Source organism: Myroides pelagicus (genome assembly GCF_009711055.1).
In the GTDB taxonomy this organism is placed as follows: domain Bacteria; phylum Bacteroidota; class Bacteroidia; order Flavobacteriales; family Flavobacteriaceae; genus Flavobacterium; species Flavobacterium pelagicum.
Map to the genome: position 1 here is coordinate 115,344 of NZ_WMJY01000001.1, position 57,671 is coordinate 173,014.

Annotated in this window: 65 protein-coding genes (1 of these 65 only partly in view); 11 read left to right on the forward strand and 54 right to left on the reverse strand. The window is 35.2% G+C overall.

Features of this window, described 5'->3' with window-relative positions:
• From GJV77_RS00465 to GJV77_RS00540, 16 genes are all read right to left on the reverse strand, one after another.
• Positions 1-1,393: the 5' portion of a hypothetical protein gene (locus tag GJV77_RS00465; RefSeq protein ID WP_155034389.1), read on the reverse strand. 605 nt of this gene lie to the left of the window's left edge; only the first 1,393 of its 1,998 coding nucleotides appear in the window; it begins with the start codon at positions 1,391-1,393; its stop codon lies off the left edge, out of view.
• On the reverse strand, positions 1,393-4,350 hold the full coding sequence (locus tag GJV77_RS00470; protein WP_155034390.1) for a phage tail tape measure protein: 2,958 nt from the start codon (positions 4,348-4,350) through the stop codon (positions 1,393-1,395). Before GJV77_RS00470 ends, GJV77_RS00465 begins: the two co-directional genes overlap by 1 nt.
• 20 nt (positions 4,351-4,370) lie before the next feature.
• Positions 4,371-4,748, reverse strand: a complete 378-nt coding sequence (locus tag GJV77_RS00475) for a hypothetical protein (protein ID WP_155034391.1) — start codon at positions 4,746-4,748, stop codon at positions 4,371-4,373.
• The gene (locus tag GJV77_RS00480) at positions 4,717-5,058 is read right to left on the reverse strand and encodes a hypothetical protein (protein ID WP_155034392.1); all 342 of its coding nucleotides are present in this window, start codon (positions 5,056-5,058) and stop codon (positions 4,717-4,719) included. Before GJV77_RS00480 ends, GJV77_RS00475 begins: the two co-directional genes overlap by 32 nt.
• Before the next feature lie 2 nt (positions 5,059-5,060).
• Positions 5,061-5,483, reverse strand: a complete 423-nt coding sequence (locus tag GJV77_RS00485) for a phage tail tube protein (RefSeq protein WP_155034393.1) — start codon at positions 5,481-5,483, stop codon at positions 5,061-5,063.
• 2 nt (positions 5,484-5,485) lie between these two features.
• Positions 5,486-5,839, reverse strand: coding sequence for a hypothetical protein (locus GJV77_RS00490; RefSeq protein WP_155034394.1), 354 nt, complete (start codon positions 5,837-5,839; stop codon positions 5,486-5,488).
• Positions 5,839-6,441, reverse strand: coding sequence for an HK97-gp10 family putative phage morphogenesis protein (locus GJV77_RS00495; RefSeq protein WP_155034395.1), 603 nt, complete (start codon positions 6,439-6,441; stop codon positions 5,839-5,841). Before GJV77_RS00495 ends, GJV77_RS00490 begins: the two co-directional genes overlap by 1 nt.
• Positions 6,431-6,766: a phage head completion protein gene (locus GJV77_RS00500; RefSeq protein WP_155034396.1), complete on the reverse strand. Its 336-nt coding sequence runs from the start codon at positions 6,764-6,766 to the stop codon at positions 6,431-6,433. The genes GJV77_RS00495 and GJV77_RS00500 overlap by 11 nt, the downstream gene beginning before the upstream one ends.
• A complete protein-coding gene (locus GJV77_RS00505; protein ID WP_162521545.1) occupies positions 6,757-7,299 on the reverse strand; it encodes a head-tail connector protein in 543 nt (180 codons plus the stop codon). The genes GJV77_RS00500 and GJV77_RS00505 overlap by 10 nt, the downstream gene beginning before the upstream one ends.
• Positions 7,300-7,331: 32 nt before the next feature.
• Complete coding sequence (locus GJV77_RS00510; RefSeq protein WP_155034398.1) at positions 7,332-7,763, reverse strand: hypothetical protein; 432 nt, start codon at positions 7,761-7,763, stop codon at positions 7,332-7,334.
• 3 nt (positions 7,764-7,766) lie between these two features.
• Complete coding sequence (locus tag GJV77_RS00515; RefSeq protein ID WP_155034399.1) at positions 7,767-9,047, reverse strand: phage major capsid protein; 1,281 nt, start codon at positions 9,045-9,047, stop codon at positions 7,767-7,769.
• A 1-nt stretch (position 9,048) separates the two neighbouring features.
• Positions 9,049-9,666: an HK97 family phage prohead protease gene (locus GJV77_RS00520; RefSeq protein ID WP_155034400.1), complete on the reverse strand. Its 618-nt coding sequence runs from the start codon at positions 9,664-9,666 to the stop codon at positions 9,049-9,051.
• Positions 9,659-10,861 carry a phage portal protein gene (locus GJV77_RS00525; protein WP_155034401.1) on the reverse strand — a complete coding sequence of 401 codons (1,203 nt, stop codon included), beginning with the start codon at positions 10,859-10,861 and terminating at the stop codon, positions 9,659-9,661. The genes GJV77_RS00520 and GJV77_RS00525 overlap by 8 nt, the downstream gene beginning before the upstream one ends.
• A gap of 651 nt (positions 10,862-11,512) precedes the next feature.
• The gene (locus tag GJV77_RS00530) at positions 11,513-11,767 is read right to left on the reverse strand and encodes a hypothetical protein (protein ID WP_155034402.1); all 255 of its coding nucleotides are present in this window, start codon (positions 11,765-11,767) and stop codon (positions 11,513-11,515) included.
• Between the two features lie 10 nt (positions 11,768-11,777).
• Positions 11,778-11,957: a hypothetical protein gene (locus GJV77_RS00535; protein WP_155034403.1), complete on the reverse strand. Its 180-nt coding sequence runs from the start codon at positions 11,955-11,957 to the stop codon at positions 11,778-11,780.
• A 1-nt stretch (position 11,958) separates the two neighbouring features.
• Positions 11,959-13,671, reverse strand: coding sequence for a terminase large subunit (locus GJV77_RS00540; RefSeq protein WP_155034404.1), 1,713 nt, complete (start codon positions 13,669-13,671; stop codon positions 11,959-11,961).
• 38 nt (positions 13,672-13,709) lie between these two features.
• On the opposite strand from GJV77_RS00540, the gene GJV77_RS00545 reads away from it, so the two are divergent.
• Positions 13,710-14,048 (forward strand): hypothetical protein, encoded by a 339-nt coding sequence (locus GJV77_RS00545; protein WP_155034405.1) that lies wholly within the window; start codon positions 13,710-13,712, stop codon positions 14,046-14,048.
• Here the strand turns inward: GJV77_RS00545 and GJV77_RS00550 are convergent.
• The 11 genes from GJV77_RS00550 to GJV77_RS00600 all read right to left on the reverse strand — a co-directional run bounded on the left by GJV77_RS00550 (position 14,045) and on the right by GJV77_RS00600 (position 19,988).
• Positions 14,045-14,545 carry a P27 family phage terminase small subunit gene (locus tag GJV77_RS00550; protein WP_155034406.1) on the reverse strand — a complete coding sequence of 167 codons (501 nt, stop codon included), beginning with the start codon at positions 14,543-14,545 and terminating at the stop codon, positions 14,045-14,047. The genes GJV77_RS00545 and GJV77_RS00550 overlap by 4 nt on opposite strands.
• A 146-nt stretch (positions 14,546-14,691) precedes the next feature.
• On the reverse strand, positions 14,692-14,988 hold the full coding sequence (locus GJV77_RS00555; RefSeq protein ID WP_155034407.1) for an HNH endonuclease: 297 nt from the start codon (positions 14,986-14,988) through the stop codon (positions 14,692-14,694).
• Positions 14,973-15,221, reverse strand: coding sequence for a hypothetical protein (locus GJV77_RS00560; RefSeq protein ID WP_155034408.1), 249 nt, complete (start codon positions 15,219-15,221; stop codon positions 14,973-14,975). The genes GJV77_RS00555 and GJV77_RS00560 overlap by 16 nt, the downstream gene beginning before the upstream one ends.
• A gap of 119 nt (positions 15,222-15,340) precedes the next feature.
• Positions 15,341-16,813: a replicative DNA helicase gene (locus tag GJV77_RS00565; RefSeq protein ID WP_155034409.1), complete on the reverse strand. Its 1,473-nt coding sequence runs from the start codon at positions 16,811-16,813 to the stop codon at positions 15,341-15,343.
• A 2-nt stretch (positions 16,814-16,815) separates the two neighbouring features.
• On the reverse strand, positions 16,816-17,472 hold the full coding sequence (locus GJV77_RS00570; protein WP_155034410.1) for a helix-turn-helix domain-containing protein: 657 nt from the start codon (positions 17,470-17,472) through the stop codon (positions 16,816-16,818).
• A 164-nt stretch (positions 17,473-17,636) separates the two neighbouring features.
• Entirely contained in the window at positions 17,637-18,344 is a 708-nt protein-coding gene (locus GJV77_RS00575) for a hypothetical protein (protein WP_155034411.1), read from the reverse strand.
• On the reverse strand, positions 18,341-18,580 hold the full coding sequence (locus tag GJV77_RS00580; protein ID WP_155034412.1) for a hypothetical protein: 240 nt from the start codon (positions 18,578-18,580) through the stop codon (positions 18,341-18,343). The genes GJV77_RS00575 and GJV77_RS00580 overlap by 4 nt, the downstream gene beginning before the upstream one ends.
• A 2-nt stretch (positions 18,581-18,582) precedes the next feature.
• Positions 18,583-19,005, reverse strand: coding sequence for a hypothetical protein (locus GJV77_RS00585; RefSeq protein WP_155034413.1), 423 nt, complete (start codon positions 19,003-19,005; stop codon positions 18,583-18,585).
• 228 nt (positions 19,006-19,233) lie between these two features.
• Positions 19,234-19,413, reverse strand: a complete 180-nt coding sequence (locus tag GJV77_RS00590; RefSeq protein ID WP_155034414.1) for a hypothetical protein — start codon at positions 19,411-19,413, stop codon at positions 19,234-19,236.
• Between the two features lie 57 nt (positions 19,414-19,470).
• Positions 19,471-19,734: a helix-turn-helix domain-containing protein gene (locus GJV77_RS00595; RefSeq protein ID WP_155034415.1), complete on the reverse strand. Its 264-nt coding sequence runs from the start codon at positions 19,732-19,734 to the stop codon at positions 19,471-19,473.
• A gap of 2 nt (positions 19,735-19,736) precedes the next feature.
• Entirely contained in the window at positions 19,737-19,988 is a 252-nt protein-coding gene (locus GJV77_RS00600) for a hypothetical protein (protein ID WP_155034416.1), read from the reverse strand.
• 159 nt (positions 19,989-20,147) lie between these two features.
• Here GJV77_RS00600 and GJV77_RS00605 point away from each other — a divergent pair, with 159 nt between their 5' ends.
• The 7 genes from GJV77_RS00605 (at position 20,148) to GJV77_RS00635 (ending at position 23,535) form a co-directional block, all read left to right on the forward strand.
• Positions 20,148-20,846 carry a S24 family peptidase gene (locus GJV77_RS00605; protein ID WP_155034417.1) on the forward strand — a complete coding sequence of 233 codons (699 nt, stop codon included), beginning with the start codon at positions 20,148-20,150 and terminating at the stop codon, positions 20,844-20,846.
• A gap of 6 nt (positions 20,847-20,852) precedes the next feature.
• Positions 20,853-21,500: a hypothetical protein gene (locus GJV77_RS00610; RefSeq protein WP_155034418.1), complete on the forward strand. Its 648-nt coding sequence runs from the start codon at positions 20,853-20,855 to the stop codon at positions 21,498-21,500.
• A 142-nt stretch (positions 21,501-21,642) separates the two neighbouring features.
• Positions 21,643-22,233 (forward strand): hypothetical protein, encoded by a 591-nt coding sequence (locus GJV77_RS00615; protein ID WP_155034419.1) that lies wholly within the window; start codon positions 21,643-21,645, stop codon positions 22,231-22,233.
• 41 nt (positions 22,234-22,274) lie between these two features.
• Positions 22,275-22,628 carry a hypothetical protein gene (locus GJV77_RS00620; protein ID WP_155034420.1) on the forward strand — a complete coding sequence of 118 codons (354 nt, stop codon included), beginning with the start codon at positions 22,275-22,277 and terminating at the stop codon, positions 22,626-22,628.
• A 115-nt stretch (positions 22,629-22,743) separates the two neighbouring features.
• The gene (locus GJV77_RS00625; RefSeq protein WP_155034421.1) at positions 22,744-23,019 is read left to right on the forward strand and encodes a hypothetical protein; all 276 of its coding nucleotides are present in this window, start codon (positions 22,744-22,746) and stop codon (positions 23,017-23,019) included.
• A gap of 11 nt (positions 23,020-23,030) precedes the next feature.
• Positions 23,031-23,360: a hypothetical protein gene (locus GJV77_RS00630; protein WP_155034422.1), complete on the forward strand. Its 330-nt coding sequence runs from the start codon at positions 23,031-23,033 to the stop codon at positions 23,358-23,360.
• A complete protein-coding gene (locus GJV77_RS00635; RefSeq protein ID WP_155034423.1) occupies positions 23,350-23,535 on the forward strand; it encodes a hypothetical protein in 186 nt (61 codons plus the stop codon). Before GJV77_RS00630 ends, GJV77_RS00635 begins: the two co-directional genes overlap by 11 nt.
• 25 nt (positions 23,536-23,560) lie before the next feature.
• On the opposite strand, the gene GJV77_RS00640 is transcribed toward GJV77_RS00635, so the two are convergent.
• From GJV77_RS00640 to GJV77_RS00705, 14 genes are all read right to left on the reverse strand, one after another.
• Positions 23,561-24,844, reverse strand: coding sequence for a site-specific integrase (locus GJV77_RS00640; RefSeq protein WP_155034424.1), 1,284 nt, complete (start codon positions 24,842-24,844; stop codon positions 23,561-23,563).
• A gap of 526 nt (positions 24,845-25,370) precedes the next feature.
• A complete protein-coding gene (locus GJV77_RS00645) occupies positions 25,371-27,044 on the reverse strand; it encodes a tetratricopeptide repeat protein (RefSeq protein WP_155034425.1) in 1,674 nt (557 codons plus the stop codon).
• 873 nt (positions 27,045-27,917) lie between these two features.
• Positions 27,918-29,366 (reverse strand): TSUP family transporter, encoded by a 1,449-nt coding sequence (locus GJV77_RS00650; protein WP_155034426.1) that lies wholly within the window; start codon positions 29,364-29,366, stop codon positions 27,918-27,920.
• A gap of 245 nt (positions 29,367-29,611) precedes the next feature.
• Positions 29,612-31,255, reverse strand: a complete 1,644-nt coding sequence (locus GJV77_RS00655; protein WP_155034427.1) for an NADPH-dependent assimilatory sulfite reductase hemoprotein subunit — start codon at positions 31,253-31,255, stop codon at positions 29,612-29,614.
• A 14-nt stretch (positions 31,256-31,269) separates the two neighbouring features.
• The gene (locus tag GJV77_RS00660) at positions 31,270-32,961 is read right to left on the reverse strand and encodes a diflavin oxidoreductase (protein ID WP_155034428.1); all 1,692 of its coding nucleotides are present in this window, start codon (positions 32,959-32,961) and stop codon (positions 31,270-31,272) included.
• Positions 32,951-33,763, reverse strand: a complete 813-nt coding sequence (gene cobA / locus GJV77_RS00665) for a uroporphyrinogen-III C-methyltransferase (RefSeq protein ID WP_155034429.1) — start codon at positions 33,761-33,763, stop codon at positions 32,951-32,953. The genes GJV77_RS00660 and cobA overlap by 11 nt, the downstream gene beginning before the upstream one ends.
• 123 nt (positions 33,764-33,886) lie before the next feature.
• Positions 33,887-34,666: a serine O-acetyltransferase gene (locus GJV77_RS00670; RefSeq protein WP_155034430.1), complete on the reverse strand. Its 780-nt coding sequence runs from the start codon at positions 34,664-34,666 to the stop codon at positions 33,887-33,889.
• 10 nt (positions 34,667-34,676) lie between these two features.
• Positions 34,677-35,912 carry a sulfate adenylyltransferase subunit 1 gene (locus GJV77_RS00675; RefSeq protein ID WP_155034431.1) on the reverse strand — a complete coding sequence of 412 codons (1,236 nt, stop codon included), beginning with the start codon at positions 35,910-35,912 and terminating at the stop codon, positions 34,677-34,679.
• Between the two features lie 16 nt (positions 35,913-35,928).
• Positions 35,929-36,831, reverse strand: coding sequence for a sulfate adenylyltransferase subunit CysD (cysD, locus tag GJV77_RS00680; protein WP_155034432.1), 903 nt, complete (start codon positions 36,829-36,831; stop codon positions 35,929-35,931).
• A 16-nt stretch (positions 36,832-36,847) separates the two neighbouring features.
• Complete coding sequence (locus tag GJV77_RS00685) at positions 36,848-37,555, reverse strand: phosphoadenylyl-sulfate reductase (RefSeq protein WP_155034433.1); 708 nt, start codon at positions 37,553-37,555, stop codon at positions 36,848-36,850.
• Positions 37,556-37,620: 65 nt separating this feature from the next.
• Positions 37,621-38,037, reverse strand: coding sequence for an RrF2 family transcriptional regulator (locus tag GJV77_RS00690; RefSeq protein WP_155034434.1), 417 nt, complete (start codon positions 38,035-38,037; stop codon positions 37,621-37,623).
• Between the two features lie 504 nt (positions 38,038-38,541).
• On the reverse strand, positions 38,542-38,907 hold the full coding sequence (locus GJV77_RS00695; protein ID WP_155034435.1) for a hypothetical protein: 366 nt from the start codon (positions 38,905-38,907) through the stop codon (positions 38,542-38,544).
• 65 nt (positions 38,908-38,972) lie between these two features.
• Positions 38,973-39,821: an SDR family oxidoreductase gene (locus GJV77_RS00700; RefSeq protein ID WP_155034436.1), complete on the reverse strand. Its 849-nt coding sequence runs from the start codon at positions 39,819-39,821 to the stop codon at positions 38,973-38,975.
• A 70-nt stretch (positions 39,822-39,891) separates the two neighbouring features.
• Positions 39,892-40,467, reverse strand: a complete 576-nt coding sequence (locus tag GJV77_RS00705; protein WP_155034437.1) for a Crp/Fnr family transcriptional regulator — start codon at positions 40,465-40,467, stop codon at positions 39,892-39,894.
• Positions 40,468-40,621: 154 nt separating this feature from the next.
• On the opposite strand from GJV77_RS00705, the gene GJV77_RS00710 reads away from it, so the two are divergent.
• The 3 genes from GJV77_RS00710 to GJV77_RS00720 all read left to right on the forward strand — a co-directional run bounded on the left by GJV77_RS00710 (position 40,622) and on the right by GJV77_RS00720 (position 41,689).
• A complete protein-coding gene (locus GJV77_RS00710) occupies positions 40,622-40,978 on the forward strand; it encodes a saccharopine dehydrogenase NADP-binding domain-containing protein (protein WP_155034438.1) in 357 nt (118 codons plus the stop codon).
• Positions 40,979-41,086: 108 nt separating this feature from the next.
• The gene (locus GJV77_RS00715) at positions 41,087-41,398 is read left to right on the forward strand and encodes a hypothetical protein (RefSeq protein ID WP_155034439.1); all 312 of its coding nucleotides are present in this window, start codon (positions 41,087-41,089) and stop codon (positions 41,396-41,398) included.
• Positions 41,399-41,425: 27 nt separating this feature from the next.
• Positions 41,426-41,689: a hypothetical protein gene (locus GJV77_RS00720; protein ID WP_155034440.1), complete on the forward strand. Its 264-nt coding sequence runs from the start codon at positions 41,426-41,428 to the stop codon at positions 41,687-41,689.
• Positions 41,690-41,937: 248 nt separating this feature from the next.
• Here the strand turns inward: GJV77_RS00720 and GJV77_RS00725 are convergent, their stop codons facing one another.
• From GJV77_RS00725 to rfbB, 13 genes are all read right to left on the reverse strand, one after another.
• Entirely contained in the window at positions 41,938-43,005 is a 1,068-nt protein-coding gene (locus tag GJV77_RS00725; protein WP_155034441.1) for a phytase, read from the reverse strand.
• Positions 43,006-43,010: 5 nt separating this feature from the next.
• Positions 43,011-44,003: a metallophosphoesterase gene (locus GJV77_RS00730; protein ID WP_155034442.1), complete on the reverse strand. Its 993-nt coding sequence runs from the start codon at positions 44,001-44,003 to the stop codon at positions 43,011-43,013.
• Positions 44,004-44,073: 70 nt separating this feature from the next.
• Positions 44,074-46,911, reverse strand: coding sequence for a TonB-dependent receptor (locus GJV77_RS00735; protein ID WP_155034443.1), 2,838 nt, complete (start codon positions 46,909-46,911; stop codon positions 44,074-44,076).
• A gap of 579 nt (positions 46,912-47,490) precedes the next feature.
• A complete protein-coding gene (locus GJV77_RS00740; RefSeq protein ID WP_155034444.1) occupies positions 47,491-48,114 on the reverse strand; it encodes a carbonic anhydrase in 624 nt (207 codons plus the stop codon).
• Between the two features lie 2 nt (positions 48,115-48,116).
• Positions 48,117-49,658 carry a SulP family inorganic anion transporter gene (locus GJV77_RS00745; RefSeq protein ID WP_155034445.1) on the reverse strand — a complete coding sequence of 514 codons (1,542 nt, stop codon included), beginning with the start codon at positions 49,656-49,658 and terminating at the stop codon, positions 48,117-48,119.
• Between the two features lie 526 nt (positions 49,659-50,184).
• Positions 50,185-50,487, reverse strand: a complete 303-nt coding sequence (locus tag GJV77_RS00750) for a hypothetical protein (protein ID WP_155034446.1) — start codon at positions 50,485-50,487, stop codon at positions 50,185-50,187.
• Positions 50,488-50,624: 137 nt separating this feature from the next.
• Positions 50,625-51,230, reverse strand: coding sequence for a rhomboid family intramembrane serine protease (locus tag GJV77_RS00755; protein ID WP_155034447.1), 606 nt, complete (start codon positions 51,228-51,230; stop codon positions 50,625-50,627).
• Positions 51,231-51,327: 97 nt separating this feature from the next.
• Positions 51,328-52,287 (reverse strand): glycosyltransferase, encoded by a 960-nt coding sequence (locus GJV77_RS00760; RefSeq protein ID WP_155034448.1) that lies wholly within the window; start codon positions 52,285-52,287, stop codon positions 51,328-51,330.
• Positions 52,280-52,813, reverse strand: a complete 534-nt coding sequence (locus GJV77_RS00765; RefSeq protein ID WP_155034449.1) for a GNAT family N-acetyltransferase — start codon at positions 52,811-52,813, stop codon at positions 52,280-52,282. The genes GJV77_RS00760 and GJV77_RS00765 overlap by 8 nt, the downstream gene beginning before the upstream one ends.
• Entirely contained in the window at positions 52,806-54,002 is a 1,197-nt protein-coding gene (locus GJV77_RS00770; protein WP_155034450.1) for an ATP-grasp domain-containing protein, read from the reverse strand. The genes GJV77_RS00765 and GJV77_RS00770 overlap by 8 nt, the downstream gene beginning before the upstream one ends.
• A 1-nt stretch (position 54,003) precedes the next feature.
• Positions 54,004-55,080, reverse strand: a complete 1,077-nt coding sequence (locus GJV77_RS00775; RefSeq protein ID WP_155034451.1) for a DegT/DnrJ/EryC1/StrS family aminotransferase — start codon at positions 55,078-55,080, stop codon at positions 54,004-54,006.
• Positions 55,080-55,949, reverse strand: a complete 870-nt coding sequence (gene rfbA / locus GJV77_RS00780; protein ID WP_155034452.1) for a glucose-1-phosphate thymidylyltransferase RfbA — start codon at positions 55,947-55,949, stop codon at positions 55,080-55,082. The genes GJV77_RS00775 and rfbA overlap by 1 nt, the downstream gene beginning before the upstream one ends.
• Before the next feature lie 82 nt (positions 55,950-56,031).
• A complete protein-coding gene (gene rfbB / locus GJV77_RS00785; RefSeq protein WP_155034453.1) occupies positions 56,032-57,084 on the reverse strand; it encodes a dTDP-glucose 4,6-dehydratase in 1,053 nt (350 codons plus the stop codon).
• Positions 57,085-57,671: the final 587 nt, after the last annotated feature.

Consider the following 57,671-nt stretch of genomic DNA (forward strand, 5'->3'; position numbering starts at 1 on the left):
TATTATAATATACTTGCTCCTTCCATTCAATTGAGTCATCTGCATACCTTAACTCTAATGCATCTCTCAAATAGTTATTTGAATTAGGAAAATTACCCCATAACACCTCATTGTTCAATAACACTTCATATCTAAGTGTATATCCAAATTCGTTATTCTCAAACCTATCCTTAGAAGACAGTCTTGAGTAAGCAACAAGTTCTAATTCAAAATCTAAATATTTATATAACCACACGCTCGGAACCTGCACCCAAATAGGATTCTTAAGCTCCATATAAGACCCAACTACATTACCCTCATTCCTAATACCACCAACACCTATATGCACTGGTGATGACTTATTAAAATCAGGAATGACTTGCCCTGGATGAGTCCATTTAGCAATGTATTTACCATCCTTAGGTACGGGACTAAAAGAAGCATCTCCGACAAATCTCCAATTAGGATTTACCTTCCAACTATCCATAGCCTCTATTGGGCTATAAATCTTCTCACACTCTAAGTAACCTTTTTTAAACAAATCATTCTGCTCTGCTAAATCAGCACTAACTTCAACAGTCTTCCATGGAGATACTACAGATATATCAGGATCAGCATAAAACCTTCGATTTTCTACAGGTTTATTTAAATTCTCCATTCCAATAAACACACCTGAACTATCATACTTATAACACTCAATAAGCTCCTTATGCTGCTGATTAATACCTATAATGTACCACCTACCTTTCCAGGTATATAACTTACATCCTATATCATGAATCAAGCGCTCAAGAATATCATAAATCTGATCCTTTTTTTGTGATCCTAGAAATTCTACATCCGACTTCTTATATTCGTCAGCATACATTTTGCAGTCAAGGTATATCTCATGCCAGGCATAGCCATTAGTAGGCATTATAGCAGGAGAAAATAAAATATCTTGACTAAGCCCTGTTGCTTTTAGACATGTACTAATAACGTCAATAACGCTCTTTTCCTGAGAGTAGTAAGAATAATCGACAAACTCCTTCCCCCTTAAAATACCCAAACAATCAGTAGCGGTCATGGACACAAATAATGTAGGTGATTTATAAGGCTCTGAATATTGATCTGGAAGTAAATATCCTCTCCATAACAACTCATCATTCTCGTCTGTCAAATCAACTCTATATCGATCTTCAGCCCCTGTATATAGATGAAAAAATTTCCCATCAACACCGTCTCTAACAAGTAAATCAAAAACAAGAGATGATGCCATAATCGACTGATACTTATCGTCTGAACCATCATAAGACAACTTAATAGAACTTCTTGCTGCTTGATTCTCAATAGTTTCAAACTCCAATTGAGAATCAATATCAGCAACAAGAATATTCGTATCCATATCAATAATTCTAATCCTAACCTGCTTCATTATCCTATCCTATTACCGCGTTTAGCTGTTCTATCCAACACCAATCGAAGCTTAGTACCATCCAACTCAAAACCACCTCCAACAGTGACATGAACTGGACCACCACCTCCAACTGGCTCTATTAATTCTTTTAATTTGTTTAAAGGAGCAATAACTTCAGGGTTATTTGCTGCTCCAGCGTACTCACCCATTAATCCAAATGTAGGTCCTGAAACTATACCACCATCAGCAAATTTTGGAATAGATGCAAATGCACCAATAATACCAGCTATCGCAGTAGCGATGAATGCTGGCGTTGTAAATACAGCCGCTGGACCTGTGCTATTACCTGACTGAGTAGCACCTACAATAGCGTTAGCCATTGCGTTAGATAATGCCATTGACATTAATTTAATAACTACACCTGCCATTGATTGCCCAAATCGCTCTAAACCACTCTGAGCCTCCCCCATTGATCCGACAAAATTCTGCCCAAACTCATTGAACGCATTGCCAACTATGTCAGAATACATTATCGCTTCTTCTTGTTTTTGAGCTAAAGCATCACTAGCTAATTGAGACTGTAATGTCAACTCCTGCTGTAGTCTATTAATACTCTCGGAAGCATTATCGAATGAAGCTTCATCTACTTTAGCTCTCAACGAGAATTCTAAATCAACAATCTCACTTTGTAAAGCCCTGTATTTTAAACTACCTATTTCAGTAAGCTTAAGGTCTTCACGCTTCTTAGAAATCAAACTCTCAAATGCCGATATTGTACCTTCTGGAATAGGCTCTACTAATGAGATTGCAGATTGCTTTTCACGTTTTGTAAATAAAGAATCTAGCTTCTCTCTAACCGCTTCAATCTCATCTCCAAATGCTAAATAATCCTCTCTTGTTAATGCTGTAGAATCTCTTAATTTCTCTAATGCAGCTATTTGAGCATTATAATAATCAGCAGAACCCACCTTAGCATCAGAATCACCACCTCCTGAAAAATCATCTTCAACAACTACTTTCTTTTTCTTCTTCTTACCAGATTCTTCTTCTGAAGCAATTAAATCATCTAGAGCAGACACTTGCTTATTAATAAGATCAATATCTCGCTCCTTCTGCTTTAAATAAGGCTCATATCCTGCCTTAAGCTCAGCTGCCTGCTTTTCTGTAATATTTAACTTAGATATATATTTATCAAGTTCTTCGCGACTCTTAATAACTACCTGGTCCCCATAACCAATAGCTGCCCACAATTTATCGAATACATCTTGAGAAAATCCACGCTCACCTAAACCACTTAACTCCGCATCTATCTTCTTCTGAAACAACTCCGTTTTTTTAGCTAGAGCTGCCTGCTCTACTGCTTTTTTATTCAGAGCTTTTATGTAATCATTTATTTCATCAGTAGCTTCTCTAGTATTAATCTTTTCAAGCGTTATATTCTTTAAATAAGAGGGCGAAATAGCGTTCAATTTCTTAATAGCTTCTTCTCTTTTTGCCTTAGAAACATTCTCATTTCTAGCTATCTTAAGAAGCGAATCTAACTCTGCTCTCTCTCTAGCGATACTCTTCTGAGCCTGAGATTGCACATCTGATAATGTCTTTTGAACTCTTGCAGCGCTATCTGCTTCTCTTGTATAAACGTATAACGCTACACCTAATGCCGCAACTGCAGCTGTTATTGATGCAATAGGATTAGCTAATATAGCTGCATAAAAACCTTTTAAACTTGCAGTTGCTGCCAAATAACTCTTTGCTATTTGTGGTAACATTCTCACCATTGTTCCATATCCAACTAACAATGGACCAATAGCCGCAGCTACACCCCCAATCGCAACTATTGTAGTTTTAGCAGCATCACTCAATCCAAGAAACCATTTTGAAGCATCCCTTATCAAGATCGTCATACTTTTAAAAGCTGGCTCTAACACCTTCCCTATTTGAATAGACACGCCTTCTAATGCAGATTTCATTTCACGCCAACTACCGCCAACACCACCTTCCATTTGATCACTCATTCTCTTAGCTGTACCAGCAGAATTAGTAATCGATTTAGATAACTTATCGAAATCTTCAGGAGCAGCATTAACAATTGCTAGTAATCCCGATATAGCCTCTTGCCCTGCTAACATACCAGCATACTGACCCTTTTGAGCATCAGTAAGATTTGAGAACTTATCTCTAATCTGATCTAACACTTCACGAAGAGGCTTCATACTTCCATCTGCATTCTTAACCTCTATACCTAAATCAGTTAACGCTTGCTTAGCCTCTCGTGTAGGCTTAACCATTCTAGTCATCAAAGATCGTAACGCTGTACCTGCTTTTTCTCCCTTTATTCCTGCATTAGCCATTAATCCGATTGCTAGAGACAAGTCTTCTACCTCATACCCGAATGAACCAGCTAATGGAGCAGCATACTGGAATGCTTGACCTAGCATTCCTACGGTTGTATTAGAATTACTTGCCGCTGCTGCTAACACATCTACAAAATGACCAGCGTCTTGCGCACCCTTATTCATAGCGGTCAATCCATCTGTTAAGATATCAGCAACCATTCCTAATCCCTCACCACTTGCTGCAGCTAGATCAAGCACTCCTGGTATTCCCGAAATAATTTGTTGAGTCTTCCAACCAGCTAAAGCCATATAATTCATAGCTTCAGCAGATTCACTAGCTGTAAAACGAGTAGAAGCACCCATTTGCTCAGCTGTATCGGTAAGTTTATTAAATTCTTCAGCAGTAGCGTTAGTAGTAGCTTGAACCTTGCGCATACTATCGTCAAAATCCATATTCAACTTACTACTAAAGCCTGCTAATGCAGCCAATGGAGCAGTCAAATAAGTACTCATTTGAGTACCTATCTCTTGCCACTTTTTCCCATGTCTTATGAATTCTCGATGCGTATTCTGCATCTCTCTAGAGAACTCACTAAGATCTGCCCTAAAAAGGACATTTATTTGTGCTAAACCCGCCATTAATCATTCTGCATTTTATCCTACAATTTTTCTCTCTTCATCTGATCAATCTTATCCCATCGACCCTTCATGTCTTCAAATCCTTCTTCATTTTGACCATTATCTAAAATATCTTCCTGGTCCCAAGGGAAAGGTAATATTTCTCTAATACTCTTATTCTTACTCTTAAGATGTGGTCGAATAACAGCATCATATATTGTCCTAACTTGCTCCCAAGAAGTTTTGGTTTGTCGCTCTGTTTTTTGATTCCAACCGACTTGTATATTAGAAAATTGGCGTGGTGTCAAAGTATATAAATAATTAATATCTAATCCTATCTGACCACACGCCAATGCTTCTAAATCATCCCAAGTGAAATCTACTTCTTTACTTGAGCTGTTTTTTTTTTTGATCTTCATTTGATTTAGGAAGAGACTTCATGAACTCAAGAACAATTTCTTGCATCTTCTCAGGGTTAACCATAAGTGCATCAACAGCATCGTCAGAATCTAAATCAAACCCAGCATTACTTGCTGAAGCCTGAACTAAATCTCCAAAAGTGCTAAGCTGATCAAACCCTAACTCATCCTTATTTTGAAACGATCCAAATCTTTCAAACACCCCATTAATTGAGTTAATTTTCCATTTTTCACTTAGTCTTCTTAACACACCATAACCAAACTTAAGCTCGACAAGCACATCTCCGACTTGTATTTCAATCTTCTTCATAATTAAACTGTTAATCGACTTAATTCTAAATCACCATTACCTTTAAAACTAAAACTAGAAGTAGAACTACTTCCAACCTCTGCACTAATAGAAGTTGACTCAACATAAGCCTTACCCTTTAATAAAATATCTCCAGACTTACCTGTTGTCATTTCAACATCAATCTCCTTACTCTGCAATTGTAGCTGCAATAAATCAAAGAAATCATTTTGCGTACTCGCCGCTGCCTTATCAGCCGTTAACGACTCCGCACTAAGCGACCATTCATAGTTCGAAGGCACATTCACTGTACCATCTGTATCCTTTGTCGCGATAGCTTCTAGAGTTGTAGATATTGAAATCTGACAACTCGTAGAGTGATATAATGTTTTTCCATCTACACTCAATCTCAGGTCCTTACCTTTATAAATTTGCCCCTCAGCCATACTTACATTATTAAATTAAAATTCACGTTAACATATATATATCGATTTTCATCGTCGAACACTACTTGAGTAGATTGAAATTCTGCATTAGGCATCTCATCTACAGATATTTTCATTTTATCAGCAAACGAAATAGCCTTCATATAATTTTCAGGCTCATAACACAGTGATAATGTTGAAGGAAATACCCTTGCATTATCCGTTAACTGCGGTGATTCACCTATATTATAAACAGCCATTGGAAACTTCTTAGACTGTTCGCTTACAAATAATGGAGATAACCGATCATTCATCTCAGATATAAAATCAGAATTATTCCTAAAATAGTCGTATATAAATTCACTAGCCTTCTCCATTACCTACTTAACTTATTTATTCTCTTTTGAATAAACTGAGAAAACTTCTTCTCAGCCTCTGTAGTCACTTGACCTTTAGTTTGATTATAAGCATCTGTTAAGAATGGCTGAGGCTTAGTCATTCTAGCCTTACCCATCTGCCTTAACACAGCTCTTTCTTTTTTTGTTTTTCTCGTTTTGTTATTCGCAGAACCCTTCGAATTGTTTCTTACTGTAGTAAATCTTGAGTTGTTTTTAAAAAACAATTTAGAAGACTTAGAAGCTCCAGCGAAATACTCATGCCCTTCATGAACAAAGTGCGCATACCAGCCGTCAAACTTCCTCTTAGCCCTTGCTCCTACAATAATCGTAGGATTAGAACTCCTACCCGTTATTAAACCCAATGACTTTTTTAAATTACCAGGTTGTATAAATTTACCTCTAGAATAATGTTTGTTTTTAGACACTGGAACTATTGACTTAGATACTTGAAGAGTAGGTTTCGCGATCTGCCTTAAAATAGCTAAACTTTCTCTTCTCTTATCCTTATCATCTGACAATAACTTAATCTTATTTGTCAGCTCCTGAAATCCCTCAATATCTACCTTAATTCTATTGCTCATTTACACATTTTAAAATAAGATGACTCCTTCTTCCTAATTGAGACACACTCACAACATTATATCTCACGCCACAATCTTCAATTAGCATTTTAAAACCATCCCTCTCAATATCAGAGCGCCATCGGATAACATACACCCTACTCACACTACTCATTACTGCCATATCAATATCTTCTGATCCAAAATCGCTATGTAATTTCGCCCAAGGTTCACTATATACCTCAATAATAGATTTCTCTTGACCCACTCTATCTTTAGAGTTAACAACTTTCAAAATCTTTATTTTGCGATCCATCTGTCCGATGTAAGGTTTTCTTACAGCCATTTTCTATAAGGTCTTAATAAATTATTTACTGCTGTATTATTGCCCTGACTTCTATCTTCACGTTTTTCAAACGAATCACCAATCATAAGTAAAATAGCTGACTTAATAGGTCCTGGTAAATCTTCAGAATCATATCCTACAGACAACACAACCTTAATAGATTGCCCTGGCCTTAATTCAACATCTCTAAATACTATTTCATAATGTTCTGGACCACGCTTAACTTGTGAGTAAGAAGAGATAGGAAGAGTAATTGAATCAACACCCTCTTCAACTATCTCAACTTCCTCAACAGAATCATTTAAAGAGAAACGCTCTACAACAAATGATTCAGGGTTATTAACAAATAAAAAAACATGACTCTTATTAATTATCCTCTCTGTATACATTTGAACTTGTGAAATAGCAGACGCTATTGCAACTTCCACCAACTCGTCCTCTTCATTATAGTCAACATCTAAGCGCAAATGCTTTTTTGCCAACTTCAAACTAACCAATTCAACAGCATTCACTGCAACAACATCTGTATTCACAACCAAAAAAAATTAATATGAAAGGATTTATTTTACACTAATTCAGCATACCTAGCTTCCACTACTTCTGCTGCAACCTCCTTGTGCAATGCAACTTCTTGCCCTACATTATAAGGAAGTTTAAATCTACCTGCTGGAGATAATAAGAACCTGACAATTGTCTGATCCTCTGACTCAACAACTTTACTACTCACTTTTGAAATAGAACTAATTTCATTTTGTAAGTTAGAAATAATAACATCCTTACTCTCCAACAAATCACCCATTCTAACTGCTTCCTCACCCTGAGTTTTCACCACCTCTTGTAATTCAGCAATTCTAGAATCTCTATCTGATAGAGTAGCTTCTAACTCTTTTACTTTATCCAACAACACAACATCTTCATTGTTAGAAGCTACTTCTATATTATCTAGAAGAGAAGGAGCTCCAGCCCCTTGCTCTTGTTTTTTAACCTCTTTAGCCATAGATTATCCTTTTAAAAACTTATTGACAGCAAACGCTTCAGGATTAGCACACTGTACATCTGCATACAGATTAGAATATAACTTAACCTGCGCAGAACCTGCTCCAGTTATAGGATCAGCAACGAAGTTCACACCTCCCCATTGCCCAATAAATAATTCAGAAAAATCTCCATAAATCAATGGCTGTGTACCTGCTAATGTTTCTACAAGATTAGTTACAATAGTCTTACTACCATTCATCATTCCACCCTCCATTAAGAATCTTCCACTTCCTGCATCTTTCTTAGCTACCATTGCTGCTCCAGCTAAAAGAGAATTCATAATATAAGTAGCATTACCTACATTAGCATTTGAAGAAGCTACTAACTTCCAAAGCTCAACAATAGCTTCATGAGTCAACTCTTCTTCTGCTACAGCCTTAGCTAATTGAACTCCTGGCATATTTAACAATCCTAACGGAGCTTTACCTCCTGCTCCATTTAAAGCAGCCTGATTCAAAGCTCTTCCTGACGCTCCTCTTAACTTATTGTATATAATATTCTCAACACCTTCAGAAGTTTGTAACAGCAATTGATTTGAAATAGAGATACCAGCCCCAGCACGTTTAGGTTTCATCACAGGACCTCCCACTTTCTCAGCTTCTAATACAATCTCTTCTAACTCATCTAACCATTTATATTCATACTCTGAGAACTTAGGCAACCCTACATTTCCAACTAACCCTGTCATCATTGTAGCCCCAGCTTCTTCTAAAAATAACTTAGGAATAAAACCATCAACAATTCTATTCTCTTGTGTAACTAACGTCCCTCCAAACTGTCCTCCATCTTGACCTACTGTTTGCGTAGTAGCTCTAACCATTGTCGACGGAATAGAAAATGAGCGTTCTGTATTATTGAATGTTAAACTCAAAGTACCTGCTTCCCTCAAAGCCTCGTCATTCATCTCTTTTTCTACACCAGTCAAAGCCACCCCTCTACTTGCTGCTCTTGCCGCTGTTAAAAACGAATATCTTTGAGACATCTCCCCCATCTCTCTTTCTTCTGAAGTAGAGCTTCCTCCTGCTGAACCTAATGTTTGAGCAAAACGCAACTGTCTCGCTTCATTAGCTAACTCTCTTTCTATTTCAGCATCTAAGGCCTCAACCTCTTCATCCATTGCATCTATTTGCGTTTGCTCCTCAGGCGTAAAACCTCTATTAGCTGTTTCAGCAGCATCTACAATTTTTTTCTGTGCTTGCAACTTAGCCATTCGCTGTTGCTTTAAAATGTCCGATTTCTTCATCTTACTTACTCATTTTAATTTTTAAATCAATCAGCTTCGCTCTATTTGCTACACTGTTATATTTTACTTCCTCTGTATCTTCCTGAACAGGATTATCATTCAATAGATTTTGTTTAATCTCCTCTAAGCTTTCTGCATTTCTCTTTAACGCATCAGGATTAGAACCTGCTGTACAAATTGACCATTCAATCAATTCTTGTTTAGTGAAATAAATAATATCTGAATCTTCACCTTGATCTTCTATCCCTCTATGCCCTTCTTTAACATCAGCAGAAACACTTGCCATTCTAAGAATACCATTCTTAACTTTATTAAAGACCTTCTCTGCTAAAGGATTGTTTTCAGCATCTTCAAAAGTCAAAGTAGCAACTAATTCATTACCTTCTATTCTCACTACAGAAGTACCAATAACTAAATCAGGATCATCACTGTATAAAGAATGCATATAAAGAACTATAGGGTTATTGTTATTATAAAAATCTAACTCCCATCCTGACAATCTAAACACTGTTTTATGCCTATCTACTGCCTCTGTACTTATAACAAAATCAACCTGTCTATTCTGTACCTGTTCTTCTGTTAATGCTCTGGCAACTGCATATCTAATTACTCTACTCATCTTTCAATTCCTTTTCATTTTTCTTCAACATAAAATCTAACAACTGAGAATTGACAGGAGTAAGCGGTTCATCCAATCCTGGAATTGGGTCTAAATCCTCCAATGCTCTAGCTTCATTTCTCGTTATAATACCTGCATACACAAGCTGTGTTAAATAATTCTTCCTAGCTTCAGAATCTCCCCTCAACAATACCTTCTCATTAAACTTAACATATTTAATCTCTGAATCTTCTCTAGAGAACATCTTACGATTAAGCTCTAATTCAATCCTTATCGTCCACGGAAGCAGAGAATCCTGAACATGCTCAATAGACTGAGCTTGTATATTTGAGTAATTAGCATTCGTCAAATCCTTTAATTTGTGCGGCGCTATATTTAACCATCTTGCGATCTCATTTACTGAATTCTTATTTGTCTCTAAAAATTGTGCTTCAGCAGGAGTAACAGTAATAGGCTTGTATTTTAATCCTTCATCTAGCACAGGCACTTTAAACTTGTTTTTTTCAGCCAATTTCCGTGTAAAACCATCTGAAATCAACTTCTTAGCGGCAGTATCTACACCCTTCTCAGACTCAATAACACCGTACCCTAACCCTCTATCACTGTATATATCCGAAGCATATTCGTATGAATCTAACGCAATGCCTAAATTATGTGCAGCCCATTTTATAACAGAAACACCAGTTATACCATTAAGTGTAAATGCTTTAAAATGCAGAATATCACTTGACAAATGTGATTCACCTTTAATGAAATAAAATAACTTATCTCCTGATCGCTTAACTACCACATCTGAATTATCTTGAATAACCAAGCTCTGCTCAACACCATTACTATTTCTATTAACCCTCACATAGCAATTGCCCTTAAGAATTACTAACACAACAGCTAATTTCCAGAAATCAAAAGCAGTCATCATTTCGTTAGGTTCAGTAGAAATAAGATAATTGAGTGGATGATCAGTCAACTTCTTCCTAGATTCTCCTTCCTTCAAAAATACAGCCTTAGGTAATTTCGCAATGTCATTACTAAGCTGATCAACCCCATTGTAGAATGCTGGAAGCATAAGTGCAGTATTTGCCGTAGCCAATGTCTTTCCATTAGCCTTAAAAAATGACGGAAACAAATCAAAGAAACCCGAAGAACTCGAGCCGCTTTCTAAAGGCCTAAATACACTATCTAATAATCCACTCATTTTATCTATTATTATCTCTATTGATAATCACTTGAGCAAACTTAAAGCGTAAAACCTTGACAAGGTGGGAACATTGTTCCCGAAGTTTATTTTTTTTACTATATATAAAAAAGTTTACTATTTGTTAATAACATCCTTTTTTTGTTAATAAGTTAGAATGTTAATAATTTAGAAATGAACCTAAAAAAAATAATCTTTGTATATATAAATAAAAAAAATGAAGAACAAAAAAAAGATGCTCCTAACTATAGGAAGCATCCTCTTATTATTATTAACTTCTAATCTAGTCAACTTAGAAAACGGAGATAGATTAGAATTAAAATTTCCAATTATTGTTAATGTTAAAGCCTCTTTCAAGAAAAGAAAAACTATAAAACAATAATCCTAATTAAATAAGAGCTGCGCCAACAGCTCTTATTTTTTTTGTAAATATAGAAAAGTATTTAAATATTTCAAGTAAAAAAAATTAAAAAATATTATACTTTACCCAAAGTATCTTAATCAAGATAAATAACTCGAATAAAATAAAAACATAAACTATTAACTCCCTTATAACCATTCTATTAATAAACTCAAAATCTAACAATAGAGTAGTTAACATCATCACGCTCAATCCAACAACAACCAAAAAAACAAACTCAAAAAACCGCTTCATAATCCGCTTAATTTTCTATTTACAGTACGCTTAAAACTCCAATAATTCTTATACCTCTTACATCCAAAATACTTCTCATACAACTCGTTAACGTAGTTGAATGCATCTATCCTGGATGGGTACTTAGTGATATTCTTGAAATAATAATCGTAGAAGCCGTCAGTGCTAGCTATTTGCTTCATTACCTCATTTTCTTTTCGCAGCCGTTCAATTTCAACCTGTGCTGCTAAGTGTTGTTGTGTGATTGTCATAATACTTATTTTAATCGATTTCTTTATTTAATCCTGGAGAAAATACTTCTTGTTGATATGCCTGTATTTTCCACCCTTTTCTCTTGTCATTACTAAGCAACTTAATATAAGAAGCCATAGTCATTTCTTTTCGCATCACAACTTCTACAATAACGTGATCAGGAAGTGATGTTTCTATTTTTTTTGCCATATTAAATATATACTTCCGCATCAGGCTTACTGTATTTCCCACCTGTATCTTCTTCCACAGACATACTACCACCTAACGCCATTATTATTGCTATAATTCCATCTATACGCTTGCCTCCCTTATTTGATTGCCCCTTGTGGACCTTTATGTTATCATTCGCATCCCTGTAGATTACACACCCACTAAGCATCCATTGCAGAATAGGATTACCATCGTGTAGTATCTTCCCCTCGTATACAAGCTTTTCAAATTGCTTAGTAGGAAATGATATCACTCCTATTGCCTGACTGAAATAAGACACATCCATTCCTTCCTCAGTAAGCTCTTGAGCCATTTGTTCACAGTTCCACTTATCCGCCTCTATGCGTTCAATGTTCAAATCCTTATAATTTGACCTAATAGTATCCTTCACATATTCATAATCAACTACATTACCAGGAGTTGCTATCAACCAACCTGCATCTACCCAATACCTATACGGCACCCTATCCTCCTTACTTCGATGTTCTATCGTATCTGCAGGGCAAAAAAAGTAAGGCTTAATGTATCTATGCCCAAACTCATCAGGCTCACTCAGCGCGACAAAGGCTGTGATATCCGTTGTTGTAGATAAATCTAATGCAGCATAAGAACCAAATTTTTCAAAAGCACTAATAGGAATTTCCTCTACTTCATTTTTCATCCATATTTCATTCGGTATCCAAATAGTAGGAGCATCTACCCACATATTTAAATGCTTTGTTTTAAAGTTTGGAATCTTAGAAGGTTGATTTTTAGCCTTGATATATTCTTTTCGAATGTTATCTAAGTCAAGCCCATACCCGACCAACGGATTAGCCTTAAACCAGTTATTCTCATCCTCCCAATCATCTCCATCGTCTAAGTCGTGTATCATTACCCAAAGGTGATCATCTTCATTCCTGCCTTCTAACACCTCGATTACTGCTTCTTCATAATTCTTACACACGCTCTGTAAGTTGGTCCCAGCGGTAGTGATGTGATAAGTAATTGGCTGCCTTCTACTAACAGAGCTACTCTCTAAATTCTCCTTAACTGTATCATCCTTATGCGCATGATATTCGTCAATGATACTTACATGAGAATTAATACCATCTTGAGTCTTACTATCCCCTCCTAGAGGCATCATTTTGCTTTGAGTTCGACTAAATTTAATCTCTCTTTGGAAACACTTGAAACCCATCGTTTTTAAACCAGGATTAGAAACAGGTGATTCTATGAATTGAGCTGCTTGACTCCAGCATAATTTAGCCTGATCCTCCTTAGTCGCACCAACATACACCTGTGCACCCATTTCTAAGTCAAAGCTCATGCAGTATAGGGCCAGTCCAGCCATTTCTGCTGTTTTACCATTCTTCTTAGCACGCTTATCATACACCGTATTAAATCTTCGCTTACCATCAGCGTCCATCCAACCAAAAATATTATAGATCGTGAATGCTTGAAAAGGCGCTAAAAAAAACCTCTGACCAGCCATCTTACCTGTAGTGTGATTCAAGAAATTTGGAAAAAAATTAATTGCTCTCATTCCTTTCTCGTGATCTATATAAAATCCCTTTGAATCAGCTTCATCTAAGAACCGATAGAACCTCTCAACAGCTAATCTAATTCGCTTTCCTGTTTTTATAGTTCCATCCGTTACAGCTCCTGCATACTCAAATGCAGGTGATAAAATCATATCTTCAGTTATCTTCATTTTTGTATATTTGTTATTTTAACAATAAAAAATTAATCATGAACATTCAAGTAGAATTAATAGAAGGATGTGTTGTAACTCTAAGAAGTGGTAGTCCGAAGTTAACAATAAAGTCTATCAACCATAATGACAAAACTGCTATAACAATTAGATTTGATAAGAATCAAGATAAATTCATCGAAGAATCTTTTAACCTAGATTCCCTTGTTTGTGGCTTCAAACCTGGAGATACTGTAAAATTAAAAACTGGGAAAGGCCCTTTATTTACAATTACCGCTACCTATGTATTATACTGCATGGCAGCTTACTGGTCTGATGAAGATAATAAATTAATTTATAAAAGACTTCACATGGATGCTTTAGAACTAGTATCTTAATTACCAAACTTCTGATTTAGGAACCCAGCAAATAAATCGCCCTGCCCTGGATCAGAAGTTTTTACTTCTGTTAACTTACTTCTATCTTTAAAAGAGAACCCAAAATGCTTAGATAAATCATCTAAATCTTTAATCATCTTTTCTCGTACAGTCACATACCCACTTACATTAGTTGCCCCCCCTTTAAAAGTCTGAATTAATCCTCCTTGAAAACCACGACTATTAATCTCCGCTTCCGCCTGTATGTAATAATCGATAGTAGTAGCTAATCTGTGTAGATGTACCAAATCAGGCTTAGTCAATCGACCGCTACTAACCAGCTGTTCACCAAAATATTTATACCAGTACTTTTGATCCTTAGATAAATTAAATTTAGCTAATGGAGCAGGAAGCTTATCTAACACATCATATAAATTCTTGTTTTTCTTCCCTGAACTAGCATCATCCCAACTCAGAAGTTCCCCTGCCATATTAACAACTTTGTTATTCTCTTTCATTTCTTCTTATTTTTTCTATCAATCTCAACCTTAAACATTTAGACCCCCCTACCTAAAAATCACTTCGAGTAAAAATCTGACTAACATGCGATGTACAGGCACTACACTTTCTAGTGATTATACCCCTTACCCCTAGTTATCCAACTCTATTTATCTCTCGCTGACTTAGCGTTATGATGTGATGCACACAAGCCTTGTATATTTTGCTCATCTAACTCTGCTCCACCCTTATTGATTGGTACGATGTGGTCAGCCACAGTAGCAGGTATTACACGCCCTTCTTCTTCGCAGATAACACACAAAGGATTCTTATCTAAGAAAGCGCGCCTAAACTTCCTCCAAGTTCTACTATTATAAAACTTACTATTACCACGTGCATTCCTCTCAAAAGGTTTGCGCTCTTGCACCCACGAACGCTTAACACTATCTATCCTCTTTGCCATCTCTCTCTATCAACTATCTTAGTTTCCTCTTCCTTAATCCTACCTACAATATAGCTAGCTACCATTGCTCCACCATAACCAGGCTTCATATCTGCATAAAATTCCAAAGCCCATACTATAACATCTTCAACCATTACAGGATGGCCTTGCTCATTTAACTCATCGATTATAATATCTTTTGCAACTGTTTCATAAACAGACTGCTTAAAGTCTTTTACTTTATTTTTACTCATGATTAAAGACCACTTACAAATCCAAGTGGGAAGTTTTAATTATATTTGCAAAACAAAGGGACAGGGTAATGCCTCCCATTGTGCTTAGCATTCTTAATTTATTAGGAATGCTTTTTTATTTAAAAAGGACTACCATCACCAAACACATCAGTTGCATTAGGTAAATCACCTACAATCTGACTAGAGTTATTATAAACATTACCATCAGGCAGCTTACTTACACTCTCATTAGGGTCAGTCGGGTCAACAAACTTAGTCTTATCACCTATCCACTTAAGATTAGTTGTACCTGTAGAACCACCCCTGTACTTAGCGAATATGACCTCTGTATTAGCACCTTCTGACACCATCTCTTCATACTCATGATTCCCTTCTATTTCTATACTATAATAATCTGGACGGTAAATAAATTGAACAATATCAGCATCCTGTTCTATTGAACCTGACTCCCTCAAATCAGACAACAATGGACGCTTATTAGGTCTAGACTCTACAGCTCTAGACAACTGAGCCAACACTATAACAGGTATCTTTAATTCCTTTGCTAATAACTTAAATCTTCTACTAACAGAACTAACCTCATTCTCTCTATTCCCCTTCTTAGTCTTATCACCAACCAACTGCAAATAATCAACCACCAACAACTTAATGCCATATTTACGCTTCCATTGCCTTGCCTGTACCACAATATCACTAATATCCCCACCTCCTTCATCTACAATGTGAATAGGATAATCACTAATCCTAGGATTGTGCTCAACCATATAACTCTCCCAATATTGAGGCTTATCAAATCCAGTTTTTAGAAGTTGCTTTAAGTGATAATTAGTATCATTAGCCACTATCTTACCAGTTAACTGCACCCTATCCATTTCTAAAGAATAGAACCCAACAGCATTACCAACCTTTGCATTCTCAAGAACTGTTTTAAGAACTAATGACGTTTTCCCCATACCAGGCCTAGCCGCTAAGATTATTAAATCTCCTGGTTGATACCCACTAGTAAACCTATCTATCCTCTTAAACCCAGTAGGAATACCTGTTATACTATTATCACCTGTACTCTTAGAAATAAACTCAATTCGCTTAGTAAGCTCCTTCATTGTTTCATAGATAGACACACTAGCCCTCCCCTTTGTAATTACATCAGCTACAGAATCAAATTCATTTTGCCACCTAGCTATTAAATCAAATACATCAACTGTCTCATCCATCGCCGCAACAGTCACAGACGTATTAAACATTACTATCATTCTTCTAATCCTGTACTGTAACAAAATCATAGAATGATACTCTACATGAGCAGACGAAACAATCTTTTGCGAAATACTTACAATCTCCTCCGGACCAACACTACTATCATTTGATCTCAATTGCTTAGCTACAGTAAGCAAATCAATCGGCTCTGAGTTAGAATAAAGCTTTTGTATAGCTTCAAATATTTCAATATGTTTAGGATCATAAAACGCGGAACTATCTTTTATAACCTGCATTGCTTCCTCTACCCCATTCTTATCAACCAACATTGCACCTATCACCGCTTCCTCTATATCAAATGAATGAGGCAAATTTTTTTTAACAACTTCACTCATAACTAAAATCTTATTTTTTGGTATTGTTGAACAACTGGCTGCGTTACTTGCTGTTGATTCCCTACATATCTCTTCTTTTCATTCTCACAATAGTTAATCGCAAATCTCGTTAACCGATTATTTATTTTTCTCACTGTATACTCTAAACCTTCCTCATCAAACTTCAAATCAAACAACTCGCAGAATTTTGTAAAATCAGAGATTTGTTTTTTAAACCTCATTTCAAAGTTTTCATAAAGACTAAAACTATTTTCTTTCAAAAACTCAAGAGCCTTTCTATTACTTGTATTATTAATTGTAATATTCTCCTTATTTGATTTGACATTTTCGTCAATAGGTCTTGATGTTTTTGTCAATAGGTCTTGACTTTTTTCGCAATAGGTCTTGACTTTTTTGTCAATAGATATTTTACGCTTATTACCTTCTTTTTTAAACAATTCTACCTCTATATAACCACCCTTTTTTAAAGCCGATATCCACCTCGAAATAGTTTCCGTAGACACATCATATAATTCAGAGAAATAATCATTCCCTGCCCAGCAAAATCCCTCACGATTAGACAAAGCTGTAAGCTCACCATAAAGCAACTTAGCATTAGGCGGTAATTGCTTATCATACCTAACATTAGCAGGTATATTAGCATAATAATTTGGTTCCATGTAACTACTTTTTTTACACTATTATTTTATTAATCATTAAACACCTATTGACGAAATAATCAATAGGCCTTTTTAAGCCAATTATCTAAAATTGGCTTAAATCGACCATTTCTTTTTAAAGTGCAGACATGAAGCCAATGGAACATGCGGACACTGTCAGAACATTACTTCTGATAAATTCTCAATTGCGGATGCATCTCCTTAACCTTATCCAATTCGTTATCGATTAATATTTTTGACTCTTCAGCAACTATCTGCTTCAGATCAGGCGATAACAACATACAGTCTAGAGATTCATCTAACACCACCTCTATCGGGACCACAACCTTACCACAACCTTTAAATACAGGTAACTCAATATTAAACACCTCAGGAATATTACTTTCCACTACCTGATCTATAAGAGCACGTTTATTCCCCCTATCATCTCTACTAGCTTCAATAGCCTTATTCACATTAGCTTTAATATTTTTCAAAGCAGACACCAACTCCATTGCTACTGATTTACTTTCAAATAGATGTCTATTCATTTTAATAAAATCAGCAAGCTCAAAAGAACTATATCTCTTACCTGTATTAATATTAAAAGCTTCCAAGTCAGGATTCAACTCTATAATTGAACTAATTAAGTAAGTATTCTTTACTGAAAGACCATAACTCAAATCCATAGTTAATCTATCATAAGAATAAACCAACACAGAGTCAAGAATAACCCCCTCTTCTACATCCTTTTTACTCAAAAACTCAACCACCGCCCCGATTGTGACATTAGATACTTTAACCTCTCCTGGTTGATGTATTTCAGCTGCAGCACCTTGCCTTACAACTACCTCGTTACCTTCAGCAACAACACTAATTTTTAAATCACTCATGATCTTGTTTCTATTATTGATTCAACATAATATTCTACTTCTTCTAATAAATCAGACACTCTTTCTTCTGCATATATTACCCTCTTAACAAAACCCCCAAGATGCGCTGATACAACAACTCCATTAACAACACTCAAAAGAATTGATTCATTATTATTATTTAATAATTGAAACGTAAACCCTTTTTCTTTCAGAGTATCTAGATAACTCTGAAGAGCATTCATACTATCCTCCATAACTAACCTATTTTATGCATTACACTACTTGTAATACTAAATTGACGCTCACTAGATAGTAATGGACGAGAATAGATCAATTCACCTAATGAGTTATAATACCCCATCATTTCCTCATCCATATCAGCTAACAAATACACTTCCTCTGTAATTTCCTCACTAGACGTACGTATACCTTGTATTATCTTACTCATTTCACTTTTTAAAGGCTTAGCAGTATTTTTAAACGCCTCTCTATGCATTTTAAGAGTCTCATCTGCTATATTAAGCTCAATAGCCTTTTGCGCATACTTATTCTGAAGCTCAATCACTTCAGATTTATCCAATGCACGCATATAAGTTTTTTGCTCACTACTCACTGCATTATCTCTCAGATACTGCACACGCTCTTTTTCGGGAACGTTTTGAAAAATCTTTGATTCCATATTAATTATCTTTTTGATTTGTCAGAGAGGAAGGATTCGAACCTTCAAGTATATACATGGAAAAGAAAAAATTGTCATTTTCACCCCAGGTGACTTACTCCCTGATATTAAATGTACTTTTTAGTACATTTTCCTATAATTGTATTATTTAGTACATTTACAACAAAACAACTCCTGATAGAACAATCGCCAAAATAGCACCCACCAATAACGGCTTAAAAATACTTTTCAAAACTTCTTACTACAGTGCTTACACCCTTCTATACCTGCAAATACATCGAATGGATGACAAGGTCTAGTCTTAGCTGTACATTTATCTGGATTAACTGTTGTTCTCTTTACCTTGCAATTCTGCCCTAGCATAGCTACTGCAGGTATTTCTTGCAATATTTCTTTGATATGCTTCATCACTCAATTGTTTTAAAATTTTAGCTTCAAACACTTTCCAATCTTTCTCAAATGTTCTCATACTTTTAAAGTTTCCATTGATCTCTCTATTTCAGATTTATAATAATAAATCTTACCACCAATCCCATGACTCTTCACACGCCCCTCAGAGGTCCATCTACTTAATGTAGACAATCCTATACTAAGATATTTTGCCGCATCATGCCTAGTCATTAGCACATCTTCACTCTTTGAGCCTTGTAGTTTCTCAACTACTACATCAGCGATCATAGATATTAATGCTTCAGCAGTGATACCTTCTAATATTATTTTACCTTCCATAATTAAGAATTTTTCAATATTTCTAATACTTCCTCTAATTGTTGGTTCAGCCTAAATTCACGACCTGCCCAAAAATTAACCAATCTGTTACCTCCATCATGACTATTCAATTCAGGGTAATATTCCATTACCACAGTTAAGAATGACTTTCTAGTAACAAATCCTAATACTCTAAAATCACTAAGTATTTTTAGAGATTTTGCTCTAACTGCTATTTCTTCATCAGCAGCGTGTATCTCAATAACTTTTTTCATACTTTTGACCAATTTGTGACATGTCAAGGTTTTGCGTTTAGAATTATAAATCATCAACGTGACCTGACATGACAAATATAGAGAATTTCTCTAAACAAAAACAAAACTAATTAGAGAAATATTCTAAATTAAATACTTAACAAATATAACTAATTGACAATGAGTGTAAAAGACAGACTTAAAGAGTTCGCAAATAGCCTTAATTTAACAATAAGCTCCTTTGAAAAGGAGATTAAAGCATCAAATGGATATATAAATAACATTTCAAAAAGCATAAGTTTAGATAAAATCTCTACACTTAAGAATAAATATCCAAACCTAGATATAGAATGGCTATTAACAGGAGAAGGTGAAATGATCAAATCAGAAAAGAAACATGAAGCAATCCCAATCACTGCAGGAATAGTTAAATACGTTCCTTTAGTTTCACAATATGCGAAAGCTGGTTATCTTAGTGGTTTTGCAGACGAGAGTTATATGGAAACTTTACCAACAGTACCTGTTATACTTACGCAGGACCAAGAGCCAAAGGGCGAATATGTATGTTTCGAAGTATCAGGAGATAGTATGATATCAGAAGATAATCCTGAAGAGAGCTTATTTGATGGGGACATATTAGTATGTAGAAACGTAAATAAGGACTACTGGGCAAGTAAGCTACATTATACAAAGTGGGATTTTGTTATTGTGGACCAGGAAGAAGGTGTAATTGTTAAGAGAATCATTGATCACAACCCTGATAATGGAGAGATTATTATTCATTCTCTTAATCCAATGTTTGAAAATAAATTACTAAATTTAAGCCATATAGATAAATTATTTAATGTGGTTAAAGTCATTAGAGACCGTAAACGATAATAAATTATGAAAACATTTATAGCAAGTATAATACCTAAAATACAAGAGTATTCTAGAAAACTAGACGACATAACATTACTTACCAATCAACATTGGGTACTGATAGACGATATTGAACTGTCAAAAACCATTTTTATTTTTAAAACATCTAATGAACTTTTAGTTGCTACAAATGGTATTGTTGAAAAAGGGAAATGGGAATATTTAGGAAATCAATCTCTATTAATAGATTTACAAGACAAATCTTTTTTATTCAAACAAGGTTTTTTTGACGAGAATGTTTTAGCATTAAAAGTAGATGGCAAAGACGAGTACTCAATGTTAATAAATGAAAATAAATTTGATCAAGAATTAAATTCAATTTCATCTGTTTTAACTTTTTTAGAACAAAATTATTCAAAAAAAAATAATGCAATATTTCTAAAAAATGATTACACAGAGGATCTAGAAATTACAGATATTATAGTAATAGGAAGTAAAAGAACTTTCAAAATGGGAAGACATACAGAATACCAAGTTTTACGATCAGACAACATGGTTTTTCAAATATATCGAAAACACTCAAACAATAAATATTTTATTTATGGGCCGAAAGAAATTCTATTATTCCCAAACAAAGAAACTTGCTTACTGTATATATTGAATAATATGTAACTTTAACTCCATACCCCCCCTAGAACTCCATTTACAGAATATTTTCTACAAGACAATAAACCTATCTCATGTAAATAAGTTGTTTAATGTAGTTAAGATAATTCGAGAAAGAAAAAGATAAAACCAACCTATACTATACTTTATGAAAAACCTACTAACACTGATTCCTTTAGCTTTTTTAATCTTTTCTTGTCAAGAAAAAGAAATAAAAAAAGAGAATTACAGAAAGATAGACACTCTCTTAAACATTGTTTTTAAAGATAGTTTTCCAAATTTCATAGACAATGAACTAAACCGAAATAATGCTTTAAAACTACTAGAAAGAAAAAAAGATAGTGTCATTGAAAACAATGTATTAGATGATATGCCTTTAGAAGTATTCAGAGTATTTAAAAACCCTGCAGGAGATGGAGCTATTGTACACTTAGTAAAAAAACCAACTACAGAACATTACGACTTCTATCAACAAAGAGACACTATCCTATCCGATTTTATAACATTTGATTTACTTGTTGGAATGCCTGAAAATAAAGCATCTGAACTCACAAAAGGACAAATGTTCTTAGTAAAAAATAAAAAACACCCAATTGATATAAATGCTATAGTAGATGTTTTTACTAACCAAACATACTATGAAAACGAACTATACATCGAACATAGCATGAAAAAACTAAACATAAATTATGGTATTCTGTTTACAGAAGCCGACTCATTAATACCACACAAACAATAAACACTTAGATTAACACCTACTAAACTATAAGAAATACAATAATGAAAAAAATAGATACAAAACTAAATACTAGAAGTAAAAATACAACACAAGATGCAATAGTTATAGAATTCACTAAACACATTAAGCATTATGATGTAACAGATATAATAGAATTCATATCTAAATATATTTCAAAGATAGAGAACTACCACATAATTACAGCTACAGAATGTGCAGCATCAACATACTGTAGAGTAAAAAACTATCCTCTATATAGTTATGGAATAGAAGCTGTAATTGAAGAAGCAAAAAATGATACAGAGTACAGTATAACCAGATTGTATTTTTTTGAAGATGATCCAGATAGATTAATATGCAGAGACATAGTTGCTGAATTTAAACATTGTAATTAGAAAACCGCAACACTCTACCCCTTATGGTTACTAGTCTCAGAACTAAGTAACCATTTTTTTCATAATAAAAAGTAATATATATATTACATTTGTAGTACACAAAAAAGGAATAAAGATGAAAACATTTAACTATAGAGGTACAGAGATAAACGAAGTTAATATTAACAATTTTGAAAATGAGTTTGAAGACTTAGGTATAAATGTAGATGAAGCTTGGAGAATTATGGGCGATGGAGCAAGTGATATGATTTATATTTCAACTGGCTTTTTAAACGCATTAAAAACTGGTAGTAATCAAGACGGTGAATGGCATCATTACTTCTTAAAAAAGGAGAGTTATATCGCTAGAAAATTCAAGTTTAATAATAAAGTTAGCACTTACGGATTATAAAATTGATAATTATGAAAATAGACCTAACAACACCAGAGTTCCTACTATGCGAAACTCCTTTCAAAAACGAATCATACAACGATCACAGAACGTGGATATACGCAACACAAGCATTGTCGCTAATAGAATTCATTTGCGTAGATGACTTCGAAGATTTTGAGATAAATAAAGACTTTGTTTATTACAATTACACGAATAGCGAAGGACAAATTGAGAGCTGGCTAGGAGTGTACACGCAGAATAACTGCGAAGCCACCGAGCAAGATGCTAAAAAAGTTATGAACCAAGCTTGGAAATGGTATACACAATACCTAACACAAATTGATAGTTATGAAGAGTAATTATACACATGAGGATTTCAAAGAAATGAAGAAAGACCTCAAGCTAACAAATAGAGATATAGCAGATATCACCGGACTCACCGAAGCCTCTGTAAAAAATCAGACAAAACCATCAGCTAACGAACTTCCTCCATGGATAAAAACAATGCTCTATATATATAATAAATTAAAATAGAAAAGCACCTAAATAGGTGCTTTTTTTAATCAAAGTACTCACTAAGCTCCATTGCTATATCATTTGACCCTTTTCCAATGTAGGTTAAAAACATTTTTTCAGTACCATGACCTGTCATGTTCATCAGGAAAACAGTAGGTATTTTTCCATAATTATTAGTAGCAAATGATCTTCTTCCGATATGCGAGCTCACAATCTCCCATTTCTTAAATATTCCCTTCCTATTCCTCCACACCCCTTTTGACACCTCTACCTTCTTAGTTCCTTCTACCCTATCATTTAATTTAGCTACTTCACACACGCACTTAATATATTCATTATATTTCTGATCAGATATCGCACGAGGAAACTCACCTTCCCTCTTATCCAGGATGTCAAGAACCTTAGACGAAAGAGGAACACTCATCTGTTTACTTGTTTTTTGCTGCATAAACTCAAGAATCGCCTTTAACTCGCCTTTCTTGTTTGTATGATACTTTATCATACCCTTTTCAAAGCGCATGAAATCAGACACTCGCTGACCAGTATAACAAGATATAAGTAACCAATCGCGAGCATTATCCAACGTTTCAGTCAAATCTTTCAACTTCTCCAACTTTAAAATATCATTTTCATTCAGATAGATACTCTTCACCTTCTCACGTTTAGTCTTAACTAAATCAAAAGTATTGCTCACCATCACCCCATTTGCCTTTGCGTGATTACAAATAGTTTTTACAAATACCACAGTGCGCGAAATAGTATTAGTAGAATAACCATTATCGTAACAATATTCTTCAAACTTGGTGCAAAATTTAACATCTACATCTCTAACCAAGAGCTTCTTTCTTTTATCCTTTTGATAACGCGAAACAAGCTGCTTAACTACATTTACTTTTCGCAATGTAGCTTCAGATGCTGTTCTTTTTTTATCTTCTTTATATATATCAAACCAATCTAATAATACCTCAGATGCTTTCTCTACTTTTTCATTATCACCATCAACTATAATATCTCCAGGATGATAATACTGATCAATTACCTGATTTAACCAATCTTTATCATAAAAAGAAACATCTTTGTCTGAAGCCTGCTCTAGTACATAATTTTCAATATCATTCAACTCATTATGAACTTCATTCTGCATATTGCGGTATGTGATATCTCTTATACGTGTAGCATTATGATATTTTTCCCAATACTCGCGAGTAACTACTAACTTAGTATTAGTTTCTATAAAAGCATTTTTATTTTCCTTCCTAAAAAAGAAACGAAGCTTTATATTTGCCTTATCCTTAGTTGTTCTAAACATGAAGCTTATAGTTGCCATAATTTGCTAATTTGAATTGATTCGACAAAGATATAAATTTGTATAGTTCTACAAAACTAATCGAAAACAAACGAGAACAAATAAGACAATACGTAAGTAGTTAAAAACACACAATAAGCTATATATGAGTAATATAAATATAATTATGTAATCTAAAAAGATTTCATTTAAAACTATCAGTGTGCTGTCGGCGACTCCACAGATAAAAAAGCCTAACTATTGATTGTGATATAGTTAGGCTTTTTTTCGTTATAGTTATTTATGGAAAAGTTAATCAACAAATAGAACTAAAAACAAGAGGATGTCACACGATTTCCTCTTATAAAGCAAAAACATAGTATGGGCGAAGCTTAGGTTTGTTTTAGTGGTATAAAAGTATTAATAGCACGATATTCTGCCTATTTTAGGGGATGGACAAAGGGGTGGACAAATCACAACCCACTTACAACAAATCACTTATACTTAACAAAAAAGCATTACCTAAAACAGTAATACCTTTCATCATTTACAATTTTGACGACTACTTTTACGATTTACAAAAAATCGTATCATAAGAGTCTTCATATTTTTTCTTTAAACGCTGTTTTGCCTTCTTGACTGCATCTATTGTTATCCCTAGTAAGTTAGCCGTCTCCTGATTAGTCAAGCCTAACCTTTGTAGTAATATAATACGTAAATTAGATTCTGTCAAGTCTGGAAAATGTGTGGTTAAATAAAGGTAATATTCTGTTTGTTCTTCCTTGAATAATCCCTTAAACATATTCCAGTTTTCATCTGTCATCAAATGCGCATTGAGCAATTGTTCTAGATTAGGTCTCTGCTCTTTCAGGAACTTAGTTGACGATGATTTTACGTGTTGTAGTTCTTTTTCTAATTGTACTATTTGCTGTGTTTTCTCAGTGAGATAGACTTGATAGGAAGCCAATGAAGCGTGCGTTTGTTTCAGCTTATTTTCAGAGCTCAACTTATCCAATTGAAAAGCCAACAGTTTTGCTTGGTATTTGAAAGCCTGGAGTTTTATTATTCGTTTATAGGAAAAATAAATAACTACAACTAATATTAAAAGTAATATAGTACTACTCATAAAAAATAGCCGCTGATAGCGAGTGCGTTCCGAGATATTCTTTTCTGCCTCTAATTCCCAAGAGATACTTTGATAGGTCGTTTCCCAATTGATTTTTTGAATAACCTCTTTACTTTCTTTTTCTTTTATAAAGTAATCTATCCGTTCGATCTCTCTTCGATAATACAACTCTTGTTGATCATTCTGGTGATATTCGCGTTGCAATTCCAATAAACAAAGAGCTATCTCTCGCTCATAGCCTATCAGATACGCTTTAGTCTTTGCATAAGCATACGCTTGCTCCCATAGCTTTTCTGCTGCTTGGTATCTTTGAGTATCAAAGTAAAATCTACCTAATTGTATCTGAGCATACATAAGGTTTCGCTCTTGATTTAACTGCTTTGACAAACTAATATCTTGTAGAAAGTGTTGCTCAGCACTAGCTAAATCTCCTTTTAGACTATAAACCTTAGCCAAAGAACCTTGACTTTTTGCATATCGCAGCGTATCACCTACCCCTAAGGCTAGTTTGCTCGCATTTTCAAAGCAATCCTTTGCCTTATTCACTTGATCTGTCTGTAAGTAGGAATAGCCTAATGCCCACATTACAGCTGCTCTTTTGTCTCCAGGTTCTTCACACAAAGACAAGAGTATAGTATAATATTCCTTTGATTTGCCATAATTCTGCATCGTCTCAAAAAAGTACGCTGTCTTTAAGATCACATCACATTGTTGAATATCTACTTGCTCAGATTGGTCATCTATTATCTTAGAAAGCTTGATAAAGTATGGAGCCGCGTCCAAATAATGACTATAGGTATAATAGTAAAACCCAACCTCGCTATACACCCATGCTCGCAACCCTATATTTGGACGTTTATCGACAAGATCTACACTCTTTAAAAAAAGTGAAGTACTTGCTGGATTGATACTGTCATATTGCTTTTGATATTCTAATGCCTCAAATACATTTTTAATGGCTTGTGATTCGTCACTATTCTTGAGAGGTGTTGCATCCTTTATATTTTTGTCCCTATACACTTGTATCAAGGAATCGAAATGAGCATTACCCCCTTGCTTATTATTCGTACAAGAAAATAAGGTCACTAGACTCAATAAAAGAATTATTCGAAACATAGGATGTCACATTTTGAACAAAAATAAGGTATTTATGATAACCATACAGTCTATTCAAGGACATTTTATCCAATACTCACCAGAACTTAAAATAAATACATTTTGAACTAAATAGCTTTTGATTGACTAATATAATACTTTGGTTATAATTACATAAAACTATACCGAGAATTAGACACTTACCTCTGCTTCACAATAAAACAATTAAAAATCCATTGGAAATATTCCCTATCCCTATTCAAAGAAAAAAGACAAAACGCTATAGCATCTCAAAACAAGTAAACTTTCTCTTTTCAGAACCTCACTTCACATTCAAAAAATCCGTATATTTACCTTATATTAATCTCTCTTCGTAGAGAAATACTTATGAAAAGGGTCTTGCCCCAAAGTAAGAACAAACTACCTTTATAAGTAAAAAATACCATTCTTTAAGGTGTTCAATTTTCTCATTTTGCCTTATTCAATTCACTCGTTTCACTGACAAAAACATAGCTAACGCCAGTGTTTAAAATGGCTTTATTCGATACTTATTCGAGTCTTCTTCGGTAGTCCCCCTTATTTTAGGCACTTCTTCCGAAAATGTACCGAACAACACTTATAAAAACCTCGTAAATACCTTGAATTTAGTGGACTGATCAATGGTTCGGTGGTTGTTGAACTCATTTTTTCAACAAATTTAATAGTACGTTTTGAGAGCAGTAAAAAACACCTATACAAATAAACCATAAGTAAGTCATTTCTCATAGAATTACTTCTCACTTAGAAGATGTCTTTTACTTAGACCCAACATCTGTATTTCACAAAAAAACTCCCAATAAACAAAAAGTCTATAGGGAGGTACCTAAGTTTTATTCCTTATTTTCAATGCTGTTTTTATTTCCAGAAACTCAACACTATCCGCAAACTAGCTGCAAATACTAATAGTCCTACCAACACATAAGATAGACGTTTGGGCAAGCGACCAGCAAGTCTAGCAGCCAAAGGCGCCGCAAGGGTCCCTCCTATTGCTAATCCTAAAAAGATATACCAGTACCCAAAACCTAAAGAAGAAAAAAATACCACAGAAGCTGCAAATGTCACAAAAAACTCTGCTAATGATACAGTCCCTATCACATAGTGCGTGGGTCTTCCCTTTGTCAATAACGTTGATGTTACTATCGGTCCCCAACCTCCTCCTCCAAAGGCATCAAAAAAACCTCCTGAAAACCCTAATATTCCCACGTATTTTACTTTTTTTCTTACCACACTGGATCGCAGGGCTAGGCTGATTAGTCGAACAGCAATAATCATTAAGTACAATGCTACAAATGGATAGGCTATATACTCATACTCACTACCGATATAGATAACAAATAAAGATCCTAATGTTGCTCCAACAACACCAGGCACACACAGCCAAAGCAACAACTTCTTATTGACATTGCCAAACTTATAATGAGTATAGCCTGATACAGCACTTGAAAACATCTCTGCCGAGTGAATACTTCCTGAAATAGCGGGTAAGCTTATCCCCATAGCCATCATCGCTGAAGCCGATGTCATCCCATAACCAAGACCCAAGGCTCCATCAACTAATTGGGCAAAGAAGCCTATAGCCAAAACATAGTAAAACTCCGAGGGCATACTTGACAATACTGTCTTGACCTCCGCTATTGAAACAAAATTAGATATAGCATAGCCCAATACAAAAACTAATACTAAACTAGTAATATAAAACAGGCGAATATACGGTTCGCGCTTGTTTTGACCTGAAGCAACTAAGGCTGTCGTTGCCCTATTTAGGTGGTGCAACCTATGCTTTAGACTTCCCTTTAAACTTGATCGATAAATATTCAAGTTTTCAATACTTTCACTGATATTCTCTGGCATTTCATCTTCTAAGTATTCACGTAATCGACGAGCTAATACGGGCGATTTACCATTAGTTGAGATAGCTATCTTAAGTTGTCCTTTATTAACAATAGATCCTAAGTAAAAATCACACAAATCAGGTTGATCGGCTGCATTGACAAATAGTTTTCTTTCATTGGCTAGTCGCTTGATCTGTTTGTTTAGATAAGCGTCATTAGTAGCGATGACCACTAAATCCTTGCCTATCAGGTCTTCTTCTCTAAAATCACGTGTGACCAAAACTAAATGAGGTGAAGTCTCTGCTAACGAAAAAAAGTCTGCTTTAAAACAAGTAGAAACAACTGTGATACGTGTTGATTGATTCTGCTTTAATAGAGTGCGTGCTTTCTCTAGTCCGACATTTCCTCCTCCTACAATTAGAAAGTTAAAATTGTTAGTTTTTAAAAATATTGGAAATAGCGTATTTTCCATAACTAAATAAATATCAGTTTTTTAGATTTTGTTTTTTTGCTTACTGTTGCTTAAAAAAAGAAACAAAGGTTCCCTTGACCAGTCTTTCGGACTCATCAATACAAATACATTAAATGGGAATTGTCATGTCTGAGTTAACAATAGAGAAAGTAAATCCCGTTGGTTAGGACAACTTCATACTCAGCAGAAAAGTCAGTCATAATCTATTGTTTCTTTGGTATATAGGTTGGGGTAATAGCTTTATTTTAAGTAAAGAACTTGCGATGGCTAAAATCACCAAAAGTTTCACTATCCAAGGCTTCCTTTTTGTAGCGGTCAAATAATATATCTAATTGCTCTAAAATCTCTTGTTCGCTCAACTTAGCTTTATACACTTTATTTAATCGCGTTCCATAGCGATCTCCACCGAGCATAAGGTTATATTGTTCTGGTCCAGTCCCAACAAATCCTATTTCAGCTAAATAAGAGCGTCCACAACCATTGGGACACCCCGTCATGCGTATGCTTATCTGGTCATTTGTCAAATCATGCTTGACTAATAGGGGCTCTACTTTCGAAACTAATACAGGTAAATATCGCTGTGCTTCAGCTAGTGCTAACGGACAAGTAGGCATGGCTACACAAGCCATTGAGCTTTCTCTTAACCCACTAACTGTGGTCTCAATAGTAAACTGTTTAATCAACTTCTCAACCATCCACTTGTCTTCAGTAGCAATCTCTCCTAAGATAAGATTCTGGTTGCAGGTAAATCGAAAATCAGATAGTCTGAGCTTGGCTAAATGAGAAAGGAACTCTTTTTGATTGGGTTGAACCACCCCATTTTCTACAAATAATGTGTAATACCAACTATCATCTTCTGCTTGTTGCCAACCTTTTCGATCATTGCGTTCAGTGAACGTATAAGCTCTAGGAGCTTGCAAGCGGACACCTGCCCTTTTTTCTAATTCAGCGACAAAGTTATCCACGCCCATTTGATCTATTGTATATTTTAATCTAGCCTGCTTTCTATCAGAGCGATTCCCATAATCACGCTGTATCGTAAGTACCTCATAGATTAACTTCATAGTATCTTGTTCATTATCAGAAAACCCAATGACTGTAGCTAATCTCGAATAAGTCTTTTCGTTGCCATGTGTAGTAGACAGACCTCCTCCAATAGCTATATTGAACCCTATCAATTGCTCATTCTCAATGATAGCAATCAGCCCTATATCATTAGCAAAGACATCGACGTCATTGGTCGGTGGTATAGCAATGGCAATCTTGAACTTTCGAGGAAGATAGTTATCTTCATAAAGAGGGTCAGATTCTAACGAACGATCATAGACCTTCTGATCATCTATCCATATCTCATAGTAAGACTGTGTCTTGGGCAATAACATAGTGGATATGCGATCTGCATAATTGTGAATCTGCTCAAAGATTGGAGATACTTGTGGGTGAGAACTACAGATAACATTGCGATTGACATCACCGCAAGCGGCAATAGCATCTAGCTTTGCAGTAATAAACCCTTTGATTGTATCGCTTAATTGATGCTTTAATAGACCGTGCAATTGGATGGTCTGTCTGGTGGTAATTTTCAACACTCCTGTGCCGTATTGCTCAGATATTTCATGTATAGCTTGCCACTGCTTAGCAGTAATAACCCCTCCAGGTATGCGCAAACGAATCATAAATGAGTATAATTTATCTAATTTCTTTTCTGCTCGTTCTTGTCTTCTATCTCTATCGTCTTGGACATACATCCCGTGAAACTTAATCAGTGCCTCGTCATCCGGACGAACATTTCCTGTATAATTATCTTGTAAGCTCTGAGATAGAGTACCTCTCAGTCCATCGCTCTTTTGTTTTATTGATTCTATAGGTGATAATTTATCTTGACTCATACCTTGATTATATTTTAATAAACATCTTTCTTATATTGTCCATTTAAGAACATTGTATCCAAGTAAGCTACTGCTTGTTCTTCAGAAGACTGTGTGTTCTCTCTAATAATTTCTACTAGAGCATTCTCTACATCTTGACTCATCGGTGATTTTTGACCACATACATAGAGTATAGCGCCAGACTCGATCCATTGCCACAACTGTTTGGATTGCTGTCTTAGACGATCTTGAACATAGATTTTGTACTTTTGATCTCTAGAGAAAGCAGTATCTAACTTGGTCAATACTCCACTCTCTAGCCACTGTTGGATTTCAGTCTGATAGTAAAAATCACAGACAAAGTGCTGTTCACCAAAGAACAACCAATTTCTTCCACTATCCCCTCGAAGGTCTCGATGTTGTAAGAAACTTCTAAACGGAGCTATACCTGTACCCGGACCAACCATAACTATATCAGTATCAGCATTAGGCAAATAAAACTCACTATTTGGATGGATGTAAAACTCAATGTCTTGACCAACAGAAAGACTACTTAGAAAGGACGAACACACACCACTTTTGTTTACGCCATTACTTTCAAACTCTGCTAATGCCACAGTGATTGTTACCTGATGACTATTGGTCAACGCAGAAGAAGATATAGAATAAAGTCTTGGAGACATTGGCACTAATACAGTTAATAACTGATCAAAAGTCACTTGCTTATTAGCTGGGTATAAATTCAACAGGTCGATTAAGTCAATGCGCTTGTCAGTCACCTCGATCGTTAGTATATCTTCCAATTTCTTTAGTGTATTTCCACTTAATCCTGTTATAGTTAACTTCTCTAGCTCAAAGGCTCTATCAGTAGCTTTAAAGAGGGTAGCTATTTCAGCACAAACCTCATGCTTATTTTTAGGATATATACCTACTGCATCACCTGGTGAGTAATCAAGTTCCTCATCTGACTCTAACTCTATGTGATAGGTCTTTTTGTTTGATTCACGATCATTTAAGATAATACTATGTCCTATAATCCCCTTATAACTCCTTTTTGTCCTAGTACTAATTTCTTTAGGTTGAGTATTCAACTCTTGTCGATTCTCTACAGCATTGTGAATAGGAGTCACTGATTTATTAAGAACGTGATTTATTACTTCTTTAAACCATTGATGTGCTGCAGTTTTATAATCAACATCTAATTTTTGTGAAGCAATACTAAGGACACCACCATGTTTGTTTAGCAATATTTGCAAATCTTCTGCTGCCTTACAAAAAAGAGGATAAGAACTGTCTCCTAATCCTAACACACTATATGACAAGGTTGATAAATCTAAAGCCTCATGCTCTAATTCACCAAAAAAGCGCTGAGCTGAAACAGGAGCTTCGCCCTCTCCTTGTGTGCTACAAATAAAAAGTACAAATTCTTCTTTAGCGAGTTGCTTTACCTTATAAGTCGCCAAGTCAAAACACCTTGCTTGAATATTGTTTTGTTTAAAAAGCTTTAATAACTCAAAGGCTAGTTTTTTAGAGTTCCCCGTTTCACTTCCATATAATACAACGGGGTTTAACTGAATCGTTGGGGCAATAGACTCTAATTGTGCAGTAGTCGCAATCTGGTTATTAGCTAACAACCCAGACAGATACCCATTAAACCAAAGTAACTCTTCTCTAGAGTACCCCTGAATCTGCTTCTGTAAAGCACTTATTTTTTGATCAAATTGCATCTCTTAACACATTTAAATGATTATCAAAATAGGAGAGCGTATCCAGAGAAGACACTTCATCTCTCCAAGCAAAATCATGGTGTAATTCTACTACACGGCCAATAACAAACAAGGTCGGAACATACTGAAAAGCTAAGAGCTCTTGCTCTTCAATAGTCTCAAACCTATAAATGGTCGTCTGCTGATACGCTGTACTAGCCTGCTGTATGACAGCTATTCCCTTATCAGTACTGATCTGATGCGCTAATAAACTTTTGACTAAGTGCTTTAATTTTAACCCGCTCATGTAAAATACTAGCGTATCTTCGGTCTTTGCCCAATCATTCCACAGCTCTTCACTAATACTATCGGTGTCAAAAAGCGTTAAGAAACGGACTCCTCTGCTATACCCTCTAGCAGTCAAAGGAATACCACTACCAGCAGCAGCAGCTAGTCCTGCAGATATACCTGGCACAATCTCATAAGTAATACCATGTTGTTTCAGCACAGTAAGCTCGTCCAAAATATTGGAGAATATTGATACATCTCCTCCTTTTAGTCGCAATACTTTTTTACCCAACTTTGCATAGTGAACGAGTAACTGATTAATATCCTCTTGCTTGGTAAATATCCCTTTAGAGCACTGTTTGCCCACATAAATAACTTCTGCAGCAGCACTAGTATAGTTGCTTATAAGTTCAGGAGATACCAGGCGATCAACTAGGATAACCTCTGCCGACTGCAAATAACGGAGTGCTTTTACACTGATTAATTCAGGATCTCCAGGTCCTGCACCTGCTAAAATAACTTTTGATTTCTTCATGGAGTAAAAATTAGAATGAATACAAGGTTAATTGAACAGTCTGATTTTTAACACCTACATATTTATATAAGTGCGTATTGTATGGGACAATGGTATTTGTTGCCGGATTTGTATTGTTTAGTTTCATTGTTTTATAATTAATGGTTTTTTGTTCTTTTTAAGTTTCTTGATTTGATTGACAGATACTACATTATTCGCTTTAATAGATTCACTTACAATACACCCTTGTTCGACAATACAGTGCTTACCGATATGAATATGATCACCTCCTATAATAGAATTAGCCTTAATAGACACATGGTCATCGACAAGAATAGACTCCGTTTCTAAATGATGGCTTAATCCTAAAACAACTCCATTAGCAAGGCGAACATGATTTGCAATCTGTACGGTTTGACTGATGACCACACCAAAGCCACTATCTATTGTAAAACTCTCTCCTATTTTGGCTAAAGGAGCTATCTCAATACCTGTTTGTCTCTTTGCATAAGAACAAGCGACGTAACTCATCTCTGGAGTATCAATACTTTGAAGTAGAACGGCTACACGATAAATAAAAGTGGCAAAGAATCCTGAAGACTGAGCGATAACAGCTACTTTGGTTTGAAATGGAAAGTCTCCCGTTAGATATGCTCTAATATCTAATTCTAATGCGATATACAGCTCTTCTATCTGACTAAAAAAGCGAAGAACTTTTCCTCTAATCTGCTCTTTACTGCTTAGTGTGATAAGAATATGCTCTAACTCTTGGTATAGCTGTTTCTCTTGATCAAAAAAAGAAGAGATAGGACGACAGTCCGAATTGACAAACATCCATTTATACAGATCGCTAAGCCAACACTCTATTTTATCTACCTCAGGTACGCGATTGATAATAGTCTGATTGTAAATGTGATCACGCATAAGTTTATTATTATAAAAACATTAAAGCACCTACAGTATCATAGGAAGTTTCATCAATAAGAATAGCGTTACCTGTTTTTGAATTCGTTGCAAAGGCATCATAGTGTAAAGGTTGGTTTGTCTGTAAACTAATCTGAGCAATATCATTGAGCTGCAACTCCTGTGCTGGTAAAAACTCCAAGGTATTGACATCCCATTTCTTATTGATTGATTTAATCTTAACACGAACACTGTGGAAGCGATGTTGTAAAATATAAGTCTTCCCCAATTGAAGTGCTTGATTGTCTAACCAGCTAATCCAAGAATTAAGCTGATTGCCTGTAATAGGTGCATCTTCAATATCTAAAAAGATTGTATCTCCACGGCTAATATCAATATCAGCATCAAAGTGCAAGACCACATTTTCACCCGCTACTGCCTTATCTACTGACTGAAGATTCTTTTCTATACCAATAATTTGAGCACTAATATTACTAGGTAATATTCTGACGTGATCTCCGAGATTAAAATCTCCACTTAATACAGCACCAGCATAGCCTCTGTAATCTAAATACCCTTTAGTCTGTGGACGTATAACCCATTGTACTTGAAAGCGAGCATTGTTTTCAAGTTGCGTGTCAACTTCAACTGTTTCTAAAACTTCTAATAATGGCTTGCCCTTATACCAATGGGTATTCGATGAAAGACTTACTATATTATCACCGTTTAATGCACTAATTGGAATATAGATTAACTCTGAAAAGTTGAATTGCTTATTTAATCCTTCAAACCCTCGTTTGATCTCCTCATATACCGCAACATCGTACCCTATTAGATCCATCTTATTAATAGCCACAATTACTTTTTTAATCCCCATAAGTGAAGCCACAGCAGCATGTCGCTTAGTCTGCTCAGTAATTCCTTTTCTCGCATCAATAAGAATGATGATTAAATCAGATACTGAAGCAGCAGTAACCATATTTCTAGTATATTGTTGGTGTCCGGGTGCATCAGCTATAATAAACTTGCGGCGTTCAGTGGCGAAGTATTTATACGCTACGTCAATCGTAATCCCCTGTTCTCTCTCTGCTCTAAGTCCATCTGTAATAAGAGCTAAGTCTATAGTCTCCTGTCCAATTTCATTGGTGCTTGCCAATACCCCTAGATGATCCGTAGAAATACTATTTGAATCATAGAGTAATCGTCCAATTAAAGTACTCTTTCCATCATCTACGTTTCCTGCGGTAATAAATTTTAATGTATTCATTTCGTTTTCTTTACAATTAAAAATATCCTTTCTTTTTTCTGTCTTCCATTGCAGCTTCAGACAGCAGATCATCTAACCTAGTCTGACCTCTCTCACTTATGCGAGATTGCTTAATATCTTCTATAATATCATCAATGGTAACAGCAGAAGAAGCAACAGCAGCCGTACAAGTCATATCACCTACTGTACGATAGCGAACTTGTGTCTTGATAACGTTATCACCAAGAGTAGCTGGTGTAAATGATGATAGTGCAATCAACTTATCATTATACTCTATACACTCACGTTCGTGGGCAAAGTACAAGCCAGGTAATTCTATATTATTTGCTTTGATATAATTCCAGATATCTAGTTCTGTCCAGTTACTAATCGGAAATACTCGCGTATTATGTCCTTGTTGCATTCTACCATTATAAATATCCCATAACTCAGGACGCTGAAGTTTAGGATCCCATTGACCGAAGTCATCTCTTAAAGAAAAGATACGCTCCTTGGCTCTAGCTTTTTCTTCATCTCTCCTAGCTCCACCAATACAAGCATCAAATCCATGAGATTCAATTGTATCCAATAAAGTATATGCTTGTAGTGCATTTCGTGAAGGGAACCTTCCTTGTGTTTCTTTAAGATTATATTTTTTGATACTGTCAGTCACATGCCCGACGATTAACTCTTCCCCTATCTCACTCACAAGTTTATCTCGAAAAGCTAATGCTTCTGGAAAGTTGTGACCTGTATCTATATGTACTAAAGGAAAAGGAAACTTGCCTGGTCTAAATGCCTTGAGCGCTAAGTGAACCAAGACAATAGAATCTTTACCTCCAGAAAATAGTAAAGCAGGCTTTTCAAACTGTGCAGCTGTTTCTCTTAAAATATAGATTGCTTCCTGTTCTAGGGTTTCTAAATAATTACTTTCTTTCATACTTATATATTTCTTTCTATTGTTTTAAATGTAACCCACATTCCTTCTTTGAGGCATCTTCCCACCACCATCTACCAGCCCTAAAATCTTCACCGGACTTAATCGCACGAGTACATGGACTGCACCCTATACTTACATAACCTTGCTTATGCAAAGGATTAAAAGGAATATTATTGTCTTTGATAAACTCCTCCACCATTGTACTAGTCCAATTAAGCAATGGATGAAACTTAATAATCTGATTATCTTCATCCCATTCAAACTGTCTCATTGATTGCCGATTGGTAGAATGCTCTGCTCTTAGTCCTGTAATCCAAACTTGTTTGCCAATTAAGGCTCGCTTTAAAGGCGCTACCTTTCTTAGCCAACAACATTTCTTGCGCAGCTCCACTGATTGATAAAAACAATCAGGTCCATGTTCATTGATAAAGTTTTCAATACCTATCGTATCAGGATAATAAGCCTTAATAGGTAAACCATATTTAGCTAAGGTTAGATTCCAAGTATCATACGTTTGATCAAACAGCCTACCAGTGTCTAATGTAAAAACTGTTACCTCACTATGCTCCTTTAGTAAATGAGTGATGACCTGATCTTCATAACTAAAGCTTGTGGAGAAACATATCGACGGAAAGTAAGTCTTTAAATATGCTAATTGATCCCCAAAAGCCAAACCAGATATATCGCTCTTAATCAGTTTGTTAAATTCGTCTTCTAAAGTCATTTTATATATACAATTTTCTAATATCTATAATATCTATCATTTTAGTAGTCTTTAGACTAAAAAAATTAATCGTTGTCTATAAAGCGTTGTAAAGTTGCCTCTGACATACTCTTTCTTGTTTTATCTCTTATCTCGATAAGCTGATTTCTCAAATAACAAGTCTCTTCATCTACGCAATCATCACAAGGTTCATAGTAATTTAATGAGACACATGGCGTTAATGCGATTGGCCCATCAAATATTCTGTACAAATCCGCCACTGATACTTCATTAGGATCTTTTATTAAATAATATCCCCCTGCTACTCCTTTCTTGCTATTGACTAATTTAACTCTCTTGAGTTCTAACAATATTTGTTCTAAGAATTTCTTAGGAATATTCTCTTGTTCTGCAATACTGGCAATCGTTAGTTGCCCTTGTTTATATACTCTAGCTAGGCAAACCATTGCTTTTAAAGCATATTTACATCGTTTTGATAACATATAATTCTCTTTGCATAAAAAAAAAGACTCCTTATTTATGAATAAGGAGTCTTTCGTTTATATTTTATATTCAAATATAGCTATGCGATATCCTTACTCTTTCTTAAAAAAGCATTGACACATACACATATCTAAACTATTCTGTCTCATTTTGTGATTTTTAAATCTTGTACAAATGAAATAAATAATATTCGGTTTGACAATAAAAAAACAATATTTTTTTAAATAAATCACAATTAAAAAACACAAACAACTGAATTACATACTTTTAATAAAAACATTCTTTAATAAAAATATTAACACAACACTTGTATCACCCTCTTTAATAGTCTACAAAATATGAAATAGAATAACAATAATTCTTATAAGGAAAGCCTCTTAAATAGATAATAAAAATAAAAGCCACTTGATTTCAAGTGGCTTTTATTACTTATTTTTTAAAGAATTAATACGATGCTGCATTTGATTCACAAACTCTACAGCCTTCTTTAAGTCCTGTGTCATTTAATTCTTTTGCTTTCTCATCTTGTTCATTTCCTTTGACATTTTGCCATATTCAAAGCTATCTGATGTACTATTAAATGTTGATCTTTTAATGTTTTTACTAAACCCTTTTAGTTGATTTTTACCTTGTTTTATTAAATACATTGGGTTATTGTCTTGTAAAATAAATATAGTGTCATTTCTTTCAAAGAATTCATGTTTGGCTTTTCCATTAACATTCACTTTTCCTTTTCCATCGAACTCTAAAGTATTGGTTAAAATCCAAAAGGACTTATTTTTAAAAGTCCCAATTAAGTTGTTTGAAGCCTTTTGGCCAAATGCAAATACTGCTTGTAAAGCAAACAGTACAACTAGTAAGTTTCTCATAATATTTTTCTTCAAACTTAACTAAGTACAATTCCTATCAAGTGATTAACTAGTGCATTAAGTTTTTAGGCTTTTGTATTAAAAAAGTGCTTCAAGTGCTGCTCCCCATAAGAAGGTGCTACGTTATCGTTTGCCATAGCTGTAAGAAAGAACTCAAAGGGTCCATATACTTTTGAGCTAGTAAACAAGCGTAAGACTTTAATAATTAAAACTCTAATAAAGTCTGGCAAACAGACTATTTCCCCCCTTTTTCCAAGTGCTTGTAATGCTAATTCTGCTATTTCGTATTGAGAAAATACATCAGGCCCTCCTACATTAGATTCGCTTTCCTCTCCTAGCATTTTATCTACGCAGACCTTAGCTAAATCCTCTCCTGCAATAGGATTTAGTTTCTTATCCCCTTTTCCAAATAAGTAAACACGTCCTTTTCTGGCCATATTTAAAAAATCGAGCATATCAGAAAAGAATCCATTTGGACGTATGACTCTATAGTCTATCCCAGAAGCTTTTAACTGATCGACAAAACCTTCTTTTGCCTGAAAGATTTTTAGTGATTTTAATTTATCTCCATTTAAAGAGGATACATACAAAAATCGTTCAACACCTGTGTGAAGTGCTTGATTTAGTAGATTTATATTACCTTGATAATCTACGTCCATATAGGTCAATCCATCTTTTTGCCTTGTTATTCCTACCGTAGAAAACACCCAGTCTATTGAGTCTGTTATACCTTGTAGGGTGTCAATTTCTGTAATTTCTCCTACGAAAACTTCATCCGCTTCTATGACTTTTTCTCGTTGTTGTTCTCTGCGTATAAGCACACGTACCCAATACCCTCTATTTTTAAGTTCTTTCAAGATACAGCTTCCTAAATATCCTGTTGCTCCAGCTACCAATACTCTTTTGTTTTGCATAATTTGCCTTTTTTAATTGAATCAAAGGTAGAAACGTTAATATTTAATTTCCTTGACAAACGTCAATAATTCACTTTTTCATTAACCTAGAACGAATTCTACTCAAAGTTTCAGGTGATACCCCTAAAAAAGTAGCTATATAGTGCTGTGGCACTCTCTGAAATAGCTCCTTTTGATGGTTAATTAGGTCAACATAGCGCTGTGCGGCAGTCTGGGTTACAAACGATGATATTATTCGCTGTGCGGTCAACAATTCATTCTCAACGGCTATACGCGCAATATTTTCAAAAGTAGAAGAGTATTCCATTAATAAATCAATGGTGTTTGGAGAAAAGACACACAGCGTTGTGTTTTCTAAAGCTTCGTAATTCTCTTTTGCTGGTCGGTGAAAGGTATAACTATCACCTGCACAAATAAACTGTCCTTCTGAGTAAAAGAATGCGGTCTTTTCATTTCCTTCCACATTATAAAACAGACGAACACACCCTTGTAAGACAAAGTAAATATCTGTAGCAACTTCACCTTCTTGAAAAATAACAGCGTGTTTATCAAATGTTCTAATGTCTACATGGTCTATTAAGTAATCTTTCTCTTTTGCAGTCAGCGGTGTATAGTTGGCTATATAATCTATTAATAAATCTAACATAATCACTTCTTTAGTTAAAGATAAATTATTCTACCTAGACATGAAAAAAATTTTTTAAGCTATTCAAAATTAGAAATGATGTAAGAAAGATTTCTAATGATATAACTGTTCTACCTCTATTTATCTTGACTTTTGCTATCTTAAAGTAAATGATATGAAAGATAATATACTAATAATCGGAGGCTATGACAAAGTAGGCCGTATCATCAGCAAACACCTTACGGCCGCCTTTGCTCACAAAGTAATAATTGCTGGTCGCAACTTCCAAAAGGCAGATGCGCTTGCTAGTGAATTAGATCACAAAGCTATTGCTTATAGCCTTGATATTTCCAATTGCACAGATATTGCGCTATTAGATAAAACAAAGCTTGTAATTATGTGTATTGATCAAAAAGATACTGCCTTTGCTAAGTTATGTATTCAAAAGCAAGTCTTGTACTTGGATATAACTGCCAACGACTTATTTATTGAGCAGATGGCTCTGTTGGATCAAGAAGCAATTGACAATTAAACTGCAGCAGCTCTTAGCATCGGCTTAGCCCCTGGCATTACAAATCTATTAGCTCAATACTGCATAAACAATAATGACGATATCACTATACTTGACATATTTATTCTATTGGGGATTGGTGAAAAACACGGAACTGCAGCCTATCGCTGGACTTTTGACAATATCGATCAATCCTACAACGTTCGTCATAATAATCAATCAAGACCCGTTCAGAGTTTTTCTAATCCTAAACCCTGTGAGATGATGGGGCCTCGACTATTCTACACCTTTAATTTCTCGGATCAGCATACGCTTAATGCAACACTTAAAAATACAAAGGTAATGACGCGCATGGCTTTTGATTCACGATTTCTAACAAGGTTAATTGCCTTTTCACGCCAAATAGGACTAACTAAGCTTTTAAAAAATAAAAAAATATAAAACTACTGTATTTCTATCTTGGATAAAATGAGCTTGGGTAGTAATGTCTTTGGGGTTAAAGTAACCGGATTAACTGAGCAAAACCAAAGTTCTGCTAACAGTATTTACGGATATAATGAAGGTAATATCACAGCTTATGTCGCTATAGAAATGGCTTTTGTGCTATTAACTACTACTCCTGTTTATGGGGTCAAACACATTCACCAACTTATTCAGGATATTCCTGCTTTCTTACATAGGCTTAAACAGTATGATCAGACTATTAAAATTAACTTATCTGAAAGCAAATAAACAGAGTATAAATTAACCGTTGGACAACCTACGGATACTTTACCTAGATATAAACTTTATTTGAGGTTCCCATTGGATTCGAACCAATCTACTAACTATTGCGTAGTTAGGCCTAACCGCTCAGCCAGAGAACCTTTTATTGTTGTACAAAGATAGATGGGAATTAGTCCATTGCTCTAGTCCAAAAGTGTAAAATATAACTAGTCCAGCAAGTAAAAACGGATCCTTCTGAGGATCCGTCTTACTTGTTATTGTTTATTTTTTTCGATTTGTGCCTCTATCAGCTTCCAATCGTAGTATTGAAATACTTTTCCATTACTCATCATTACCAGCATTCCTTTGTTGAATTGATTATTCAGACTCTCCGATGTCACCTCTAATCCGTCACACTCTATAGCCGACACGGGGATCTTAGCGATCAGTTGATGTTTATGTGGCTGTTGATCAATTCCTTCTCTTGGGTATATCAACAATGAGTTGTCCTGCTGATCAGATACAATAATATATCCTGTTTGTTGATCTTTTTTATAGATTGCTATTCCTTCGTGATCTCGTTTAGCATCTTTTTGGGCAAAGAATGCCAACTCTTCGTTTCCTTTTGATGGATCTGCATAATACTTACGTACACCTGCTGTCTCATCAGAGTAGTACACATAACCTAACTCATTATCGACAGCAATTGCCTCAATCTCTTTCTGACCACTATACGCTCCAAAGGTCCTAGAAAGCTGTAAACTCAACTTTCCTTGTTTGTCTGTCTTGATTTCGTATTGATGTAAGTAACCTTCACTTGGGCCATCTTTTCTTCCTGTGATAGCATATACTTTCTTTCCCTCTTCTTCTTTAGCTGTATAAAGTGCTACTCCCATTGGTTGATTATACTTCTTCTGTGTCTCTTGCTCAAAGATTAATAGTCCTCCGTTGTCGATTGGTGTTAGTTCTGGCAATCTAAAGATACGCAAAGCATGTGCATTTCGCTCGGTAACCACAGCGATGTCAATCAGCTCTCCTTGATAAGCGAAGTCATAGACAACATCTATATTATTGGGACGTGCCATGTCCAAGTACTTCTTGACTATTTCACCATTTAAATCAAACGCATAAATACCTCCCCCGTTCTCTTTATCCGTCCCTAGTATTAAACTATTTTGATGATCGGTTTTATTAATCCATATAGCTGGATCATCTGTATCGTGAACAGTCTGTTGGGTTACTACAGTCGGTTTTAGTGCATCCGCAGCTACAGGAGCTAACTTATCTTTACACCCAGTAATCAAGGCGATTAGGGCTATTGTCGTATATATTCTAAACTTCATTGATCTTATTTTTTAATTGTATGGGTATATAACACCTCTGCTCTATCTTTTGTTGCTTTGACTACTTGTACTATCAGTTGATTATCCACAATAGAGAATGACATGAATCCTGGTTCTGCTGCCCAGAAGATTGTGTGTTCCATCACTCCTGAAGGGCGTACTTCACTAGCCGATCCTGATAAGAATTGGGTAGTATAGCGTCCTTTTGGCTTGATAATCTGCAAATCGTGTTCATGACCACAGATATAGGCATCTACTTGATACTGGTCAAAAAGATCAGCAAACTTTTGCTGAAAGTCTTGTGTATCTTTGCTTTCTTTACGCTTTCCGCCGCTATACATGGGGTGATGTCCTACTACTATTTTCCATTGAATAGATTGATCTTCTTGTCCTAGCGTTTGTTTTATCCAATGCAACTGAGCTTCTGTATCTTGTTCTTTTAAGTCTGTATATTTGCTCTTTTTGTGATAACTATCAATGAATGGGTTTGTATCCATTACTACCAACAGTACTTTTTCTCCATTGTCAAGTTTGAACGTCTCACTATAATAGCGACTAGGCATATGCCACCTTCTACTAATCTCACTATAGTCTATCTGTGCCTGCACGTTGCCTTGATAATCGTGATTTCCCAATGCTACATACCAATCAGTATAAAGGGACGGGTCTGTATAAATACTTTCATACGAAGAAATCCAATGATAATCTTGTGTACTAGCTACACCATTGGGATAAAAGTTATCGCCCACAGATACCACAAACTCCCCATCAAGACTAACCATGGCATGCCCTAACTCGCGTGCTACTTCTTTTTGATAGTAATTTCCAACACGACCAAAATCACCTATGGCTAAAAAACTAAAACTCTCTGGCTGATAGACTAAGCCTTCTATCGACTGCCCTTTATAACCGTTTTCCTTTTCCTTCACCAAAGGTGCCTGTGCAAATATACTATTGACAGAAAGCAAAAGAATTAAACTACAAACTAATTTTTTCATGATTGTCTAAATAAAACAAGCTCCAGTGATAGAACCAAGCCTATTACTGGAGCTCTGAATGATTATTAATTTAAAAATCAACTTTTACTCCAAGTGTAAATTTTGGTTGATAATACTCCATTTGTTTTACGCGGTTACTCACCCCTTGATAATATCTCAGCGGTTGATTAGTCAAGTTATTAGCTTCGGCAAAGATGCTTAAGTATTTTGTTACTTTATAAGAAGCATTTGCATCAAGGAAAAACTGTTTGTCATAAAAACTATCCTCAAAATCACTTCCTCCTAATTCGTCTATATAGTCTGATGAATAATTAGCAGATATACGGGCTGAGAACTTGTCATTTTCCCAAGACAACGATCCGTTTAACATATGTGGTGCTGCTCCTGGAAGCTCCATATTTTCTCTAATCTCTCCATCTCCATTGGTGATTCCTTTGGCTTGTGTATGTGTATAAGTATAGTTAACATATATGCCCATTCCCTTCCAGAATTTCCCTGGTAAGAAATCTAACTGACGCTGAAAAGCAACTTCAAATCCATATAAGTTGACTTGGTCTCCATTGCGTTGTTGCTTGAATTTCCACTGCTCACCTGCTGGTATAGGATTTACTTGATTAGCAAATAGTCCATCGAAATTCTCTGTTGTAAAAGAGTCAGTGCGATAAGTATAGATAAAGTCATTTAAGTTTTTATAGAATACTCCAAAAGAAAACATTCCTACTGATTGGAAGTATTTTTCTGCCATTAAATCAAAGTTATAGGCATAGGTAGCTTTCAAGTCTGGATTACCTGCCTCTATTTCGGTATCTTGAGACACAACACTGATATATGGTGCTAAAGCGTAGTAGTTCGGTCTAGCTAATGCTGTGGTAAAAGCTGCTCTATAAATCCAATCATTATCTGTTTGATACTTGAATGTAACGCTAGGCATTACGTTAGTATAATCATTAGTATTGTTTACCTCTCCAATTAAATCATTCTCGTCCAAAATATGATTACCTGTATAGTCAATACGCGTATGCTCTATACGAGCTCCGAGTATCATTGACAAATTAGCTGTGAAATCTTGATCCCAACGAATATACGCTGCATAGATCGATTCTTTTGCTTTATAGTTTTGAGCTAAATATTCTTCTGGAACGGCCTGTTTATCAAACAACAATCCATTATTTAAATCCATACCTCCTAAGTATTCTTTTGTAGCAAAGTACCCTGGTACATACTGACTTCCTGGCTGAAACTTTTCTCCTGTATAGAAGTTATTAGGTACTGTATGCAACCCTCCTATTTCATTACCTGCTAAAGGTGTGTATTCATAAAAGATATTATCTCTCTTCTTATCTTTCAAACGCAAACGTCCTCCAAAGCGAAGGCGTCCCTTCTGATCGTCTATCACAGAAAATGGAACCCTAAAGTTTAACTTTGCTCCAAATTCACTTTCTTTGGTAAAGTTGTCATTCTCACTTAGCTTTCTAAATTTAAAGTTTTCTGGCACGTCGTCTGCTGCTGTCAGTAGCGGATAGTTTCCATCATTTAAATCGGCATTCATAGCCACTTTCTTATTTTCAAAATCTATGTAGCGCTCCCCTGGTCTATCTTCTGATGCACGAGAATAGCTCACTGACCAATCCATATCTAAATTACTCGACCATAAGTGCGTACCACCCAAGGCGTAATTCTGTATGCGTTGATCCTCTAATCTTGTATTCTTATTGCGATTATTGTCGATACCTCCCTTAGTCTCTCTTCGGATATCCCCTTTAAATCCAATGATATTATCCTGAGCATCATAGGTAGGTTTGATCTTTCTGTAGCGCACTCTATAGCGATTTTCTCTATCATCTCTCCAGTTATACATCGCACTAGCATAAAGTGTATGATTATCGTTTATCTTATAGTCAAACGCTCCAGAAAAACTGCGACGTACACGTTGTACATCATATTTTCTGATGTCGTATTCACTTACGTATACGTTGTTGAAATCATCTTTATCCCAAACCGCTTCTACGTTATCCGAACCAAAGTTACTATTGTTATAAGAAGTACTAACAATTACTCCTAGCTTAGAATCTAAAAATCGATTACCATAGACAAAGCTTCCAATATAATTGCCTTTCTCGCGTATTGGGTTATACCCACCTGCCAAAGTAGCTGATATACGCTCTCCATAAGGCGAAGCACGCGTAATCAAATCAACTGATCCACCAATCGCATCAGCATCCATATCAGGTGTCAATGTTTTGTTTACTTCAATTGAGGCAATCATGTCCGATGGGATTAAGTCCATCTGTACATTTCTATTATCTCCTTCAGCCGACGGTATACGATCTCCATTCAAAGTCACTGAATTCAAACTAGGTGCTAGACCGCGAATGACAATGTTTCTAGCCTCTCCTTGATCATTTTGCATCGTGATACCAGCTACGCGTTTTAGAGCATCGCCAATATTCGAATCAGGGAAACGCCCTACCTGATCAGACGAAATCACATTAGAGATATTAGCGCTATTCATTTGTCTATTTAAGGCTTTTGCCTGTCCTTTTAATCGCTCGCCGATTACCACTATTCCCTCTAAGGTCTGTGTATCTGTCGATAGTCTTAAATCAATCACTGTGTTTTTTCCGGCAATGATTTCAACTTGTTGCTCCACAGCATTATATCCGATATAGCTCACCGTTAGGCTATACTCTCCTGCTGGAATATCCAGAAACTCATAATACCCCGTTGGATTACTGATGGTATATTTCTTCCCATTGTCTAGTAAAACTGCTGCTCCAGGCAATGAACTATTGTCATTCTGATCAATTACTCTACCTGATAGAATTCCACTCTTCTTTACCGTCTTTTGTGCTTGTACTGTCAGAACAAAACAAAAAGTTAAAAAAGATAATAAGTACTTTAATTTCATAATATAAGTTTGATATAGTATTTATTGACAAACTTATAAGGTCTAAAGCAATGCTATGTTTTCTAAGGGTTAACAATACAACAAAGTCTATTTCCAAATAATCTTAATAATCGAAACACAACTGCATTTAATCTTAATTAAATTTTAACAAATACTTTCAAAAACCACTCACGTTATTTCAAAAGATAAAAGCAAAACCAAAAACTATTAACATTAACAATATCTTAACACCTAAAACCTCCGTACTTAACCAAACTGAACCAAATATGATGATTAATAAGTCTTGTCTTACTCTTAATACTGAGATAACATACAAAATACTCGCAAAAATAAGCCTTAACTACCCACCCATTGGTGCCAAAAGGTGCAGAATACGTGCAGTATTCTATAGGTTTACTAGCCCAGAAGGGTATTCTTGGCAAGAACTCTGCACCAATACTGCATGTATTCTGCACCAAAGGCAAATGAAAATAACAACACCAACCCAACAAAACGGAGACTAAAGTGCTCTCTAAAAAAAAACATTAAAAAAGGGGCAATCTCAACGAGACAGCCCCTTCTTCTTCTAATCAAATAATTCTAGCAGATTAACTCCACCTTTCCGCTTACCACGTCATAATAAGCACCTACTACACCTATCTTTTCCTCTGCTATAAGCTTCGTCAAAGAAGGGCTTACGTTTTGTAACTGTTGTACAATTGATCGTACGTTTTCCATCGTTACTAATTCAACCAATTCAGAAAGTTCTAATTCCTCTGTGGCATGTTTATCTTTTACTTGCTCTACCACTGGGTGGATACGCTCTAAGATAGTATCTAATTTGCCTAGTGTTGTGTGATTACATGCCCCAGTAACAGCCCCACATCTACTGTGTCCCAATACCATGATCAACTTACTTCCCACAACATTACAAGCGTACTCCATACTACCAATTACTTCGTCAGTCAATACATTACCTGCAATTCTCAAACTAAAGATATCTCCAATTCCTTGATCCAATACGTGCTCTAATGGAGCTCTACTATCCATACAACTCAAGATGACAGCGTGGGGATGTTGTCCATCTTTGGTCTCTTGTAATTGGTGCAAGAAGTTTCTGTTTACTTTTAAGTTGTTTACAAAGCGATTATTTCCCTCTAATAGTAATTCTAAACTTTGTGCTGGTGTTGTGTTTGCTAATATTTCTTTTGTAAATGAATTCATGATTAAATTGTTTTTCTATGTGATAAAATTATGTTTTGTTGGTCTCCTGATACTTTGATTTCTCTGTGAAACCCAGTGGTTGTAATTAAAATATTCTTTTCCTTTGCCTTCTCATTAATGAAGGTTTCGATTAGTTCTAAGACATCAATATGGATATACCCCATACGCTTAGCGTCGATGGCCAAATGACAATTGTCAGGCAATTGATAGAGTCTGTTCTTAATAGCTGTTTTATTTAAGAAAGACACCTCTTGAGCTAAGGTTAAGGTATAGACTAATTGATCGTCTTTGACAGTTCGGTCCATTGAGAAAGCCTTACGAACATTGCCAATAAGTAGGAATAATACGCTCACTCCCATTCCAATAAGTACTCCTGTCAATAAATCAGTAACCACCACCATCACAAACGTGACAATAAAGGGAATGAATTGACTCAAGCCTTTATGCCAAAAATGAATAACTACTGCTGGCTTAGCTAGATTATACCCGACAAGTATTAATACAGCTGCTAAAGATGCTAGTGGAATCATATTCAACACTAGTGACAAAGAAACAACGGCTATCAATAAAAATACACCATGAATAACAGCAGAAGCCTTGTATATACCACCTGCATTCACATTTGCTGATGAACGCACGACTACAGATGTCATCGGTAAGCCTCCTAATAAAGAACTCAAGATATTCCCAACTCCTTGTGCCTTTAACTCTCTATTTGTATCTGTATGACGCTTTAAAGGATCTAATCGATCCGTAGCCTCGATACACAACAAAGTTTCAATAGAAGCCACAATTGCGATTGTCCCCCCGACCATCCATACTGCGGGGTTTGTAAAACCAGCCCAGTCTGGAAACACAAAAATTGAGGTAATTCCAGATAAACTATCAAAAGTTGGTATGGAAACTAATCTTGATGGCTCAATGGCTAAGCTGCTCTGTGTAGTTAGCCAAAATTGGTTAATCAAGATCCCTACTACCACTACAATCAATGCTGCTGGTAAAAAGGATACTTTCTTGGTCCATTTCATTTTATTCCACAATAGTAGTATGGCTAATGAAAGAGCGGTAATGATAACCGTTCCGGGTTGTATAGAGGCAATAGACTGTATATCTCCTAATGCATCTACACCAAAAACTAAAGGCAACTGTTTGATTAGAATAACCAATCCAATCCCCGCAAGCATTCCTTCAATTACACTAGAAGGAAAATAGTTAGCAATAGTACCTGATCGCAAGAACCCTAATACAATCTGTAAAGCTCCTGCTATTATTCCAGCAGTTAATAATAATTGGAAAGATCCCAATTCTGTAATTGCACCCAATATAATAGCTGCTAATCCTGCAGCTGGTCCACTGACACTTACATTGGAATTACTTAATAATCCTACGACCACACCCCCGATAATACCTGATATAATACCTGAAATAGGTGGAGCTCCTGAGGCTAGTGCAATCCCTAAACACAAGGGAAGCGCTACTAAAAAAACCACAAGACCTGGTGCTGCACTCTTCTTTAGTGCTGCAAAATTCATATTATTTGTCATTGTTCTTTTTATGCTTAATTTCAATTATGTCTTTTGCTTTTCCCATTACTTAGTACAATGCAAAGGAATCCCTGTTCGGTCTTTTGATAACAAAAAACCAAATACCTACCTATACTTGTAAAGCATAGAAAAAACGATAATAAGACAGATGTAATTTGTGAAGAAGGGCGTTTCTACTGCTGACAATTAACCCAATTGCAGTAGGATACTTCCATTCTAATCATAGAATGTACGATTGGCCTTTGGTAAGTCAATTCAGGCATACAATGCTCTCTAATGTTTAAGAAAACAAAACAACAATTATAAACTTCTTAGACTAATAGAGTACTATACCCCTTTCACTAGCTATAGCAAAAGGTCTAACGTACAGACTACAGACTACAAAAGACATATGATGGCTTCTAGATTTAAAACATAGCATATGCTTTACAGTTTATAACAAACTGTTTATCATTCTTATAAATGAATATAAGTAACCGTAAATGTCTGATGTAATACAAGTATTAGCAAAATACTAATACACAAATTAAACTAAGCGTTCGGGAGGGGGCAATAGGATATCAAACTCTTGTGATTCATACACGAGTTTTAATTGAGAGAAGTTTTTAACCAAGCCTTCACTAGCATCTAACAAATCTAAACCATGAAAATTAGATAAGTTCCATAGATGCCCATGGTTCTCTTCTTCAGCACTTGTGATAGGCTTTTTATTCTCTTCAGAAATATTCACCGCAGGTATTTCCAAGTCAATACCAGCAAACACCGCAATAGTGGGCGTTGCAAGGAAATTCACGAAGAATAACAATACGATTAGTGATACATATTTCATACCACAAAAATATTTTATTTCTGAAATCTACCAATATTTCACTTGTTAATTTTGCTATAAAAAAGTAGTTTTACTACTAAGACGTTTCTCGTTACACAAGACTTTGATGCGAGTAACCATTGGCATATTAGTCAACTTTACAGTCGCTTTATTCTCTTTGCTTTCTTATTTAGTCGATAAGAAAGTCCTAGTCCTACAATGACTCCTATCAAATGACCTTGCCAGGATACACCTGAATCTACCAAACTTGGGAATATACCGTAAAGTAAACTACCATAGATTATAGCGATCACAACAGACACTATGACTAAAATTAAATCACGCAAGAATATCCCACTAAAGAAAAGATAGCTAGCTAACATATAGATTAGGCCACTTGCTCCTATATGACAACTATAAACACCTGTCTTGAAATACGCAAAATCAGGTAACAACCACAAGAGTATCCCAGATATCAACCAACCCAAAATAAGTACAGTATATGCCTGTCTCTTATAGAATACAAACAATAGCGTATTCAATATAAATAGAGGAAGCGTATTACTAATGATATGATTGAGATTACCGTGTAAAAGCGGACTTAGAAAAATCCCCTTAATCCCCTCTATACGCCAAGGGATAACACCATAGCAATGCGTAAACAAACCAAGAGATTGCAATCCAAATACAAACCAAACAATACCTACCAAGGTTAAAGATGAATAAATGTCTGTCGTTTTAATTTGTATTGTTTTTCGGTTCATACAGTACTCGTGATAATATTAACTTATCCTAAAAGTACAATATATTTAAACAAAAAGAAAGAAATGTGGTGTATCCAACATTTCTTTCCTTTTTACCTTAGTGTTTCACAAAAGACTTATATATCTTTATGAATGCATTGAAGTTAATTCTCGCTAATGAATAAAACAAATAATACTTATATTTATAATGCTTTATATATTTCAAATCACTAATATACTTTCTAAAGATGTCTTCTCTTTCATTAACTAACGACATTCTAATTATACTAAAAGCCTTCGAACCCAGTAATTTTTGCTTCATCTTTTCCTTATCTCCCTTATAGTATTTATCTAGAAAATACATACGACAAGTATTAACTGCCTCTTCAAAGTCAATCATTTTATTTAAATCTTTCGAATGACTTGCAGACTCATTTAAAATACGGTAGACAGAAGAAATAAAAGGCATATACTTTAACTTTCCTCTAGTAGCAGCAAATAGCCAAATAGAATAATCACCAAATGGCAATCCCTTTAAATCTAAATAATCTGTTTGCAAATATTCCTCTAATAGACTTTTTCTTAAACATACCGTTAATGTAAAAATTCTATTTTTAACTAATAAATCTTCAAATCCTTCTATCTGTTGGGTACGTTGTAATTCAAGATTTCCTGTTTTCTGTGTATAGTATTGAGCATCTGTATAGACAAGATTATAATCAGGATTAGATTCTAAAAAATCTACTTGCTTTTGTAGTTTTAAAGTATCTGTCCAATAATCATCACCTTCACATATAGCAATATACTTCCCTTTGGCTCGAGAAAAATTAAAAGATACACTTGGGCTTATTCCTTGAGAGTATTGATTCTTCGATTGTAAAATAGGTTTAATAATTAAAGGGTACATCTCGTGATATTCTCTTATTATTTTTTGTGTATCATCAGAAGAAGCATCATCGTGAATCAACACTTCAAACTTAAAGTTACATTGCTGGTTCATTATCCCTTCCAAACACTTTCCTATATATTCGGCATGATTAAAAGTAACACATGATATAGTCACCATTATTTCATTCATAAAAATCGCTTTTTAGGATTGAAAAACTTATCAAATCTATAAAATGTCCATTTCTAAAAATAGCTTCCCTTAATATCCCTTCTTGTATAAAACCAATCTTTTTCATTGCACTCAAAGATCTTTGATTAGTTGCTAATACATTTGCAGACACTCGATTAATACCAAGCTGCTGAAAAACATAGTGTAGTAATTGCAATACTGCTTCCTTAGCATACCCTTTACCTCTAGCATTAGATTCTCCAATCATATACCCCATGATTCCAGTTCTATTTATATAATTAATATTTGTTAAATAAACTAAACCTATGAGTCTTCCTGAATCTTTCTCAATAACTGCTAATCTAACTTCTTTGCCTTTATTGTGGTTTTCAATTGAATTAATAATCCATTGTCTTTCACTTTCTAAGTTAGAATATCTTACCTGAGACACAACACCTTGTTTATAAACTTCATCTTGTCTCCATTGATAAGTAACTACGCTGTCTTCAATACTTAAAGCTCTTAAATAAACTTTACTTTCATTCATAAATAATATTTATATATTTTGAAGGATTATTATAAAACACCTTCATTAAATCTTTTGTCTTGAATTTTAAAATCAAAATACCTATAGTATGATTAGAACCATTAAACGGTTTTATCTTACAGCCTTCTTTTAGGTATAAGTGTTCTTCTATTATTTCTATTTCATTACTAAACCTATACTCTATAGAGTGAAAAATACCTTCTCGATTTGAATGTATTGCGTAATAACCAAAACCTTCCGATACTTTAGGGATTTCTTTCCTGTTATCCAAATTACTATCCTCCATCAAACAAGCTGTTAAAGCTAAATCTACTAAACTAATTCCTGTTAAGTATTCTATTGTTTGTGGTATATAATTCCCTCCATTTCGAGGACCTATTTCCATCAAGTAAATACATCCTTTACTATCTATCATTACCTCTAAATTAAAAGAAAGATTGCTTACTCCTAGAAGTGTCAAAGCTCTATTTATTTCATCTTTAATAAGTTTTTGATACTTAGAATCTATATCCGAAGGAAATGCCATACCTGAAGGGACATATGGATTTACATCAAAATCCACATATTGATCCCCAAAGCAAACAAATTCTAATCTATCTTTACCAAAAAATCCATCACCGCCAATCTGACAACCTATTTTGTTTATAAATTCCTCAACTATAATTATACCATTTCGTGAAAAACTCTTAGCATAATAAAAAGCTTGTTCAAATTCTGCTTGATTATTTATTTTAATCACTCCCTTACTACCTGAAGAATCTACAGGCTTTACCATTAGTGGAAAACTCCAATCTTTAAAATTAAAGTCCAAAATATTCAGACCGTATTGAGTCTTTGGAACATTAAAACCATTCTCATTAAGAAACTTTCTCCACAGATGCTTTTTCCCCAAAATTTCAATACTCTTTAATGGTGAAGTCTGTAACCCCAATATCGTAGCGACATATGCTGCTGTAGGAGCTCCCGGATCAGAAGCATAGGCTAAAATACCATCTATAGTTAATAAAGTTGCTAATGACAGAACTGCTTCTTTATCAGTAGTACTAACATTATAGTATTCATCACTATAGAAATGTCCAGGATTATTAGGTAAATAATCAGCTGTAATTACATAATAGCCCTTTTCTTTCGCCCTTTTTATCGCAGGCACTTGAGCATAACTTCCTCCTAAAAAAAGTATTTTTCTCATTTTAATTGATCCTATTCATTATTCCACATATTCGCTCTACCTCTTCTTCAGTCAAATCATAATAAAAAGGCAGACAAATAACTCTCTTAGCAATATCTTCTGTAACCACAAACTCTTGCTTGGGCAAATAGGGTAATGCAGATGCTAAAGAAGGGTAAAAATATCGACGAACGTGTATATCATCTTTTAACAATGCTTCCCTTACAGCTAATAACAATTCCTCACTCTCTAATACTATTGGATAATAAGGAAAATTCATTGTTGCACCTGCTCTCCAACAAGGTTGTACAGCTGGAAAACTCGCTAAGCCTTTAGTATATGCATCGTATAGTTTCTTACGCTTTTCAATAATAGAATCAATATACTTTAAATTTGCAATTCCCATAGCTGCATGCATCTCTGAGTTCTTCCCATTTATCCCTAGATCTGAGAACTTATCAAAGCCAGCTATTCCAAAATTTCTAATGTGCTTTAATCTCGTATTTAGCTCTTTATCATTCGTTACTATAAATCCCCCTTCAGTACTGTGATACAATTTTGTGGCGTGTAACGAACAAGTAGAAATATCTCCATATTCAAAAATAGATTTACCTTTATATTTCACACCAAAAGCGTGTGCTCCATCGTAAATTACTTTTAGATTATTTTTTTTTGCAATAGCATCTATTGCCTCTATATCACATGGATTACCATAAACATGAGTAGCCAATATAGCTACTGTATCTTTTGTAATTGCTTGTTCTATCTTGGTTGAGTCAATAGTTAAACTATCTTTTTCAATATCAACAAACACAGGAGTACACCCCTCCCATACAATAGTACTAGTTGTTGCAACAAATGAAAAAGGAGTTGTAATAATCTCTCCTTTTAATCCTAGTGCCTTAATAGCCATTTGTAATGCTATTGTGCCATTTGTTACAAACAATAGATTACTAACTGCTAATCGACTTTGTAACTTCTCCTCAAGCTTCACAGCTAATGGCCCCATATTGGTTAACCATTGGCGCTCCCATATACCTGCTATCAACGATTGATATTCATCAATCGGTGGTAGAAACGGTTTAACAACTGGAATCATTATAAAAATCTTTTCTTTATATACTCGTAATAATCTCCTTTTAACCCCTGAATGGATTGAGCCACATCTTGCTTTGAAACCCAGCGATACGTTAAAGCTATCTCCTCTAAACACGCAATTTTCAGGCTTGTTCGCTTTTCTACTGCTTTTACAAACTCTGTAGCTTCGGTTAACGATTCATGTGTTCCTGTATCTAACCAAGCAAAGCCGCGACTCATGGTCTGCACTTTTAATTCATCTTTTGACAGATACGCTTGATTAACTGTAGTTATTTCCAACTCCCCTCTATCTGACGGTTTTACGCCTTTTGCCATCTCAACAACTGAGTTTGGATAAAAATACAATCCTACTACAGCATAATTTGATTTAGGTACAGCTGGCTTTTCTATTATACTCAACACGTTTCCATCTGCATCAAACTCTGCTACTCCATATCGTTCTGGATCATTTACATAATAGCCAAACACAACTGCTTTTCTCTCTTCTACCACTGTAGCTACGGACTGCATCAACAACTTCTGCAAACCTGCTCCATAAAATATATTATCACCCAATACTAGACATACATCATCGTCTCCGATAAACTCCTCTCCTATGATAAAAGCCTGTGCTAATCCATCTGGACTAGGCTGCTCAGTGTACTGTATAGAAAGCCCCAATTGTCGCCCATCACCAAATAACTTTTTAAAGTTTGGCAAATCATGGGGTGTTGATATAATTAACACCTCTCTTATCCCTGCCAACATTAATACGGATAGTGGATAGTAAATCATCGGCTTATCATAGATAGGCAATAGCTGCTTAGATACTGCTAAAGTAAGAGGATGTAATCGCGTACCTGATCCACCTGCTAATATTATTCCTTTCATATTCTTAAAAGTGATCAGTGACCTGTAATCAGTGATCTCTATTTCTATATTTGTTACTTAATTTTTATTTAGTGATCTGTAATCACTCACCACTATACTGCTCATTATAGTAATCAGTATAAGCTCCACTTGTCACATTGTTCAGCCACTCTTGATTATTCATATACCACTCAATAGTCTTAGCCAATCCTTCTGGAAAGGTTACTGATGGTGCCCACCCTAGTTCTTGATTAATCTTTGTAGCATCAATGGCGTATCGCAAATCATGACCTGGTCTATCCTTGACATACGTGATAAGCTCTTCACTCTCTCCAGGCGTTCTCTCTAAGACCTTATCCATCTGTCTGCACAATTCTCGTACCAAATCTATGTTTTGCCACTCATTAAATCCTCCGATATTATAGGTCTCTGCGTTTGCTCCTTTGTGAAATACGTCATCTATCGCTCTTGCATGATCTATCACGTATAACCAATCTCGTGTATATCTGCCATCACCATAGATAGGCAACGGTTTTTGATGAATGATATTGTGAATACACAAAGGAATTAACTTCTCAGGGAAGTGATTTGGACCATAGTTGTTAGAGCAGTTACTTACCACATAAGGCATTCCATACGTCTCTCCATAAGCACGTACAAAGTGATCCGAACTCGCTTTAGAAGCAGAATAAGGAGAATTAGGATCATAAGCTGTCGTCTCTGTAAATAAGCCTGTCTCTCCCAATGTTCCGTACACTTCATCTGTACTAACATGATAAAAGCGCTTGCCTTCCCAATTATTTTGCCATAAAGTCTTGAATGCTTGTAATAAATTAACTGTTCCCAATACATTAGTACGGACAAATGCTAAGGGATCCGTGATCGAACGATCTACGTGAGATTCTGCTGCTAAGTGTATCACTGCTTCAAACTGCTGCTTTTGGAACAATTCATGTATAAAACGCTCATCTGTTATATCTGCTTTTACAAAAGTATAGTTGGAAGCTTTTTCTATATCTCTCAAATTCTCTAAGTTACCCGCATAGGTCAAGGCATCTAAATTGTAAATTTGATACATTGGGTACTTATTGACAAATTGTCTTACAACGTGAGAGCCAATAAACCCAGCTCCTCCTGTGATGATTATTTTTTTCATAAATTGATTCTCTTTCTTGTTATTGCTCTAGGAGATTCATAGCTTCTTTCTCTTTACTTTAATACAGGTAATTTAAGCTTTCATTACCCATGTAAAGTATTAATTATACTACAAAGTTAAATCATTAAAGACAGAAAGACTATTTCTTTCTATCTTACTTAACATCGACCTGATAAAGAAACCCTATCCATTCAAGTATCAATAGACTACCAACCTTCTAATACTTAAAATGCTAACAAACATTTCCCTTTACGTTCAATAATAACTTTTGCACTGATTAGAATAGCACTTGTGTACAATATTCCAAAGATCGTTTACTACACTACTGTATTAACTTAGTACAAAGTTCTATAGAAAATAACCCCCTTCGATTGAATAGGGGTACTATCTCCTAATAAATCCTATATCTTCCTTCTTTGAACCTACTACTCTCCATGTCTGTCTATAGTTCTTAAAATTGCTATTAAGCCTTTTTCATTCGCCTATCCTGCATATCTCACCTTGTCCAAACCTTGTTTAACCAAAAAAAAGCTGCCCAAATACAGGGCAGCTTTCATACGAAAAAAATTATAAATAGAAGAAATTAG

What these genes read in the sequence shown, in the direction of transcription:
- rfbA (WP_155034452.1), bottom strand. Translation starts at nt 55,949, where the DNA reads ATGAAAGGAATAATATTAGCAGGTGGATCAGGTACGCGATTACATCCT.
- GJV77_RS00550 (WP_155034406.1), bottom strand. Translation starts at nt 14,545, where the DNA reads ATGAAAGAGAATAACAAAGTTGTTAATATGGCAGGGGAACTTCTGAGT.
- GJV77_RS00650 (WP_155034426.1), bottom strand. Translation starts at nt 29,366, where the DNA reads ATGGAAAATACGCTATTTCCAATATTTTTAAAAACTAACAATTTTAAC.
- GJV77_RS00710 (WP_155034438.1), top strand. Translation starts at nt 40,622, where the DNA reads ATGAAAGATAATATACTAATAATCGGAGGCTATGACAAAGTAGGCCGT.
- cysD (WP_155034432.1), bottom strand. Translation starts at nt 36,831, where the DNA reads ATGAAAGAAAGTAATTATTTAGAAACCCTAGAACAGGAAGCAATCTAT.
- GJV77_RS00535 (WP_155034403.1), bottom strand. Translation starts at nt 11,957, where the DNA reads ATGGCAAAAAAAATAGAAACATCACTTCCTGATCACGTTATTGTAGAA.
- GJV77_RS00490 (WP_155034394.1), bottom strand. Translation starts at nt 5,839, where the DNA reads ATGGAGAAGGCTAGTGAATTTATATACGACTATTTTAGGAATAATTCT.
- GJV77_RS00670 (WP_155034430.1), bottom strand. Translation starts at nt 34,666, where the DNA reads ATGCGTGATCACATTTACAATCAGACTATTATCAATCGCGTACCTGAG.
- cobA (WP_155034429.1), bottom strand. Translation starts at nt 33,763, where the DNA reads ATGAAGAAATCAAAAGTTATTTTAGCAGGTGCAGGACCTGGAGATCCT.
- GJV77_RS00610 (WP_155034418.1), top strand. Translation starts at nt 20,853, where the DNA reads ATGAAAACATTTATAGCAAGTATAATACCTAAAATACAAGAGTATTCT.
- GJV77_RS00520 (WP_155034400.1), bottom strand. Translation starts at nt 9,666, where the DNA reads ATGAGTAGAGTAATTAGATATGCAGTTGCCAGAGCATTAACAGAAGAA.
- GJV77_RS00625 (WP_155034421.1), top strand. Translation starts at nt 22,744, where the DNA reads ATGAAAACATTTAACTATAGAGGTACAGAGATAAACGAAGTTAATATT.
- GJV77_RS00495 (WP_155034395.1), bottom strand. Translation starts at nt 6,441, where the DNA reads ATGAGCAATAGAATTAAGGTAGATATTGAGGGATTTCAGGAGCTGACA.
- GJV77_RS00485 (WP_155034393.1), bottom strand. Translation starts at nt 5,483, where the DNA reads ATGGCTGAGGGGCAAATTTATAAAGGTAAGGACCTGAGATTGAGTGTA.
- GJV77_RS00720 (WP_155034440.1), top strand. Translation starts at nt 41,426, where the DNA reads ATGAGCTTGGGTAGTAATGTCTTTGGGGTTAAAGTAACCGGATTAACT.
- GJV77_RS00725 (WP_155034441.1), bottom strand. Translation starts at nt 43,005, where the DNA reads ATGAAGTTTAGAATATATACGACAATAGCCCTAATCGCCTTGATTACT.
- GJV77_RS00525 (WP_155034401.1), bottom strand. Translation starts at nt 10,861, where the DNA reads ATGAGTGGATTATTAGATAGTGTATTTAGGCCTTTAGAAAGCGGCTCG.
- GJV77_RS00660 (WP_155034428.1), bottom strand. Translation starts at nt 32,961, where the DNA reads ATGCAATTTGATCAAAAAATAAGTGCTTTACAGAAGCAGATTCAGGGG.
- GJV77_RS00700 (WP_155034436.1), bottom strand. Translation starts at nt 39,821, where the DNA reads ATGCAAAACAAAAGAGTATTGGTAGCTGGAGCAACAGGATATTTAGGA.
- GJV77_RS00545 (WP_155034405.1), top strand. Translation starts at nt 13,710, where the DNA reads ATGAACATTCAAGTAGAATTAATAGAAGGATGTGTTGTAACTCTAAGA.
- GJV77_RS00475 (WP_155034391.1), bottom strand. Translation starts at nt 4,748, where the DNA reads ATGAAGATCAAAAAAAAAAACAGCTCAAGTAAAGAAGTAGATTTCACT.
- GJV77_RS00530 (WP_155034402.1), bottom strand. Translation starts at nt 11,767, where the DNA reads ATGACAATCACACAACAACACTTAGCAGCACAGGTTGAAATTGAACGG.
- GJV77_RS00500 (WP_155034396.1), bottom strand. Translation starts at nt 6,766, where the DNA reads ATGGCTGTAAGAAAACCTTACATCGGACAGATGGATCGCAAAATAAAG.
- GJV77_RS00600 (WP_155034416.1), bottom strand. Translation starts at nt 19,988, where the DNA reads ATGAAAAAAGTTATTGAGATACACGCTGCTGATGAAGAAATAGCAGTT.
- GJV77_RS00575 (WP_155034411.1), bottom strand. Translation starts at nt 18,344, where the DNA reads ATGAGTGATTTAAAAATTAGTGTTGTTGCTGAAGGTAACGAGGTAGTT.
- rfbB (WP_155034453.1), bottom strand. Translation starts at nt 57,084, where the DNA reads ATGAAAAAAATAATCATCACAGGAGGAGCTGGGTTTATTGGCTCTCAC.
- GJV77_RS00515 (WP_155034399.1), bottom strand. Translation starts at nt 9,047, where the DNA reads ATGAAGAAATCGGACATTTTAAAGCAACAGCGAATGGCTAAGTTGCAA.
- GJV77_RS00705 (WP_155034437.1), bottom strand. Translation starts at nt 40,467, where the DNA reads ATGTTAGATTTATTAATAGATTATATAGCCAACTATACACCGCTGACT.
- GJV77_RS00765 (WP_155034449.1), bottom strand. Translation starts at nt 52,813, where the DNA reads ATGAATGAAAGTAAAGTTTATTTAAGAGCTTTAAGTATTGAAGACAGC.
- GJV77_RS00750 (WP_155034446.1), bottom strand. Translation starts at nt 50,487, where the DNA reads ATGAAATATGTATCACTAATCGTATTGTTATTCTTCGTGAATTTCCTT.
- GJV77_RS00760 (WP_155034448.1), bottom strand. Translation starts at nt 52,287, where the DNA reads ATGAATGAAATAATGGTGACTATATCATGTGTTACTTTTAATCATGCC.
- GJV77_RS00620 (WP_155034420.1), top strand. Translation starts at nt 22,275, where the DNA reads ATGAAAAAAATAGATACAAAACTAAATACTAGAAGTAAAAATACAACA.
- GJV77_RS00560 (WP_155034408.1), bottom strand. Translation starts at nt 15,221, where the DNA reads ATGAGTAAAAATAAAGTAAAAGACTTTAAGCAGTCTGTTTATGAAACA.
- GJV77_RS00555 (WP_155034407.1), bottom strand. Translation starts at nt 14,988, where the DNA reads ATGGCAAAGAGGATAGATAGTGTTAAGCGTTCGTGGGTGCAAGAGCGC.
- GJV77_RS00595 (WP_155034415.1), bottom strand. Translation starts at nt 19,734, where the DNA reads ATGGAAGGTAAAATAATATTAGAAGGTATCACTGCTGAAGCATTAATA.
- GJV77_RS00590 (WP_155034414.1), bottom strand. Translation starts at nt 19,413, where the DNA reads ATGAAGCATATCAAAGAAATATTGCAAGAAATACCTGCAGTAGCTATG.
- GJV77_RS00635 (WP_155034423.1), top strand. Translation starts at nt 23,350, where the DNA reads ATGAAGAGTAATTATACACATGAGGATTTCAAAGAAATGAAGAAAGAC.
- GJV77_RS00690 (WP_155034434.1), bottom strand. Translation starts at nt 38,037, where the DNA reads ATGTTATCAAAACGATGTAAATATGCTTTAAAAGCAATGGTTTGCCTA.
- GJV77_RS00685 (WP_155034433.1), bottom strand. Translation starts at nt 37,555, where the DNA reads ATGACTTTAGAAGACGAATTTAACAAACTGATTAAGAGCGATATATCT.
- GJV77_RS00605 (WP_155034417.1), top strand. Translation starts at nt 20,148, where the DNA reads ATGAGTGTAAAAGACAGACTTAAAGAGTTCGCAAATAGCCTTAATTTA.
- GJV77_RS00640 (WP_155034424.1), bottom strand. Translation starts at nt 24,844, where the DNA reads ATGGCAACTATAAGCTTCATGTTTAGAACAACTAAGGATAAGGCAAAT.
- GJV77_RS00540 (WP_155034404.1), bottom strand. Translation starts at nt 13,671, where the DNA reads ATGAAGATAACTGAAGATATGATTTTATCACCTGCATTTGAGTATGCA.
- GJV77_RS00730 (WP_155034442.1), bottom strand. Translation starts at nt 44,003, where the DNA reads ATGAAAAAATTAGTTTGTAGTTTAATTCTTTTGCTTTCTGTCAATAGT.
- GJV77_RS00565 (WP_155034409.1), bottom strand. Translation starts at nt 16,813, where the DNA reads ATGAGTGAAGTTGTTAAAAAAAATTTGCCTCATTCATTTGATATAGAG.
- GJV77_RS00580 (WP_155034412.1), bottom strand. Translation starts at nt 18,580, where the DNA reads ATGGAGGATAGTATGAATGCTCTTCAGAGTTATCTAGATACTCTGAAA.
- GJV77_RS00740 (WP_155034444.1), bottom strand. Translation starts at nt 48,114, where the DNA reads ATGAATTCATTTACAAAAGAAATATTAGCAAACACAACACCAGCACAA.
- GJV77_RS00775 (WP_155034451.1), bottom strand. Translation starts at nt 55,080, where the DNA reads ATGATTCCAGTTGTTAAACCGTTTCTACCACCGATTGATGAATATCAA.
- GJV77_RS00570 (WP_155034410.1), bottom strand. Translation starts at nt 17,472, where the DNA reads ATGGAACCAAATTATTATGCTAATATACCTGCTAATGTTAGGTATGAT.
- GJV77_RS00755 (WP_155034447.1), bottom strand. Translation starts at nt 51,230, where the DNA reads ATGAACCGAAAAACAATACAAATTAAAACGACAGACATTTATTCATCT.
- GJV77_RS00585 (WP_155034413.1), bottom strand. Translation starts at nt 19,005, where the DNA reads ATGGAATCAAAGATTTTTCAAAACGTTCCCGAAAAAGAGCGTGTGCAG.
- GJV77_RS00480 (WP_155034392.1), bottom strand. Translation starts at nt 5,058, where the DNA reads ATGAAGAAGATTGAAATACAAGTCGGAGATGTGCTTGTCGAGCTTAAG.
- GJV77_RS00695 (WP_155034435.1), bottom strand. Translation starts at nt 38,907, where the DNA reads ATGAGAAACTTACTAGTTGTACTGTTTGCTTTACAAGCAGTATTTGCA.
- GJV77_RS00630 (WP_155034422.1), top strand. Translation starts at nt 23,031, where the DNA reads ATGAAAATAGACCTAACAACACCAGAGTTCCTACTATGCGAAACTCCT.
- GJV77_RS00470 (WP_155034390.1), bottom strand. Translation starts at nt 4,350, where the DNA reads ATGGCGGGTTTAGCACAAATAAATGTCCTTTTTAGGGCAGATCTTAGT.
- GJV77_RS00745 (WP_155034445.1), bottom strand. Translation starts at nt 49,658, where the DNA reads ATGACAAATAATATGAATTTTGCAGCACTAAAGAAGAGTGCAGCACCA.
- GJV77_RS00675 (WP_155034431.1), bottom strand. Translation starts at nt 35,912, where the DNA reads ATGAATACATTAAAATTTATTACCGCAGGAAACGTAGATGATGGAAAG.
- GJV77_RS00615 (WP_155034419.1), top strand. Translation starts at nt 21,643, where the DNA reads ATGAAAAACCTACTAACACTGATTCCTTTAGCTTTTTTAATCTTTTCT.
- GJV77_RS00655 (WP_155034427.1), bottom strand. Translation starts at nt 31,255, where the DNA reads ATGAGTCAAGATAAATTATCACCTATAGAATCAATAAAACAAAAGAGC.
- GJV77_RS00735 (WP_155034443.1), bottom strand. Translation starts at nt 46,911, where the DNA reads ATGAAATTAAAGTACTTATTATCTTTTTTAACTTTTTGTTTTGTTCTG.
- GJV77_RS00510 (WP_155034398.1), bottom strand. Translation starts at nt 7,763, where the DNA reads ATGGCTAAAGAGGTTAAAAAACAAGAGCAAGGGGCTGGAGCTCCTTCT.
- GJV77_RS00645 (WP_155034425.1), bottom strand. Translation starts at nt 27,044, where the DNA reads ATGTTTCGAATAATTCTTTTATTGAGTCTAGTGACCTTATTTTCTTGT.
- GJV77_RS00770 (WP_155034450.1), bottom strand. Translation starts at nt 54,002, where the DNA reads ATGAGAAAAATACTTTTTTTAGGAGGAAGTTATGCTCAAGTGCCTGCG.